The following is a 56,940-nucleotide window of genomic DNA, read 5'->3' on the forward strand; positions in this document are numbered from 1 at the left end:
GGGCATGTCGGACGCGCCCGACAACGCGCGGAACACGGCCCACCGTCTCGGCCTGCCCTCCGACCCGGTGGTGCTGGTGTCCAGCAAGAGCGACGACACCTACGCCTCCATCCGCACCGGCCTGTTCGTCGGCGCCGCCTGCGTACTGGCGCTGATCGGCGCGAGTCTGCTGGTGTCGCAGCTGGAGCAGCTGCGCGAGCGTCGCAAGCTGCTGTCGTCACTGATCGCCTTCGGCACCCGGCGCCGCACACTGACCCTGTCCGTGCTGTGGCAGACGGCGATCCCGATCGGGCTCGGCCTGGCGCTGGCCACGGCGGTCGGGCTGACATTGGGCGCGGTCCTGCTGAAGAGGACGCACAAGGCGGTGGACGTCGACTGGGCGAGCGTACTGTCCATGACCGGCATCGGCGCCGCCGTCACCCTGCTGGTGACCGTGCTCAGCCTGCCACCACTGCTCCGGCTGATGCGCCCGGACGGCCTGCGCACCGAGTGAGCCATACGCCCCGAAGACCCCTCTCCACCACGACTGCCGGCCAATGTGCTGGATCGTTCAGGCGGAGGGGGGCCTCGGGTTGCTCGTCGTACGGGCCTCGATCCGGAATCCTGGACACGGGCTGTGCGGCGTGGGCCAGGGTGGTCGATGTCGTGTCGACCGCTGTCTCGTCAGCAAGGGGACTGCGTTGTCCGGGGGGCCAACCCCCGCTAACGCAGGTCAAGGTCGCCCTCAACGAACTCGCCGGCTCCGCCACCCTTCATGTCTTCGGGTCTCGGGGCGTTGACCGCAGCCCCCACCTCCGGGCTGACGGAGCAGAGCGGCGGTCAATGGATGCGCCTGCCGGCCGCAGGCAGGGTCCGGCCGGCAGTTCGGTCGACGTCGTTGCCGCCGCAGTCCGTGCTGCGTGCTCTCGCCTCATGCAGCAGCAGACGGGAGGGAATCATCCCTTACGCAGCCAGCGTCTCATCCTGCTGGGAGATGCTCGCAGCGCTCGTGAGCTGCTCCAGCAGGGCATCGGCCGCCAGCAGGGCCTGTTCGGCGGTGCGGGCTCCTGTCATCACGCACAGCGTGTACGTGGCGTCCTCAAGGTCCCTGCTCGTACGGCCGGTAGGACGTACGTCATGCTCGATTCTCGCCTGAGCAAACTGGGCCAGTACAGCGCGCAGATCCTTCTCCGCAGGAATGATCACGGTGATACCTCTCCCTCAAAAAGCCTCTCCCGCAGGCGGCCACCGCACCGCGAGGAACTGGCTGCATCCAGACACTGCCGCCGCGGCACGTCACCGGGCACATCGGCAGACCTCAAGTGCCCCACCTCGACAGGGATATGCCACCGTGACGACCTGACGTGGCCACCGGCTGCCCGGCCGGGGGTGAAGGGACGGGGACGCCCTGCTCGGGCCGGATGGCACGTGCTTTTCCCCTGGCCGCTGCGGAGTCATGGCGGGCCCACTACCGGCGACGTCCGAACAGGCGTCGGTTGTTCTTCGTCTCCGCTTCGGCCTCCGCCCGCGGCCGGCTGACGATGGCGCAGAGTGGTGTCGCATGTCGCTGCCATCGCTCGCCCCGCGCGGGCAGGGCGTGTCTGTTCATCCTGGGGGCGGTCAGCGGAGATCACGCGACTCATGCTTCAGTGACTCGGAGGGCATCTCGGTCGGAGCCCCGCTGAGGAATGGCCTTGAGTCTCCAGTGAGTGGAGACAGCAGAGTGGGGGACATGGACGTTACGACCCTCTACTCGATCGGGGAGCTTTCCCGGCGGACCGGCTTGTCTGTGAGGACCATCCGGTTCTACTCCGATTCGGGGGTGGTAGCGCCGACCACCCGTAGTCCCGCCGGCTATCGGCTCTACGACCTCGACGCACTGCTCCGTCTGGAGCTCCTGCGCACACTGCGCGAGCTGGGCATGGACCTGGCCACGATTCAACGGGTACTGGACCGCGAGCTGTCAGTGGCGGAAGTCGCCGCGGCGCACGCCGACGCCATGGACGTCCAGATCCGGGTGCTGCAACTGCGTCGGAGCGTTCTGCGAGTCGTGGCCAGCCGCGGGTCCAGTCCCGAGGAGACCAAGCTCATGCACAGGCTCACGCAGTTGTCCGGCGAGGAACGCCGACGTTTGATCGACGATTTCATGGACGGCACCTTCGGCACAGTGGATGCCGACCCGGGCGCAGTGGCCATGGTTCGCGCTGCCATTCCCGACCTCCCCGATGATCCGACCGGCGAGCAGGTCGCCGCGTGGGTGGAGCTCGCCGAGCTGGTCGGCGACGAGGAGTTCCGTGCCCGCATGCGCCAAACGGCCGTACGCCAGGCCGCCGGGCGCCCCCTCGACATCGAGCGCGATGCCGGCGAGGAGCTGATGGAGTTCACCCGTCAGAAGGTGGCTGAGGCCAGGAAGTCGGGCATCGACCCGCTCAGCGACAGAGCCGCACCCGTCATCGACGACCTCGTGCACCGCTTCGCCGAGGTGTTCGCGCGCACCCATGACACGGAATTCCGTAACTGGATGGCGCAGCAGTTCGAAGAGGCGCACGATCCCAGGGTGGACCGGTACTGGCAGCTGGTGTGGATCGTCAACGGCTGGCAGGTAGTACCGGACCTGATCCCGGTGTACCCCTGGCTCACCCAGGCCCTGCGAAATGACCGCGCCGCATAGTCACCGCAGTGGGCACCGCCCCGGATCCCTGAACGAGTCCAAGGGATCACCTGCGGACAGGAGACCAGGTCGTCCGACGTCGATGTGTAACTACTGATCTCTTCGGGTTGTTGGCGGGTGCCGGTCCTGCGGTAGGCCGGTCGTATGCGGTGCGCGCAGGGCGGCGGGTTCACCGCTGAGCGGCGGGAGTTTCGTGAGCGGATCCGGTATCAGGCGGGCGAACGGTTCACGCGCGGCGAGAAGACCGCAGTGGTCGCGAGGGATCTGCGGGTGAGTGAGCGGTCGGTGGAACGCTGGCGGCGTGCTTGGCGGGAGGGCGGGATGGATGCGCTGGCTTTCACCGGACCGTCGGAACTGCCCAGGCTGTCCGACGGGTTCGCGGAGTTGGAGAAGGAGTTGGCCCGCGGACCCGCCGAGCGCGGCTGGGAGGACCAGCGGTGGGCCCTGGCGCGGATCGGCGTCCTGATCGCCTGGAGGTTCAGGATCGGCTGTTCGATGGCGGCGGTATGGCGGCTGCTGCATCGTCACGGCTGGTCGTGGCAGTCTCCCGCCCGCCGCGCGCTGGAACGCGACGAGCATGCGGTCGAGCTGTGGAAGAAGGATGTGTGGCCGCAGGCGGAATGACTGCGGCGGCGCTCGGGGCGTTCGTCGTGTTCGGGGACGAGGCGGGGTTCTCGATGACGCAGCCGCGGGCCCGCACCTGGGGCCGGCGTGGACACACGCCGGTGGTGCGGGTGCGGGTGCGGGGCAGGGCCTGGCCCGCCGCTGGTCGATCGCCGCCCTGTGCTGCTACCGGCCGGGCGAGGCGTCCCGGCTGATCTACCGGCCGCGCCGCCACCGCAAGCAGACACGGCTGCGCCCACTGCGCAGCCTGTCCCGGTCGGTCCGTGCCCGGGGTGTGCCGGTGAGAGCCTGATTTGGAAGCCCTCTGCATGTACGTCGTGGTCAGTGGTTGTTTGTGATCTCGCCACGGTGATGCTCGGTGTGGACTGACGGGGGCGTGTTATCCGTGCGGCAGCGGTTCTCGGGAGATACCGTGCATATCAGGAGCAGTCGTGGTTCCGAGCTGCTGCTCGCCCGTGATCGCGATCGCGGGCGTTTCGCTGTCCGGGACCGCGCTTGGGCGACGCCGGTCGGACGCGGTGGTCGCGCAGTGCGGGCGCCATCGGCTGCGCACGTCTAGGAGAACAGCATGGCTACTGGCATCGTGAAGTGGTTCAACGCCGAAAAGGGCTTCGGCTTCCTCGAGCAGGACGGTGGTGGCGCCGACGTCTTCGCCCACTACTCCAACATCGTCGCCCAGGGCTTCCGCGAGCTCCAGGAGGGCCAGAAGGTGTCCTTCGACGTCGTCCAGGGCCAGAAGGGCCCGCAGGCGGAGAACATCGTGCCGGCCTGAGCCGCACCCTCATCCCACGATGCCCCGCAGGCAGCCCACAGCCGCCGGCGGGGCATCGTCACGTTCATCCACCGCACTCTGATTCTCGTACAGCTGCCACTGTCGGGCGGTCGAGCCATGTCAGCCCAGGCGGCTCCTCGTGTCACTCACGGCAGATGGGCGGTGGTCCGGGTACCTCAGTCCCCTCAAGGGGTGTCGTCAGACCAATTTCAGGGCTCCGCCCGGCCGCGGGCGGGCTGCGGTGGGGTAGATGGTCGGGCGGGTGAGGTGCCGCGTCATCAGCCTGATCGCGGCAAGGTTGATCATTGCCTCGGAGCTTTCGGGCAGTCGTTCGTGGCCTCTGACCAGGCGCCGGGCGTGCATCACTCAGGCCCATGATCGTTCCATGGCCCGGCGGCGCGGCAGAACGACGAAGCCCTTGGCGTCTGTCGGGTTCCTGGTCGGGGTGGAGTCGCGGTCGCGGTCGGGCTCGGCACGGCGTGCAGGTCGGCCGATCGATTGCACAGCCTTCCCCTCGGCTGCGCAGGCATTTGACCTGCATGGTCGGGGTCGGCGGATGCCATGGTCAGGTCTGCGCGGAGGGGCTGCGCAGACTCTGCGCTCAGGGCGATGGGCGGGCGGTGACCGCGTCGTGGGCGGTGGGCGCTGGGCGGCCAGGCACTCCGTCAGAGTGGCCAGCTGGCCTGTTCCGTGGGGGTGGTGACGGGTCACCAGATGGGCGCGGAGAGCCCGTCGCGGAGGGCAGAATCGGCCGTGTTGGCTTGGAAGTCGGGTCGCCCCGGGGGAATCGCACTCTTGGGTGGTGACCCGACCACCAGGGGATGGGCTGCCGCTGGACCGGCGGGGCCAGCCGGATTATCCCGGCCCAGGACTCGAGTCTGCACGCCGCTGCCGTACCGCGAACACAGCCACGACGACCGAGATGATCAGGAAGAACAGGGCACCTGCGCCCGACATCACCATCGAGGCGGCCGCCCCGCCGCCCCCGACATCCTCTTCACGGGCGACCACCTGTGGATCGTCCGCCTGGTACCGGACGGTGAGCGAGGTGCCGACAGAGTCCTTGCCGCCGCCGCTGCCTACCGGCAGATTCGCCACCACGATCCGCCCATCGGCCTCGAACCTGACTTGACAGCCGCCCAACATGCACGAGCCGCTCGTATGCAACGTCGCACGAGCCCGCTCGCCGTCCTGGAGGGAGCGTAGGTGCTGGGCCGCTGGAAACATCACCAGCGTCGACAGCGAGCCCAGGAGGAGCGCGAGCGCCAGCGAAATCAGTAGAGACGTACGAGGTCGCAAGTCACCGTTTTGCCGGTGCGCGCCGGCGACACCTGGGTCCGACATGCCGGCCACGACTCTCACCATCCGATTCAGTTCGTGTCGAGGCGGCCTGCCACGTCTTACCCGTGGGCTGCACCTCGTTGCTGAACAGGGTAGAAAAGTCTGCCGAGTTGCCATCACGTAGTGATTCGGCACATCAGACTCGGCCCGGCTGCCTGCTGTCGGCAACGTTGAGCGACGGTGCGGCTCCGGACATGCGGGCCGTGGCCGTCAAAAGCGTCAAAAACGTCCGAGGTGTCCAGGAGACGGATCGAGGACTCTGTCCGGGGCAGTGACGGGCGAATAGCGCGACCGTCGGCCCGTTTGACGGTAGGAACCACGAAATCCGTCACGGCGGCACATCATGGCTGCTCAATCGGTTCAAGGGAACACCGCGTCGTGCGGCCTGACAGCAGGACCAGGATGGATCTGACGAGGTCGCGCCGTGCGGACGGCTGGGGTCATCTCCTCGGCGACTGCGGCAGCGGTGCCTGGATCGGCCGGGCCGGCCTGGAGGCCGCGCCGCGTGCCTACGACGGCCTCACCTGTTGCCATCCACGCAGTACCGAGCGCAACCCGCGCGGAGCAGCCTCACCGCTGCTTCGTCAATGACGACAGAGGGTGTCGGGTTTACGGCTGACGATGGGCGTATGCGCGAAACCCCAGAAGAACTCGACAAGCTCCAGTTGCTCCTCGACTCCTCCCTCTCCGGCTCGACCGGACACCTCCGCTCGATTGTCGAGGGCCGCACCATCACGGCGGCGCAGCTCACCGGGGTCCTCACCGGCATGTGCACGCTCGCCCTGTCCACGGTGACCGCGAAGGGCGAACCGCGGATCAGCGGCGTCGACGGGCATTTCCTGCACGGCCGGTGGCATTTCGGCACGGCGCGCAACGCCGCCAAGGCCCGTCATCTCGCGGCCCGTCCGGCCGCCAGCGTCGCGCACCTGCGCGGCGAGGACCTCGGCGTGTTCACCCACGGCACGGTGGAGGAGATGAACCCCCAGGACGCCGAGACCACGGCCGACTGGCCAGAACTCCTCGCCTACGTGAAGGACTTCTACGGCGACGACACCTTCGACTGGAACCGCGAGGTCGTCTACTACCGGCTGAACCCGCACTGGATGACCGTCTACGCCCCCGACCTCGACAAGCTCACCGGCACGTGACGCCGGACCCGTTGACGAAGGCCTGCACTTGCGCGTCCGTGGGTGCGGGCCCGGTTGGTTCTTTCGGTAGTTGGTGGCGTCAGTTGTCCGTGAAAGCTGACGGCACCAGGTGATGGCCCAGATGGATGTTCGCGAATTCTGACGTCACCATCGGGGTGGCGGTGTCAAGCTGGATGTGCTCAGTAAAGGAGCACCCCCGATGCCGCCTGGCCAGTCGAAGGTTGAGTTGCACGCCGAGCTGCGGCCCGACTTCCACGATGGCATGTCGAACCGGGCGTTGCCGTGCAAGTACGGCGTCACTTGGAGCACGGTCGACAAGTCCCTGACCTCGGTTTGGCCGCAGCCACGCATGACGAGCGCTTCGGCGCGGCCGGCGAAGCGGGATCCGTTCACGCTGCTGATCGACGAGATCCTACTCAATGATCTGGACGCGACCAGGAAACAGCGCCACACCGCCACCCCGGATCTACCGCCGTCGGATCGACGAGCACTCCTCGTCCGAGGCATTGCGTTGACCACTTGAACCCGCACCGATGAGAGGGCGCAAGCGTCCTGCGAGCAACCGCGCGGTCCCGCCAGGCACTGAGAGGGTGTTTATGCCTTGCTCGCGACCACCATGTAGTTCTCGGCCTCAAGATCGAACGTGCTCAGTTCCGTTTGGAGCCCGACCCGGTGCAGCTCGACTTCGAGTTCCTCGTACCGGTAGGGCCAGCAGGACAGCAGTTCCGAGCGGACAAGAACCAACCCGGTCGCATCAACTTGCGCGATCGCAATCTCGATGTGGTGCTCCTCCTCCCAACGCGGCGCAATCTCCCAGCGGTAGACCACGACGGCATCGCGACCGTTCCGGCGGACGAGTCGGTCACTGATCTCCAGCCGGGAACCTCTGGCCCTCACGAGTTCCCACGTGCGGGATGTGAGTACCAAGCGCCCGCCGGGGCGCAGAAGCCGTGACATCGACTCCAGAGCAGCACCCCTGCCTGTCGCGCCCGGGGCATGGTGAAGCGAGTTGCCAACGCAGAACACCATGTCGAACGTGTTGTCCTGGAAATGTTCGGGCAACTCTTCCCAGTTCGCCCGTACGGCCCGGACGGATGCCCCGAACTCCTTGGACAACTCTGCAGTCCGACGAACCATCGCCTCGCTGGCGTCAGTTGCGACAACCTGTATGCCACGACCGGCGAGGCCAACCGCCAACTGTCCGGTTCCGCACGAACAGTCAAGGACGTGAGCATTCGACGGCAGGAGATTGAGTACGTCGTCGAACGACGCAGCGAACTCGGCTGGAGGCAACTTTGCATCCGAGATGAGCCATTCGTACACCTCGGCAAGCACGTCATAGCCTGTCACAACCACTACCTCCGTCACGCGGCAGACTCACGGCAGGACGTCAGTCCATCAGCGGAGCAAGCCGGGCACCAATGGTTTTCGCAAGGGTGGCTCTGACGGTGTTTGTCAGTTGCCCGGCTGAGTGGATGGCACCGGTTGCCTGAGCCGCTCCATCGAACAGCTCCAAGCCGCCCACGCCATGCTCGGCTCGATCATCCACGCAGGCGAAGCGATCACCACCCGCGTCGGCCGCAACGGATAGGGACGTGACCTCACAGCGGACGCCTCCACAACCTCGCCGGCACCATCTGACCGACCCCGACCCCGACCCCGACCCCGACCCCGACCCCGACCCCGACCCCGACCCCGACCCCGACCCCGACGCCTCCGGCGTTGCGTCGACAACGGCAGACAGGCCGCCGGATCCTTCGACCTCATCTGCGAGCCCGGCTGGGAGCTCCGTTTGGATCCGGGCCTTACCGCAGTTGTACCGTGGACGGCGGGTGCACGCGTCGCTTCCGGCACCCCAGCTGGAGAGCGCCGCTCTGCTGGTCGTCGCCTGCGCTGTCAGAACCCCCTGCTTGGTCCGCGGTGCGGGAAGGAGTCGGCAGAGTCCCGTAGGGCCTGCCGGTGTGTCACGTGGCCGGCCGTCCCGAACAGCGGCACCTCGCCGGGCAGCTCGGCGAGTTCGATGCAGAGAGCGAGAACCTGCGCATCTCCCGCAAGGCCCTCCTCACTCTCCCCGCGCCCTCACCCACCTCCGAGCTGGAGCGTCCCGACATCCCGGACCGCCCCGTCTATCCGCAGATCCTCACCGCCCTGGCCGACGCGGGCCGGCCGATGCGAGCCCGCGACCTCTGCCAGGCCCTCGACGGCAGCGGTTACGAGTCCTCAAGTGCGCCGCTCATGTGCCGGCTGCTATCCAGCTGCGCCATCAGTCGCGTCCGGCCCGACTGCTGCAGCCAGGTACCGAAGTCCATGAGGCCGGGGTGGGTCTTGCGCAGGGGTTCGGGGTCGGAGTCGTAGTAGGACTCGTTCGCCCAGGTGAACACCTTGGCAACCTCGGGGTCGTGTTCCCAGAGAATGTCGAGCGGCACGTGTGTGTGCGGGATCGGCCGGCCGGCCGCGGCGCTCAGCGCAGCGGCGATCTGAGGGGCGGTCAGCCGATCGCCGGTGATCTCCATGGCCTGGCCCAGGTAGGTGTCCGCCTTCGCGAAGACCAGTGCGGCGAGTGCGCCGATGTCATCGATGGCGATCAGCTGCATGACGAGGTCGTCGTACCAGGGCACGGTGAGGGTGCCGTTCTGGAAGAAGCGCGCCGGGCTGGTGAAATCCTCCATGAACCCGGCGGGGCGCAGGATCGTCGCGGGCACACCCAACTCGTGGATGTGCTGCTCGATCTGCCATTTGTCGATGGGGCCCCAGCCGCGCTCCATGTAGAAGCGGTTCTGGCTCTCCATGCCGCCGACCGACGAATACACCAGGTGTTGCACGCCTGCGGCCTTGGCTGCATCCGCGATGTTCTTGCCCTGTGTGATCTCGTTGTCGTTGGCGGACTGAACGCTGTATACGCCGTAGGTGCCGCGTATCGCCGCGTCGAGGGAGGCACGGTCATCCAGGTCGCCGCGGACGACCTGGGCGCCGGAGGCGGCGAGCGCGGCTGCGGCCGGGGCGGTGTCGTCACGGACCAGAGCGCGGACCCGCCAGCCGGCGGCGAGCAGGTGGCGGGCGGTGGCGCCGCCCTGGTTCCCGGTGGAGCCGGTGACGAGAACGGTCTTGTCGTGGGTGTTCATAGTGGTCTCCTTGGAGCTCGACAATATCTGCACTCGATGCGAGTTTGCATTGAGTGCAGATTCGCTGTCAATGCAGTATTCTCGGGGCATGGTCATGCGAGAGCAGCACGCCCCGGCGCCTTCCCTGCGCGAGAGGAAGCGGGAACGTACCCGTCAGGCACTGGTCGACGCAGCGGCGGAGCTGTTCGAACGCAAGGGATACGACGAGACGACCGTCGCTGAGATCGCGGCGGCGGCAGAGATCGGCACCCGGACCTTTTTCAGCTATTTCGCGAGCAAGGAAGACATCCTGTTCCCCGACAGTGACGCGCGGGCGCGGACCACGATCGAGGCGATCGCCAACCGCGATCCGGCCGAGGGGCCCGTGGATGTGCTGGTGCGGGCGCTGGAGATCGTCGCCGAAACCGATGCCGACATGGTCAGCCCGATGGCAGCCGTGCGAATGAGACTGTTTCGAACCGTGCCGGCAGTGCGGGGCAAGGCGCTGCAGATCCAGATGTCGGCACAACAGGAGATCGCGCGGGCCCTGCAGGCGGCCTTCCCCGGCGAGCTGGACCGGGTGGGCGCGGCAGCTCTGGCCGGGGCACTCACAGGCGCGGTGAACGGCGCGCTCGACGCGCTCATGGACGACGAGGATGCTGCCACCGTCGCTCTCGCCGCCGATCGGTTGCGTGAACGGGTACAGCGGGCGACGGAACTGGCGCTCAGGCCCTGGCGAAGCTGAGAGACGGGCGCGGCCTTCCTGTCGCCCGTTCAGCCGCATGCCGACGAGGCGAGGAGCCTGCGCCGTGCACGTGGCCTGTCCAAAGCCCTGCACAACGTGCCGTGCGGGGCTCGGACGCAGGCACTCGGCTTGACGCCGCGGCCGCACTGTCAAGCTTCCTCGGTAGCGGGAGCGCACCCACGGTTCGGATCACGGGGTGGAGATCTTGTGGACAGCGGTGTCGTCGGGGTTCAGCTGTCGCCCGTCCGCGGACAGCACTTCCAGCGTGCGGAGGCGATGTCCCTGTCGGCGGTCGACCAGCTGTGAGTGTGGTTCGCCGGGGGCGAAGAGGTTCTGTTCGCCCCACTGTCGCAGGGCCACGATGACCGGGAAGAGCGCCTTTCCCTTCGGAGTCAGCACGTATTCGCGGTAGGCGCTGCCGTCCGAGGCGGGGACGGATTCGAGGACACCGCCAGCGACCAGGGTGCGCAGTCGCGCGGAGAGGATGTTCTTCGCCACGCCGAGGCTGCGCTGGAACTCCCCAAAGCGTCGGCTTCCGTCGAAGGCGTCCCGCACGATCAGCAGGGACCACCAGTCGCCGATCGCGTCCACCGACCGGGCGACGGGGCATTCGCTGTCGTTGAAACGCGTCCTGGTCACCACGGCGTCCCTCACTCTCACGATGGTTGCAACATGCTACCAAGAAAGTTACCGTCACTATTGGTAGCAAGATGAAACCGAATGTGCGGGGGTGCCGATGTCAGGTAACGGTGAGGCCGGAACACCACGGACCGAAGCCCGAAACGTGGAAGGTTCCGCGTTCGTCCTGTCCCGAGGCACCGTCATACTGTTCGCCGTCGCCTGTGGGGCCGCGGTTGCCAACGTCTACTTCTCCCAGCCGCTACTGGTGACGATGGGCCACGACCTCGCCATGAGCCCGGCACTTATCGGCAGCGTGGTCACCCTCACGCATGTCGGATACGGGCTGGGCCTCTTCTTCCTCGTGCCGCTGGGCGACCTGGCCGACCGCCGACGGCTCATCGTGGCCCAATTGGTGCTCCTGGTAGGGGCGCTGGCCGTGATAGCCGCCGCGCACACCGCAGTGATCCTGCTGGCGGGCATGGCGGTGATGGGGCTTCTCGCGGTCGTCACCCAGACGCTCGTGGCCTTCGCGACATCACTGGCGCCTCCAGCCATGCGGGGACGGGTCGTCGGTGTGGTCACCAGCGGCGTGGTCATCGGAATTCTGCTCGCCCGCACCGCGTCTGGCCTCATGGCCGATCTCGCGGGCTGGCGTTCCGTCTACCTCACCTCGGCGTTGCTCACCGCTCTGCTTGCCTTGGTCCTGTACCGAGTACTGCCGTCCCACAGCGACGCTCCGCCGGCATCTCTGCGCTACGGACAGCTCCTGCGCTCCACGATCGCCCTGTTCGCAGAGGAACGACTGCTGCGGTTGCGGGCTTTGTATGGTCTGTTGATCTTCGCTGCCTTCAGCACCTTGTGGAGCAGCATCGCGCTGCCGCTCAGTGAGGGCCCGTATTTCCTGCCCCACAGTGCGATCGGGGTGTTGGGGCTGATCGGTGTCGCCGGCGCCCTGGCCGCGACCGTGGCGGGCCGTCTGAACGACCGGGGACTCTCCCAACGGACCACCGGCATCGCCCTGACGCTGCTCGCCGCCTCGTGGCTGCCCTTGGCCTTCACCCGCAGCTCGCTCTGGGCCCTGGTCGTCGGGGTGATCCTTCTCGACCTCGCCGTGCAGGCGGTCCACGTCACCAATCAGACCCTGATCTACGCGTTGCGCCCGGACGCGGGCAGCCGGCTGATCGGCGGATACATGGTCTTCTACTCGATCGGCAGCGCTACCGGTGCCATCGCCGCGACCTCCCTCTACACGGTGGCCGGCTGGGGCGCCGTATGCACACTGGGTGCCGCGTTCAGCTGCCTCGGGCTCGCGCTGTGGGCGTTCACACGACGCAGCACCCCGGACCCCGTCGGCAAATGACCCCGCGCAGCGAATGGGCGAGGTTGGGTCAGAATCGGCTCTGGTCACCCGAACAGGTCCTGATCCAGATCGACTTGCTGACGCCAGCACATTGTAGGATCCGCAAGGTGGCAGAACTGATCAAGAACAGTGCGATCCCGCCTGACGATTGCTCGGACCAACCCACCCGCGACCAAGTCATTGGCCGGATCGCCGATCACCTTACGGCCCAGGACCCCGGGCATCCGCTTCGGGTCGCGGTGGACGGTATCACCGCCGCAGGGAAGACGACCCTGGCCCGTGCACTGGCATCTGCGGTCGCCGGTCGCGGCCGACCTGCGATTCACCTGTCCATGGACGGGTTCCACCACCCGCGCGCCCACCGCCACCGGCAGGGCCGCGACTCAGCAGCCGGCTACTACGAAGACGCCTACGACTTTCCCACGTTCGCACGGACAGTACTCATACCGATGGGCCCAGGAGGCGACCGCCGCTACCTCGGTCGCATCATCGACCTGGCCAGCGACCGGCGAATCGACGAACCCCCAGTCACCGCGCCGGCCGAAGCGGTGCTGATCGTGGACGGCAGCTTCCTCCAGCACAGCGAACTGGCCCACCTGTGGGATGAGGTCGTGTTCGCCGACACCAGCTTCCTCGTCGCCCGCCGACGCGGCACTACGAGGGACGCCGCACTCTTCGGTGGACTTGAACAGGCCGAGAAGGCCTTCGACAACCGTTATCACGCAGCCTGTCGGCAGTACCTGACCGAGGTCGACCCGGCCACGAGAGCAAGCATCGTCATCGGCAACGACGACATCGATCACCCTGAACTACGACGCATCGGCGACCTCTCACGGCCCCAATAGCCCGCATGGCCGTCCAGCCAGCCGATCCTCGCACCGATGTCCACCACCATTGGCAAGACAACGGCTTCTGGCACGAATATGGTCCCCACCCGTACCCACAACAACGAGTGAACTGGCCAGCAGCCACGTACTGCAACGGTGCTTGTTCTGATTGCTGGGCAGCTGTCATGAACTGTGCCCGCGTCGTTTGCACTGGCCGATGCGGGCTTGGCGGCGGCGTCGCCAGTTTGGGTGCTGGAGGGTGTCCGGTGAGCCCTCGGCCGGAGCACTTCATGGTGCACGAGGAGCAGGTGCTGTCCCAGATCCGCCGCTCGATCCTCGACCGCGAAGAAGCCTTGCGGTGCGTGAGCTGGGAGCGGCCGTGGGACTGCGCAGCCCAGCATCGTGCGTGTGCCTGGTGGCGAGTGTGCTGGCGCCGGTCGCACGGTTGAGGGTCCGTGCCTCCCCGTCGCCACCACCGGTGGCGAGCCACTGAGCCTTTCCCAACTTCACGTTGAGGGTGCGTGGCTCGCCCGACTACGACGTGACGTCGGTCCAGCACTGGTGATCAGCTGCGGTCTTCGACGCTGCTGTCGGTGATCGCCGCACCCAGGGCTGCATCTCGGGCGCGGCCTTCTTTGGGTCCGGGCGTTTGAGTCCCGGCTGCTGGCGTCCCCCCGGCCCTGCCATCAAATCCCCTCCGTTCACTACCCGTTCATTGGCGTTCACCGCTCACGAATGACAGAAAGGCCCGGTCATGCGGATGCGGCAGCCGCGATAACTGGGGCCGTACATAACGTCGTTCACGAAAGGTGGCGCCCCATGAGCGGGCTCTACAACATCGATTTGGTCGTGGGCCTCGTGGTGGCCCGCACCTTCCTGGCCCCTCTCGCACGAGCCGTCGTACTCACCGCCGCGCTGGCGCTCGTGCTGCGCGGAAGCAGCGCTGCCGAGCGTCCAGCCCTGCTGAATGCCTCGGCCCGGGTGCTGGTCTCCCTGCTGCCGGTCGCCCCGGGCGGGTCATGTCTATGGCCAAAGCGGCGCTCGCGAGGCTGACTGCCAGGGATTGGTCATTTCAGTGGGTGCTCTGCGAGAGCTTGACGGTTCTCGTTGCGCTTGAGTAGAGCTGTCTACTGCGGTCTGCACGATCACTCTCATGCTGTCGTGGCTTGCTGCATGGCCTGCCTGGTCACGGCTGAGCGCGGTGAACCCGTCCGATGCCGTCCAGCTGACCAGCGCGCCCGTAGACACCTCGGTCACCCGCAGCCCCGGTCGAGCTATCGGCCTGATCCAGTACCTGAAAGCCGGCCCCGACCAGGTAAGAACTCACCCACGCCACGAGTTCAGCCGGAGTACACGACACGCCCGTCGCCTGCCCACGAGAAGCCTGTTCGGACGGCGGCAGGATGCGGGGACCCTGGCCGCCGGGGACAAGGCGGTGGGCCGCCACCGGGTGGCCCACCCGTACACGCTGACGGCTCCCGCCCTGCGAACAGGGAGGGAGCCGTCTCAGGTGTGTCCGGAGGCGTTTTGCCTACCGCGGGTCATGCGTGGCGGTGCGAATGCCGCCGGCTGCCGGTGACGAGGCGGTAGAGGGCGAGCAGGATGACGGAGCCGGCGATCGCGGCGATCCAGGTGGAGAGTTCGAAGAACCCGTCGATGGAGTCGACGCCGAAGGCGACCTTGCCGAGCCAGCCGCCGAGCAGACCGCCGGCGATCCCGATGAGCATGGTGATGATGATGCCGCCGGGGTCCTTGCCCGGCATCAGGGCCTTGGCGATGGCGCCGGCGAGCAGGCCGATGATGATCCACGCGAGAATGCCCATGATGCTGCCTCTCCGTTCGTCAGATAAAGGTTGTGTCAGCTCATCGTGTGCACCAATCGCGCCCGAACAAACGTCTTCTCCCGAACCTGGCCGCGCCAGTTCCTGATCCCAGAGGAGTGGAACTGAGGGTGGTGTCCCGCCAAGTGGTGTAGAGAGCCGGGCCGTTTGAGTTTGGATACAGCTAGCCACCGCCTGGCCCACGAGCGCCAGGATCCGCTCCCGATGCTGCCCTCGGCGGTTGACGCGACCGCGGCAACGCTTCCGGGGCACCGCGGCCATGACCTGCGGAGTCTCGAACTCCGCATCTCTGCACCACTTCATGGGACACGCCCCAGGAACTGAGAGGGCGCGATGAGAGACGACAGCGCGCCAGCGCTCGCTGGAGCGGTGTGGTGGCGCTGCGGGCACCGCCCGTGGGACACCCTCACCACCGCCCTGACCAACCCGGGCGTTATTGACGCCTGGCATCAGTGCGACAAGGACCAGCGCCGCCGACGTGAGGAGCAACGGAACGCGAGCGCCAGGGGCAGGCCCAACGGCTGGCGCAGGACCGCGAGCGGATGGGCGAGGCCGCCCTCGTAGTCGATGGCCGTTTCGTCCGGCACCCGCCGCACGGCCTCCTCGATCTCCGGGAACGCCTGGGCCAGGTTGCTGTCGTTGCGGCTGCGGACGGTGACACGGCCGTCAGCCCACCGGCCGGCGAGCGCGCGGTAGCCGTCCCATTCCGGCTGTGCCGCCCACCCTGCAGGCAGTGCCGGGTCGTTGACCGGTTCGGCACGCATCGGCTCGGGCAGCGACCAGCCGGACGGCACAGACGGTGACCCTCGATGTGGGTGCGAGGTGCTTGAGATCCCAGGGCGTTCCATGGCGGCCATGCTGACTCCAAGCTAACCGGATAGGTCATCCGGATATGTGCTAGCGTCACCTCCAGCAATCGGATGACCTATCCGTTTTTGGAGGAGCGCATGAGGAAAGCTGTAGTCACCGCCGGGACGGCCGGAATCGGTTTGGAGACGGCGCTGGGGCTTGCCGCCGCCGGGTTCGCGGTCACCGTGGTGGGAAGGAGCGCCGACCGCGGTGCCCAAGCGGTGGACCGGATCAACGCCGCGGGCCCGGCGCAGCCTGCTCGGTTCCTGGCCGCCGACCTCTCCTCGCTCGACCAGGTGCGTGAACTGGCCGACCGGATCGCAGCCGAGCACCAGACCTCGGGGGATCCGCTGACGCTGCTGGTCAACAATGTCGGGGCGATGTTCCCCAACCGGCGCGAGTTGGGCGGTGTCGAGGCGTCGTTTGTCGTCAACCACCTCTCGCCATACCTGCTGACCGAACTGCTCCTGCCCACGCTGACGGCCGGTTCGCCGAGCAGGATCGTGAACGTGACCTCGGGTGCGGTCGGGGTCGCGAAGCGGGTGTTCGACGCCGTCGAACCGCCCGGCGGCTACTACGGCTTCCACTGGTACGGCCGCGCCAAGCTCGCCAACCTCGCCTACACCCTCGACCTTGCCGCGCGGCTTGAGGGCACAGGCGTATCGGTCTTCGCCGCCGACCCCGGAGGCGCCGCGACCGACATGACCAACGGCACCCTGACCGACCCGAAGATCGTCTCGCCCGCCCTGCGACTGCTGTGGCCGCTGGTGCGCCGCAAGTTCGAACGGTCCACGTCCGGCCCGGCGTCCGCGGCAGCCAGACCATCGATCGTCGCCGCCACCGACGACGTGCTGATCGGCAAGACCGGAGTCGTCATCGGTCCCCAAGCGCGTCCGGTCGACCCGTTCCGCCCGGCCACCGACCGCCGCGTCGTCGAAGCAGTGCGCCGGCTCAGCGAAGCCCACGCTCCCGCCGCGGCCGGGTAGGCGGGCGCTACGCCTGTGCCGGTGGACCTGGGACCAGCCCGTCTGGACCCCACGATGCCGGCCCAGGACGTCCTGCTCGCCCAGGATCTGACCCAGTTGACCATGAGCTCGCCGGTGCTGAACTCCCTCATCTCAAAGCAGGTGCACGCCGCCGCCGAGCAGGCCGCCGCACCGGGGCCCAGGTCGGCCTGGGCCCCGGTGCCGACGTGCGCTCAGACCTCGCCCTGCTCACCGTCGCGACCCTCGTCGTTGTCACCACCGCCGATACCTGATATCCGCCGCCCTCACGTACCACCTGCCTGAGGCCATTCGCGGCGCGCGGACTGCCGAGCCCGCCACCGGGTGCCTGCCCTTCCTGGAGCAGCCCATGGAGTGGCTGGAGATCATCACCGGCTTCCTCGGCCGACGGCAGGACCGGGGGCTGAAAGACCTCGCGCGCGGGTGGGCCGCACGTCCCACCCGTCGCGGCGCCGACCTGCCGGCCGGGAACGCCCGCGTATGATCGAACGCCGAACGCACATGACGGGACACGCGACAGAGACTGGCCACACATGACGACCACACAGCTACGCAAGGACGCTGCCCGCAACTGGGACCGGATCGTCGCCATCGCCCGCGCCCTGGTCGACCAGGGCGTCACGCTGCAGCTCAACGATGTCGCCCGCCGTGCCGGACTCGGGGTCGGCACCGTCTACCGGCACTTCGCCACCCCCGAGGCGCTGCTGGAGACCGTGGCCACCCCCTGCCTGGAAGCCCTGGCCGCCCACGGCGAACAGGCACTGGCCGACGCGGACCCCTGGCGCGCACTCGAAGGCTTCCTGACTCGGACCCTCGACGCGCAGATCACCGACGCCTCCCTGGCCCTGGTCACCGCCGCACCGACCGACGCTCTCCCACGGACCACGGAGCTCAGGCAGTCGCTGACAACGACCGGCACCGAGCTCCTCAAGCGGGCCCGCGAGGCCGCGGTGGTCCGTCCGGATCTGTCCGCTGCCGATCTCGTCCCGCTGATGTGCGGCATCGCCCACGCCGTCACCGTCCACGGCGGCACTCCTGCCGACCGGATCGAGACAGCACACCGCTACCTCGCCGCACTGCTCGGCGGTCTGCGGGCTGCCCCGTCGAGCACGTGACCCGCCTCTCGCCACCAGGGTGATCCTCGGCGTCCTGTTCGCCACCGGGTTCCTGCACCGTCACTCTGCTCGATTGAGACGGAATCGTCCGGAGCAAGGCCGCGGACGGTTGCTCGACCCGACTTCGCTCTTTTCGATCCACATTCGACCGCCATCCCCCTGGGGAACCGTGACCGCATGGGTGGGGAATTCCGTGACGCGATGCCTGAAGCGCGGCGTAGCGGCCGCTGAAGGGACGGTCCGTCAGGTCCCGGTCGTGCATGCGCAGCAGGTCGAACGCGACCAGGTGCGCCTTGTTGGTGGGTGGCCATGGCGTGTCGCGTTCGGTGCGGATAGGGGGGCCGATGAGGGTGTCGAGGTCGAAAGCCCGGGCCGAACAAGCCACCACCGGCTGAAACACCGGCTATTGCCAGACCATCAGCACGCTCTAGGATTCCCAGCAGAGGATCCGGTTCCGTTCTCGGGAACCGGTCTGGCCTGCTAGCGCGGGCCCTGTCTTCTGACCCCAAGCCCCCGGGTCTGGAGAGATACCCGAACCGCAGGGAAACCGGAGCCCACGTCCCGCGAACGGTCCGCGGCTCCGGTCCCTCGTCCTCCGGTCCGGTGGGGCGAACTCCCGCTTGCCCCACGGCCGTGGGGACGATCCTGCGCGAGGCCTCGCGTCATGGGACGACGCGAGCCTTCGCGCCGGCGGCCGCTGCTCTCGCCGATGGGCGGCGGCCGCCACACTCAACCGTTCCCGCAGTGCCCGCTTCACCTACCCGTGTGGGCTAACCATGCACGGCACATCCGGGCAATGACCACATCCTCTTCACTGCCCGGACGCGAGGCTGCGCAGACCCGAGACGACAGCCACCGGGAAGTGCCCGCGCGGGCCGGCCGCACAGGCCCGCAGCCGGTGGCGTCCCGCCGACGACCGGCAAAGGCGCGGCGGCACCCGCGATCCCGCCGCGGCTTCCCCGACAGGGCATCCCAGCGCGGCAGCCACAACCTGTGGGCGCTGCGGCCGCGTGTCACCCCGCCGTCCCGGCGGCGTGCGACACTCCCTCGCCCGCCATCCTCCTCCCCTCCACGGCAAAAGGAGCGGAGCCGGTCGGTCCGGAACAGGCCGAACGGCTCCTCAGCCGTTGCCAGTTCACCCACCTGCCGGCGCTCGAGCCCCCGCTTCGCCGCCGTGTGAGGTCCGAGCACGATCGACGACCGGCATTCAGCATTCACCGAGAGATGCACAGCCAGAACCCGCAGCACGGCAGGCGCGCAGCCCGCTGTCGACCCGACCATTCCCGCGCCGAGTCCCCTGCCGACGCGTCAAGCGTTCGCGCCGATATTCACCCCAACGGGGGCATCTGACGGTCCGGAACCGTTTCTGCGCTCCCATTGCCGCAGGTCATCTCTCTACGCTCCTCCGCATATCGTCACCCCAGCCCCTGGTGGCCTTCGACCAACTGCCCGGGAGCGGGCAGCCCGCTGCCACGAGGTGATGCCACCGTGATCGTCAGTGATGCCCCGTGCTCCACCGAGCACCTGACTGCCTACCAGCACCGCGGCTGCACCGTCCTCGCATTCCATGGCGAGATAGACATCGCCGCCGCCATCGCGATCCGACCGCACCTGACGGACCTGGCCACCTCACCGACACCCTCGATCGTGATCGATCTGACCCCGACGTCGTTCTTCGACTGCTCCGGGGTCGCTCTGCTGTGCTGCGCCCGGCGACGGATCCGCGCCCGCGGCGGGAGCCTCCATCTGGTCTGTCCTCACCCGCTCACCTTGCGGATCTTGCACGTGCTCGGACTCGACGACCTGCTCCACCCGGTGCGCACCTTGGAAGACGCGTTGGCCGGAACCTGGCAGGGGGCCATGTAGGCGCGGGCTGGAGCCGCATCGCCGACTACGCGGCTCCAGCCCTGCCCACCGGCGACGGGGCATCTCCCGCGCTGGCGTCGGCGGGCACTCTGCGCGAGGACTCAAGGCTGGGCCGGTCCTCGTGCCGGGCCGCCGCTCATGCGGCGGCCCGGCTACCGGAAAGCCTCTCACCGCAGGCGTCCCGTGTCCTGCGTGACGACGAGCCTTGTGAGGGGAGTTGACCGCGATTCCAGCGGCGGAGGGCGGCAGGTCACCCGGCCGCAAGCAGCAGTGCGGCCAGCACGGTGACCGCGGCCACGGCCACGATGACCGTCCGCGCCTGTTCCAGCAGGGTCGGCGGGCCACCTGTCCCGGCAGGTGATCACCCCGGCTGTCGCGGCCGGGGACGACGCAGCCGGCGCCGAGAAGCTCACGGCACCCCGGGCAGTCACCATCGTCGTCGTTCATCCAGTACGCACGCCCAGGTCAGGGCGTGGGAGGAATGGCGTGGTTGAGGGGTTGCAGGTTGCCGTGGAGGGCGGCGTGGAGTGCGGCCGCGAGCTCACGGGCCCGCTCCTGGCTCGCTACGTTGTGCATCATGAAGTAGACAGGCCCCATGTAGGCGTCGGCACCGGCCTCACGGTGGTGGACCAGGCGGGTGATCGCGGCGCGGATGGCGTCGTTCACGGTGTCGTCGACCAGGTGTCCGGGGCCGGCGGTGAGGGTGTCGGCCTTCACGGTCCAGCGCGGACCGTCCGTTTCGATGGCGACGAACACGGCGCCGTCCGCCATGGCCCGTCGGTATGCCTGGTGGAACGCTTCCGTGCCACTGGCATCGGGGATGAGGTGGGCGGGGCAGGGAACCGGCAGTGGCTGCATGAGGGAAGTGTGCAAGACGTCTGGAAAGCTCATGCTCTTTGACACTCGTGGAGTCAAGCGCTGCGTAGGGCGTCCAGGGCGAGGCAGGAGGGCGTCTCCAGGTCGGGCCGCAGATACGACGGCGGTGTCCCGGTGAGACGTTTGGGAGGGGTGTTGTGGATGGTCTTGAGGTCGAGACGGTCGCCTCCGGCCGCGGCTTGGTGGGGCGGGTCAGCGGCGAGATGGACTATCTGCGCGAGTCGTGGTTCCGCGGGCGGTTCACGGAGCTGATCGCGCGGGGGAGCCGCCTTTTCGTGCTGGATCTGTCCGGGCCGCGACGACGGCTCCCGCCATCGGCCACCGGCGGTCGCCGAACGGGGCGTGGTGTTCCCGGCCCGCGGTCGGCTTGGGTGGATATCCGGTCACGTGGGCGGGCCTTTGCGGTCGAATGCGACGTCGGTTTCGGCGAGTCAGGGTTCGTGGGGAGGTACGACGTTCTCCAGCGGCTCACCCGCGAGGTGGTGGAGGATCTGGGTGCGGATCAGCCGCAGAGCGCGTGGGCGAAACGCCGAGCTGTTGCCTCCGACGTGAGGACTGATGAGTGTGTGGGGCGCGTTCCACAGCGGGTGCCCGGCCGGGAGCGGCTCGGGGTCCGTGACGTCGAGGGCGGCGTGCAGTCTGCCGGTGGAGACTTCTGTGAGCAGTGCGCCGGTGTCCACCACGGCGCCCCTGGAGACGTTCACCAGCAGGGAGTGGTCCGGCATGGCGGCGAGGAAGCGGGCGTCCACCAGGCCACGCGTCCGGTCGGTGAGGGGGACGGTGAGGATCACCACGTCGGCCCGGGGCAGCAGCTCGGGCAGCTCGTCGATCGCGTGGACGCGTCCGCGCGGGGTGGAACGGGCTGTGCGAGCGACGCGCAGGAACGCGCACTCGAAGGGGGCGATCCGGTCCTCGATCGCGGCGGCGATCGAGCCGTAGCCGACGAGCAGGACCGTGCGGTCCGCGAGCGCGGGGCGGAACCCGCTGCGCCAGTCCTGGATGTCCTGGGCGCGCACGAAGTCGGGGATGCCGCGCAGGGACGCGAGCGTCAGTGTCACGGCCAGTTCGGCGGTGCTGGTGTCGTGGACTCCCCTGGCGTTGCAGAGGGCGACGCCGGCGGGAACGTGCTCCACCAGGTCGTCGACGCCGGCTGACAGGGACTGGACGACCCGCAGCCGCGGCATGCCCGCGAGGACCGGTACGGCCGCATCTGTACGGGCGTACGGAATGACGAAGAACTCCACGGTGGCGACGGTCTCCGCCTCCGGTGGGCTGCCGGTGCCGTCCCACACCCTGACGGGCAGGGCGTGGGGCAGACCGCGCACGTCCGAAGCCGGGTAGGGCAGCAGGAACCGGGGGGCGCTCGGGTCAGCGGGACGGTCCAGGGGAGTCACGGCCCGAACGTAAAGCATCGGGTATCGACAAGAGCGTGGACTCGACCGGGACCGTCCGCCGCATCCTCGTTCGGACGCACGGAAGCGACGGTCCGCGGGGATGATCGGGGGACGGTGCCCGCTTCGGCCCCATCGACGGGTCACGCGCCCGCCCAGGCGGGGAGCGTCAGCGCCCCGGCGCCGATGATCTCGGCGTGGCAGGCACGGTCGAGGTATCCGATAGTGGACGCGGGGGCTCTCTGGAGAATTCGGAGCCGTAATGGACCGCTACCCTCCCATTGCCGAGCACGGCCTGGTGGGCGACCTGCAGACAGCGGCGCTCGTGTCGTCGCAGGGCGTCGTCGACTGGTTCGCGGCGCCGAGGTTCGACTCGCCCAGCATCTTCGCCGCGTTGCTCGACCACGACGGCGGCGGATACCTCCGGCTGGCGCCCGAACGCCCGGAGGGGACCTGCAAGCAGCTGTACTACCCGGACACGGCGATCCTGGTGACCCGGTTCCTGTCGCCGGACGGGGTGGGCGAGGTCCTCGACTTCATGCCGCCCGACCGGACCCGGACCGCCACCGACCGGCACACCTTGGTCCGCATGGTCCGCGCCGTGCGGGGCAGCGTCGACTTCACGCTGGAATGCCGGCCCCGTTTCGACTACGGCAGGGCCGAGCACAAGCTCGAACTGGGTGAGAAGGGGGCCGTGTTCCGGGCGCCCGGCATCGACGGCCACCTGCAGAGCACCTTTCCACTGGAGCGGGACGGCCAGGACGTGTGCGGGAAGGTGACGCTGAGAGCAGGCGAGTCCGGTGGTGTCGTGTTCACCGTCTGCGAGTCAGGCGGCGACGCGCCCGCACCCCCCACCGTCGACTGGTTTCACGAGCAGTTCGAGGAGGTCAGCCAGTTCTGGCGGCACTGGCTGCGCAGGTCCCGATATCGGGGGCGGTGGCCCGAGCTGGTACACCGCTCGGCCATCACCCTCAAGCTCCTCACCTACGCCCCCACCGGCGCGCTGATCGCGGCAGCCACCATGGGTCTGCCTGAACAGGTGGGCGGGGAGCGTAACTGGGATTACCGGTTCACCTGGGTACGCGACGGCGCGCTGTCTGTACGAGCGATGCTGGAACTCGGCTTCGTCGAGGAGGCCACGGCATTCGTCCACTGGCTGGTGGACAGGCTTCAGGAGCGCGCGGGTATGGAGGGGGAGCCGCTCCAGACGATGTACCGGATCGACGGCGACCCCGATCTGCCGGAAGAGACACTCCATCACTTCGAGGGGTACCGCGGCTCCGCGCCCGTCCGCATCGGCAACGGTGCCGCCGATCAGCTCCAGTTGGACATCTACGGCGAGGCTCTCTACGCCGTCTCCCAGGGGGCCGAGATCGCGCAGCAGGCCGGCTCCAAGGGCTGGCATGCGCTGGCCCGGACGCTGGACTGGTTCGCCGGCGCCTGGGACCGGCCGGACGAGGGCATCTGGGAGACCAGAGGCGGCCGCAAGGACTTCACCTACAGCCGGGTCATGTCGTGGCTGGCTTTCGACCACGGGCTGCAGCTCGCTGAGCGTTTCCGCCGGCCCGCCGACCTGGAGCGGTGGCGCACGGCCCGGGACGCGGTGTTCGAGCAGGTGATGGAGCGCGGCTGGAGCGAGAAGGAGGGCGCCTTCGTCCAGCACTACGACGGGGACGTGCTGGACGCCTCGCTGCTTCTCATGCCTCTCGTCGGCTTCATCGCTCCTCGGGACCAGGCGTGGCTCTCCACGCTCGACGCGATGGACCGCAAGCTCGTCTCCGACAGCCTCGTCTACCGCTACGACCCTGCCGCGTCACCGGACGGCCTGCGCGGTTCGGAGGGCACGTTCAGCCTGTGTACCTTCCTGTACGTCGACGCTCTCGCGCGGGCGGGCCGTGTCTCTCAGGCCCGGTACACCTTCGAGAAGATGCAGACCTACGCCAACCACGTGGGCCTGTTCGCCGAGGAGGTCGGTCCCAGCGGGGAACAGCTGGGCAATTTTCCCCAGGCGTTCACCCACCTGTCCCTGATCATGGCCGCCATTACCCTCGACAAGGCACTCGACGCCGAACTCGGACGCTGAGCGGTGGTCACACGATCCGGTCAGACAGACGGTCCCACGCTGACCTCGGCAGAGTTCGCCGCGCTCTACCGGCGGCTTTCGGCGAGTGCGTCCTGGGCCGGCGGCCAGCGGGGTGCCCTGGTCGCGCTCACTGACGCCCGGGTAGCGGCCGCCGGCCGCGAGGTACGGACCGGCCGCACGGTCACGCTCGCCGCACGGGTGGAGACGTCATCAGGACCGGACAACCCGGAACCGGCCAGGCACGAGATGAAGGGCCACGCGAACAGCGGATCCGACGGCGGACTGGACTTCGCCATGGACCGCTTCGCGATGAACGTGCACGGGGACGCCGACAGCCACATCGACGCCCTCTGCCACGTGATCTACGACGGCACCCTCCACGGAGGCGTGGCGGCGAGCAGCGTCACACCTGACGGCGCCACGGCGCTCTCCGTCGAGGCGGCTCACAACGGGATCGTGGGACGCGGTGTGCTGCTGGACATCCCCAGGCTGCGCGGAGTCCCGTGGCTCGAGCCGGGTGACCACGTGACCGCCGACGATCTCGCCGCGGCCGAGACCGCCCAGGGCGTCCGTGTGAGCGAGGGCGACCTCCTGTTCGTCCGCGTCGGCCACCGCCGGCGTCGCGCCGAATTGGGAGCGTGGCACACCGCGAAGTGGCGTGCGGGCCTCCACCCGTCCGCGATGGAGTTCCTCGCCCAGCGGCGGGTCGCCGTGCTCGGCGGCGACGGCAACAACGACACGGCCCCGAGCTCCACCGAGGGCGTCGACTTCCCCGTGCACGTCCTGGCCATCCACGCCATGGGCGTGCACCTGCTGGACTACCTCCAGTTCGAGGATCTGAAACAGGCCTGCGAGGCGGAGGGGCGTTGGTCCTTCCTGTGCGTCATCGCACCCCTGCGGCTGCCGCATGCCACCGGCTCACCGGTCAATCCGATCGCCGTCTTCTGAGGAGCATCACGGAGACAGCCCCTGCCGTGCCCACCGTCCTCGTGGTCATGGGCGTGGCGGGCACGGGGAAGTCCACCGTGGGCGCCCTGCTCGCGCAGCGGCTGTCGCTGCCCTTCCTGGAGGCGGACGACCTGCACCCGGCCGCGAACCGGGCCAAGATGGCGCAGGGCCGGCCGCTCGACGACGAGGACCGCCGCCCGTGGCTGATGGCCCTCGCCGACTGGGTCAGCAAGGCCACCGAATCGGGCCGCGGCGGGGTCGTGGCGTGCTCGGCACTCAAACAGGCATACCGTGACTTGTTCCTGCGCGCGGGTAGCGGCGTCTGGTTCCTCTACCTGGCGCTCGACCCGACGGTCGCGCAACAGCGGGTCGCAAGGCGCACGGGCCACTTCATGCCGGCCCGGCTGGAGCAGTCCCAGTACGCCGTTCTCGAACCCCTGCGGTCCGACGAACCGGGGCTGACGGTGAACGCCGACGCCACCCCCCAGGCCATCGTGGACGAGGCGGCCACCGCACTCCCGGCGCCCCGCTGAGCGGCCTCGCACTGTCCGCACGCCGTCGAGTCGCTGCTCCCGAGAGGGACCGGTAGCTTCAAAAGAGCCACCGAACCGATCACGCGGACGCGCTCCTTGTACGCCGCACACCGCGCCCCTCAGGACGGGCGCCACGGCCAGGACGCCCCGCGACTCCAAGAACGGGATCTCCGCATGGCTGACGACCAGCACTACGACGTCATCGTCATCGGCACCGGAGCCGGCGGCGGCACCCTCGCACACCGGCTGGCCCCCACCGGCAAGCGGATCCTGATCCTGGAACGTGGCGACTACCTGCCGCGGGAGCGGGACAACTGGGACTCCACCGCCGTCTTCGTCAAGGGCAAGTACCGTGCGCCGGAGTTCTGGTACGACAAGCACGGCAACGAGTTCCCGCCGGAGGTCAACTACTACGTCGGGGGCAACACCAAGTTCTACGGAGCCGCGCTCTTCCGGCTGCGTCCCGAGGACTTCGGCGAGCTGCGTCACCACGACGGCGTCTCACCCGCGTGGCCGATCCGCTACGAGGACCTGGAGCCGTACTACACGCAGGCGGAGCAGCTGTACATGGTGCACGGACGGCACGGCGAGGACCCCACCGCCGGTCCGGCGAGCGGCCAGTATCCCCACCCGCCGGTGGAGCACGAGCCGCGCATCCAGCAGCTCAGCGACGATCTGGAGAAGCAGGGGCTGCACCCCTTCCACCTGCCCATCGGCGTGAACTTGACGCAGGACGACAACGGCCGGGCCACGCACGCCAGCGCCTGTATCCGCTGCGAGCGGGTCGACGGTTTCCCCTGCCTGCTGGGTGCCAAGTCCGACGCCCAGGTGATCTGCGTCGATCCTGCGCTGAAGCACGACAACGTCACCCTCCTCACGGGCGCCAACGTGCGGCGCCTCGAGACCGATCCCACGGGACGCTCTGTCACCGCAGTCGTGGCGGAGTTCGACGACGCAAGCACTCGGGTGTTCAGCGCCGACATCGTCGTCGTGGCCTGCGGAGCGGTCAACTCGGCCGCACTGCTGCTGCGCTCGGCGAACGACAGGCATCCCGGCGGACTGGCCAACAGCTCGGACGTGGTGGGCCGCCATTACATGCGGCACAACAACCTGGCGCTGATGGCGGTGTCGAAGGAGCCGAACCCCACCAGGTTCCAGAAGACGCTGGCGCTGAACGACTGGTATCTCGGGGCGGACGACTGGGACTTCCCGCTCGGCGGTATCCAGATGCTGGGCAAGTCGGACGCCGACCAGATCCACGGCGAGGCGCCGCGCTGGGCCGGCGCCGTCATGCCGGACATGCCGTTCGAGATGCTCGCGCACCACGCCGTCGACTTCTGGCTTTGCGGGGAGGATCTGCCGCTGCCGGAGAGCCGGGTCACCCTGGACAAGGACGGTGGCATCCACCTGGCCCTCGACGAGAAGAACAACATCGCCGGCCTCAAGCGCCTGCGCCACAAGCTCCAGGGCATGCTCGGACACCTGGGCATGCACGAGCACCATCTGCTGGATCACAGCATCTACCTGCACAAGGGCATGCCCATCGGCGCCACCGCCCACCAGGCCGGCACGATCCGGTTCGGCGACGACCCCAACAGCTCCGCGCTGGACGTCGACTGCAAGGCACACGATCTGGACAACCTGTACGTCGTCGACACGAGCTTCTTCCCGAGCATCGGGGCGGTGAACCCGTCCCTGACCGCCATCGCCAACGCCCTGCGGGTCGGCGACCGCATCGCGGCCCGCCTGGGCTGAGGCGGACCGGGGGCACGCGGGAGCCGCATGCCTCACCGGTCGTCCCCGGGCGCGCGCGGCCCGGGTGTCGGCGTCGGTGAGTCCTTCGAGGTCACCGAGGTTGTCGAGCCGGAAGAGCAGGACGAGGGCCGGCCCCACGAGGACGACCGTGACGATTCCCAGCCAGCGCAGGGCGTGGGCGGCACCGGCCGCTTCGGTCATGGTGAGCGAGGTCGGTAGCACGTAGGGCCGCTGGGCCAGACCCCAGGCGACGGCCGTGAGGGCGATGCTTCCCACCGCCGTCCAGCGGGACCAGCGGTGGGTGCGGCGCACGAGCAGCACTGCCGTCGCCAGGCCGCAGACCGCGGCCAGGACGACCGCCGCCACTCCAGCCCCCGGTCAACCCTCCCCAGACATAGCGGGCGTCGTCACAAGTCACGGGCAGGCCGACGAGCGCGAGGACGACGACGGAGGCGAACGCCGGCGCCGCACCGCGCGGCGCCGCGGCTGCTTCTACGTGGCGGGGGACTCGGAGTCCTCGGCGTGGTAGCGCCGCAGGAGCTCCTGCTCGGCGTCCCGTCGCGGGAACATGAAGAAGACCAGCAGCGCGCCCACCACGATCGCGACCAGGCCGGCGGTGTATGCCCAGTCGTCGCCCTTGAGGAATGACTGGCGGGCTGCCGCGACGATCTGGTCGGCGTAGGTGGGGTGCTGCTGGGCGACTTGCTCGGCGGAGGCGAACGACTTCGTCAGCTCACCCTGAACCTGGTTCGACACGTGCTTGCTCTCGGAGGATGAGGCGATCGCCGAACTGAAGGTCGAGGCGTAGCCGGAGGTGAGCAGGGCGCCCATGATCGACTGCATGATGGCCCCACCGAGGTCCCGTTGCAGGTCTGCGGTGCCTGACGCCATACCTGCCCGTCGCACGGGCACCGATCCGGTCAACGAGTGCGAGGCAGGCGTTCCGGCGAAACCGACTCCGATGCCGGCGAACACGTAGGCGAGGCCGATCTGCCAGTAGCTGCTGTTCTCGCTCCAGAACAGCAGCATCCAGCCGAAGGCGAGGAAGAGAAACACATAGCCGATCAGCAAGGTCGTGCGGGCGCCGCGGGTCTCGACCAGCTTCGCGGATCGGGGTGCCACGAGCACCATCATGACGACGAGGGGCAGGATGGCGGCGCCTGCTTCGACAGAGTCGTAATTGAGCACGTTCTGCAGGTACTGCTGGCTCACGAACGCCGACCCCATCAGGGCGCCGAACACGATGATTCCTGCGCATGCGGCCACCCAGAACGTGCGCCGACCGGCGATGTGGAGGTCGTACAACGGATTGCGAGCCCGGCGCTGACGCCAGATGAACGCTGTTCCGGCAGCAAGGGCGATCAGGACGAGAACGAGGACCAGGAGCCCTTGGTCGGGGACGGCGGCGAAATTGATGGCAAGCACCAGTCCCGCGACCAGGAGGACCGACAGGATACCGCCGGCGTTGTCCACCGGTTCGGTCGACTCGTTGGCGTGGGCGGGGACGAACACCAGCGCCATGAACAGGGCGACCACGGCGAGGGGAAGGGTGACCAGGAATACCGACCCCCAGTAGAAATGCTGGAGGAGCGCGCCCGCAATCACCGGTCCGAGCATCGAGATGCCACCGCCCAGGGCCGACCACAGTGCGATCGACTTGGTCCGCCCCGGCCCCGTCCACAGGGCAGTGATCAGCGCCAGGGTGGTCGGGAAAGCCATGCCGGCGGAGAATCCCCCGATGATCCGTGCCACGACCAGGACGATGTCGTTGGGAGCGTAAGCGGCGAGCAGGCAGGCGGGGATGGAGAGGGCGACGCCGAGGATCAGGAGCAACTTGCGCCCGTATCGGTCGCCGACCGCTCCGAGGTAGAGCACCGATGCGGCCAGGCCGAGGGAATAGCCCACGGCGACCAGGTTCAGCATGGTCTGTGACGAGTCGAATGCCTTCCCGACCGCGGGCAGGGCCACGTTGGCCACCGACAGGTTCAGGTTGGCCACCGCGGCGACGATGATCAGGGACGCCAGGACGAGCGGCGCGCGCGCCGGGGCTCGGTCCGGCACGTCTGCGCCACTCTTCGACAAGGGAACCTCCGGGCAGCGGGATTGGGCGTCAGGAGTGCACGGCACGGCCGTCGCGCCGAGGCCGAACGGGCTGGCCGAGGATTCCCCGTGGGTGGGGTGCTCGGCAGATGAACACTGCCGGAGCCGTCCACGACCAGGCGGGAACGACATCAGGCAGCGGTGCGTCCGGCAGCGGATACGACGTCAAGTACCGGGTGCCGCTCTGACCAGCGGAACGGCCCAAAGAACTACGGGCCGAAGCTAGACCATCGGTCATACATGAGCGCTGCCGACTCGGCCGACACCGTCCGCCATACCTTCGTTCGGATGAAAGCCGAGCGGCGGATCGCCGGTGCATGTCGTGGGTCTTCGCTCTCCGACTCACGCGCGAACCGGCGTTGTTGATGGCGAGGTGGAGGTGGTCGAGGTAGCGGGAGCGCCAGCCCGGGTTACCGGTAGTGCGTGTGTAGTGCCATGGATGGACCTTCGCTGGGCCCCAGGGGCCTGCTGGCCCCGCAGCCACCGCACTCCCCTTGCACATCAGGGAGTGGATCTGTTTCGCCTGCGGAGCGGTCCATGACCGGGACCACAATGCCACGAAGAACGTGAAAACGGCCGCCGGACTGGCGGTGTCAGCCTGTGGAGCGCAGGTAAGACCAGGACACGTCCTGGCACGGCGCAGCGAAGCAGGAAGCCACGGATTCTCTCCTGAACCCTGTGCCGCGTAGCGGCACAGCAACGGAAGAGAAGGCCAGAATCCTCGGGCTTCAGCCCGAGGAGCAAGTCAAGTCCACCCCACGCCGGCTGACCGTCGACGGGCTGCACAGTGCGACCGCATTGTGCAGCCCGTCCGAGCGCCAGGGCAGGGACACCGTTTCAGCCGCTCAACCGCAACCGCATCAGCAGGCGGTCGGCCCCAGGGCCGAAGTAGTTCTTGCGCAGGGTGGGTTCGCCGACGAAACCCAGGTTCTCGTAGAGGAGTATCGCCGCCTTGTTCGCGGGTGCGACGGTGAGGGCGACTTCCCGTACTCCGAGGTCGCGGAGTCTGCGCAGCACTTCCTCCATCAGCAGGCGGCCGAAGCCCTGACCGCGCTGGTGCGGGGTGATCCCCAGGCCGAGGACCCAGCTACGGCTGAGATCGGGTGCCGTCCCGCACAGGACGTACCCCTGGAGAGCGGTGCCGTCGTCGAGAACCAGCAGGTGGCCTGGGTAGATGTCGAACATCTGGCGCAGCACGAAGTAGGGATAGGGCTCCTCCGGAAACGACTCCCTGTCGAGGAGGGACAGTTCCTGGAGGTCAGCTTCTCGAACGTGGCGGGGCCGGAGGCGCTTTGATGTGCGACGGGAGGGTACCGCGGTCATTTCACCTCCTGGTGTGAAAAATGAGGTGCTGATTGACCACTTGAGAGTGAATTGACTCAAGGTTGGATCAGGATGGCGGTGCGTTGCCGAGGCAACAAGCGACTTCAAGGCCAAGTCTGCTTGTCGATATGCTTATTCGGCTGGCGCGATACGGTCGTGCCCCTTAGCCTGTGCGTTGTTCCCCGGTACTGGCCCGTGTACGCTAGGGCGATGCATTTCCCAGCTCCGGTCGACCCGTGTGTCCGAAATGATCAGGCACCATGGGAAAAATTCGACAACGAGGCGTACGTCGCACAGAATTACCTTGATCTTCTGCCTGTGGATGCGAAGATCCTCTCTGAGGTGGGCGGGTACTTCAGTCGCCACTTCAGGGAAAGGGGTGAGGGTGCGAGGAGTCCGGTTCTGGGTATTGACATGGGCGCTGGAGGCAACCTGTATCCGGCGTTGGCGATGCTTCCCTGGTGTAGGAAGATCACCCTTTTTGAGCGAGCTCCGGAGAACGTCGAATACTTGCGCCAGCAGCGCAGTGAGGTCGCTCAGAACTGGGACGCCTTCTGGAAAGTGCTGTGTTATGAGAAGGTCTACGCCGATCTGGACTCGAAATGGAAGAACGTATTCCGTGAAGTCGCCCGTGTAGAACAGGGGAACCTGTTCAAGATGGGGCGGCGTAATTGGCTGGGGATTCGGAGATCGGCGGGCAAGTACCAGATCGGAACGATGTTCTTCGTGGCCGAATCCATCTCCACCTCACCCGACGAGTTCCGGCAGGCCGTCGACTGCTTTATGGCCGTTCTCGCGCCTGGCGCCCCCTTCGCCGCCGCGTTCATGGAAGGCTCACGTGGGTATGACGTCGGCGATGAACATTTTCCAGCCTGCGATGTCGACGAAGATCAGGTCGAGAAAACTCTCGCCCCCTACGCGAATGACCTGAAGATGGTGCGCCTGAACGACGCGGGCCACTTGGTGCGACCTGGTCATACGGGAATGATCCTCGCATACGGAGAACGGCGTTCCGGGGAATGAATTTCTCCTTCCGCTCTTCGGTGCCAGAGCACGGGCGGTTCGCGGGACGACCTGGGTGAAGGGCTGGGAATGGAGATCAAGCCAAGAGCTCATCTGCTCCAGATCTGGGAAGCGATCGCACGGCACTCCTTCGACAGCGGGCGTTTCGCCTGGGGTGACTCCGGCGGGCGCAGCAGCGTCGCGGACGCCGAGCGGCTGCTGAGCCTCATGTATCCGGCCACCGAGATCCCCGAGTTTCGTCTGGACGAGCCGGACACCACCCAGAAGGACGTGCAGCGTGCCCTCCGCCTGGCAGGAGGGCGCACCGAGATCCCCGCGGCCCTGATCGCAGCCCTGCGCGATTTCATGCGCAACCACGCGGAGGAGGACGGCACTCCCACCTTCGGCGGCGGCCACTACTTCACCACCCCCGACCCCGACGCGGAGATCACCGCCGAGCAGCGGGACCTCGGCGTTGTTGACTCGTTCTCCATGTCGGTCACCCTCTGCCTCGCCACACTCGGCTTCCTCGACAAGTTCACCGGCCCCGCGGTCCGATCCGACCTGCGTGAGGCGGTCAAGGACCTCAGGGAGGCGACGAGCAGGCGGCTCACCGCGGCGATGGTCGGTCTGCTGCGGTCCTTCACCGTCAGCGTCTTCGACGCCGACACCACCCAGGGACGGCGGCTGAGCCGAACCCTTGGCCAGCGCAGGCTCTCCGAGCGGGCGGTCCTGCGCCAGTTCCAGGAGCGCTTCGAGACTCTCCGCGCCACCATCGACAACCGCATCACGCTCGGCGTGGACGTCAAGGACGGCCTCAAGGACCCCGGGATGATGTTCGAATGCGGCTGGGCCTGGGGTGTGGTCAAGGACGCGCCGCCCGTCACTCGCACCGACAAGGACGGCACGGAGCAGCACATCGGCCGCCAGAGCGTCGGCGTGGCGGACCCCATTCCCTACCTGTACTTCACCGTGGTCGCCCTCGACGGCATCCAGGACCTGTCCTCCGACCGCACCCTCACCCTCGGCCTCCTGGACGAGGAGCAGCAGACACTCGCCGAGGCACTGCGACTGCGCTGGACCGTCACCCGCGAGTACTGGTCCGCCCTCGCCCGGTTCAGCGCCGACCGCTGGCCGCTGGAGGACATTCCCTGGCGGGTCACCCATCAGAAACTCGAATCCGAGTACTTCTCCCTGTCCGTGGCGTCCCTCGTGGTCCACGACCTGGTGCGCAGCCGCGCCGGCGACGAGGATTTCGCCCGCACTGCCGAGGTCCTCACCAGGCTCGCCGAACGGGGCCGCATCACCAGCCCTCTCACCCGCGATGACTCCGCGCTGGAACTGCACAGCCCCGGAGTCGTCCTCCCCCTCCAGGGCAGCGAGCAGCTGGGTCCGCCGCTGGAGTGGACGGTCGCCGACTTCTCCGCTCACCTGCTCAAACGCACCGTCCAACTCGCCACTTACTCCCGTAGCGCTTCCATCCAGGACGAATTGCTGGCGCTGGCGGAGGAGACCTTCGACCATCTCTGGCAGCGGCGCATCGCCGACGGTGAGGGCACGGACCTGTGGGACGACGCCCAGGCGGTGTTCCCCACCGCGCCCAAACGTGAGGGTTCGCCCTCCTGGAGCATGACCGAGCGCCTCACCGAGTGCATGGTCGCCGCGTACAACTTCTACGACCGCAAGCCGGTCGGCAGTCCCGAACTCGCCTCCTTCGCCACCGCGTTGCTCAGCGAGGCGACTCACCGTTTCGGCCGGGAGCAGATGCGGTCCGCCGTGGTCTCCGACAGCGATCACGCCAAGTCCCTGCGCACCATCGAGATCCGGCTCCGGCGGGCACGTGAGCTGGTCGGTGACCAACCCGGCACCTCCAGCGCGCTTGCGCTGTTTGTGCTCGGTGAACTCGACACGCTCGCCCAGGCCCGCAGCGCCGCCGCCGGTGAGGTGTGGCGGTGATCGTCTTCGCCGCCTCCGACAAGGGAGGCACCGGCCGCTCCGTCACCAGCGCGAACCTCGCCTACCAGCGGGCCCTCGCCGGTGACCATGTGGCCTACGTCGACTTCGACTTCGGCTCGCCCACCGCACCCGCCGTGTTCGACGTCCCCGACATCCTGCGCGGCACCGGTGAGGGCGGCCTGCACTCCTATCTGGAGGGCGCCGCCCCTGAACCGGCCAGGGTCGACGTGTGGCGTCGCACCGAACACCCCGCACTGCGACGCACCACGATCGGAGCCGGACGGCTCGTGTTGCTGCCTGGCGATGTCACCGGCGGCGAGTTCGTCACGGACGAGTTATCGGTGCAGCGCTGCGTCGACCTCTTCCTGCGCCTGCAGGGCGAGTTCGACCTCATCCTGGTCGACCTCAGCGCCGGACGCAGCTACGCCATGGACATGGTCCTGGAGGCCACCGCACGGCCCGAACTGCGCAACGTTCCGCACCGCTGGGTGGTCTTCCACCGCTGGACCCGGCAGCACGTCATCGCCGCCGCCGGGCTGGTCTACGATGCCCGCGGCCTCCTGGAGGGCGGAGCCGACCTCGGCCACGACAAGGACGCGCTCCAGGGTGTGATCCGCTTCGTCCGGGCCGCTGTACCCGACCCCGACTCCTCGCTGTGGTCGCACGTCTCGCCCGCCCAGTCCGCGTGGATGCAGATGTACGACGAACGCCTGCGCCGACTCGCCTCCGAACTCGGCGTGGGCGACTCGGTGTTGCTCGGCACCGTACCGCTGGAGCCAATTCTCCAGTGGCAGGAGCAGCTGATCACGGAGGAAGAGGTCGTCGCCACCAAGATCGCCAACAAGGAGACGCTGGACGCGCTGGAGGAGATCGCCGGACGCCTCGTCGACGACACCCACTGGGGGAAGCCGTGACCGACGTCTTCCGGGAGACCACTGCACAGAGCCGCACCGCCGCGGTGCCCCTGTCCCATCTCTCCCTGGAAATCGGCCACTTGTACATGGAGGATCTGGAAGGCGGCCCCGACCGCCTGCGTGAACTCTTCACCCGGGTCCGGCCCTGGGCGGACGCGGCCCGCGCCGACATCGCCGCCCGCACCGGCACCGCCCGGCCACGCGTCAGCACCTGCTTCCTCGTCGACGACTACTTCAGCCGCTTCTCCACCCCCGCCGAACTGCTCCCCCTCGTCCTCGGCGAGGCCGAGCGGGCCGGCCTCGCCATCGACTACCTGGCCCGCGAATCCGCCTGCGCGGTCGCCGACACGATCCCCCTCGCCCAGTCCGTCGCGCGCCGGCTCGTCGAATCACCGCCCCCGGGCAGCTACGGCGCCCGCCCGCCGGTCAGCGAGTCCGGCTGGCTCGCCAACGGCCAGCGAAGCCCCTCCGGGCGATCCCAGGCCATGCGCAGGACGGCACCCTGGCAGCCGCCCAGCGAGACCGCCGCCCGCCGCCACTCCGTCTTCGTGGACGTCGAACTCTGGGACGACGACAAGGACGGCAACCGCACCTGGTCCTGCCCCTTCCTCGCCGCCGTCTGGCAGCTCGCCCGCCTCGGCCTCCTGCGCAGCGAAGGCGAACCGGTCCTGTCACCGCGCCCCGCGAACCCCCGCGGACACCCACGCAGTTGGGACGAACTGCCGCCGCTGACCCAGCTCAACCCCACCGCCGCGCCCTTCTGCGCCTACCGCACCTGCTCCGTACTGCCCGCACGGTTTCTCCCTGTCGAACACGCGGTGAGGATCGTCCTCGACCAGACCGACGTCGACACCGGAGCCGTCGAGCAGATCGCCGCCCGCGCACACGCGGAGGGCATCACGCCCCCCGACTCGGTGGCCGACCGGGTCTCCTACGTCTTCTGCCCGGAGCCGTCAAGGTGACGCCCCCGCCGGACGCGCCCCGGACCCTCCCGGTCCTGGCCTGCGGGGAGATCCGCACCTGCGTCCTGCCGTCGCTCAACCCCCTGGACGCCCGCGCCGCCACACAGTTGCTGCGACTGCGTCCAGACGAACGCGTCCTGGTCTCCGAACGCCCCAACCTCTACGTGCGCTCCCCGCAGACTCTCACCGGCGTCGACTGCCGGATGCCCACGTCCAACGGCGCCAAGGTGCGCGTGATCGGCACGGTCGCCACCCGCGCCGCCCTCACCGAGGGCCGCATCCTGCAGAGCAGCGCCCACGTCCGGGCCCTCGCCCGAGGCCCCGAACGGCGCCGCCCCTGGGGCCACTACCTCCTACAGCCCGGAGTGCTCGAACCACTGGGCCGCCTTCCCGAACGCGAGGCTGCCCAAGGCGTCCTCGCCGGCGCCGGACCCGGCGAGCTCGACCTCGGCCTGATCGCGGACGCCATCCTCACCCCCTTGCTCAGGCACCCGCTGCTCGACCAGAAGAGCCCCCTGAAGTCCCGTCACACCAGGCTGCGTTGGGCCGCCCGGCAGACCGAGCCGGACCAGGGACCCGCGATCGAGAAGTTCACCCTCGCCGAGGACGACCTGCGCACGGTCCGGCTGCGGGTACCGGCCGGCACCGACCCGGCCGCCGTCGCCACCCTCTGCGAGGACCTGGCACTGCACGACTGGCTCCTCACCACCGTCGTGCGCCTCCTCGACGGCAGACTCGGCCCCGCCGAGGGACCCGACGCGCTCACCGCACTGCGCCCAGCCGTCGAGCATCTGATCCACCTTTGGATGCCCGCCGCCCGCAGCGACCACGCACTACGGGGACTGTGGGACGTCCTCGAGCAGAACCCCGGATTCACCCGGCAGTGGGACAACCTCGTCCAGCGGATCCGGGACCGCCTTGCCCTGCTCAACGCCTTGATAGGCAGCCCATAGGCCCTTAGCCACGGGGGAGACGCCATGAACGGAGCACCAGCGACCACCACCACGCCGGCCAACCCGGCGCCACCGCCGGCCGCCCCGGCACCCCGGCGCCCCGACAACAGGGGACTGCGGATCCCGCCGGTACTCATGAAGACCCTGGTGACCTCCGTGGTCTTCGTCATCGCCCTTCTCGTCACCAACACGCTCGACGAGAACCAGGGCGCAGGCGACGTATGGAACCTGACCGCCTCCATCGTCATCGGCGGCGCAGCCCTCATCGTGCAATACCTGGTCGACTTCGAAAAACGGCTGGTGGAGATGGAGAGCAGCCAGGCCGAGCTGATCCGGGACGTCAAGGACAACCTGCTCAGCCATCACGTCGCCCTCACCACCCTGGTCGACGACCGGTTCCGGCAGATCAACGTGGCGACCGAACTGTTCAGCAACGTCGACCGCTCAGTGCTGCGCTCGGACGCGGTCATCAAACTCGCCCGCCGGGCCACGGAGTGCGGCGAGCTCAACAACGAGACCGTGAGGACCTTCGCCAGCGAAGAGATCGAGCGCCTGGCCGGACTGCTGGAGAACCTCAGCAACCGCAGCGCGGACTGCCTGGGAGAGAACCAGGACTGGCTGATCGACCTCACCCGCTGCATCAAGCACAGCCTCGACGCGACCAGCACCTCCGTCGACCGGCACTTCTGGGGCAGCGAGCCCGCCGCCCGCTATCTGGAGGCCCAGACCGACGCCCTGGCACGAGGAGTGGAGATCCGCCGACTGTTCCTCGTCGACGACGAGGAACACATCGACGCGGAACTGCTGGCGCTGTGCGCCAACCAACGAGCCCTCGGGCTCGATTCCCGCGTGGTGGCAGTCTCCCAACTGCCACCCTGGGCACGGCTCGGCACACAGAGCGACTTCATCGTCTTCGACCGGGAACTGAGTTACGAGATCGACCAGGACACCAAAGACGTCAACGCCAAAACGACACTCAACGCCCGCCCCGCCCACGTAGAACACCGGCTCAGGCAGTTCACCCGCTTATGGGACGCCACGACTCGCCTTCCTGACCAGGGCATCCCGCAGCCCGGGCCAGCGGTAGCGGGATCGGACTGACCAAAACGGCCCCGCCCCTTGAACAACCGAGCGGGGCGCTTCCCCGCCCCCGGAGTCAGTCAATCGCCGGCCTGCATGCACGGCCGGTACGCCCACGCAGGCGGTCCGGCCGCAGGAGGAGAGGGGCTCGGGGAACGGCGAAGGAAGCACGCGCGAGTGCCGGCCACCGTGGGCCGAGAACAACACCACCCGCATCCGCGACCCCGCCGCGCGCTGCCGCTTCACCGAGCGCGCGGTCCAGCGAATCATCGCCGCCCTCGAAGAAGACGGTTCCTGGAGTCGGGGGCCCTCGCCGTACGGCCGCCTGCACCACCCCCGCACGCACGGCTGGCCCCGTGCTGTTGCGTCACCAACACCAGGGTGATTCGGCCGGCTACTCAGGCACGGTTGAGTAGGTCTGCCGATGCCCGGCATCTGTCCGCGCGGCGAGTATCTATCCATCGGCGCAACCGAGTTGGGCCGATCCGATTGAGTACTCACTACCGCTACGGAGATTGCCATGTCCCGACGTGTCGCCCTGCTCGTGTCCGCTGGTGTCGTCGCCCTCGGCGGCGCGGGTGCCTTCGCGTTCGCCTACGCCGGTGAGCAGCCCCCGGCGCTGGAGAAGAGCACCGCCCGTTACACCGCTCCGAAAGGGAAGGGCGATGGCTCGCTGACGTTCTCGACGGATGTGACGGCCAATTCCGGTGTGAAGAGCGTGAAGGTGCTGGCGTGGCCGCAGGACTCGTCCCTGGGCAAGAAGGGCCTGACGGCCAAGGACATGGCCGACGCGGAGTCGGCCACCTGCACTCCGGCGGAGGACGACAAGGTGCACTGCACCTACAAGGTGGCAGTCACCAGCTTTGAGGCCGAGGCGTCCCCGCACGGTGCCTGGCACGTCGCGGTCCTGGCCACCGCCAAGAACGGCACCACCACCCTGGACACCACCGCGGCCGACTTCACCCTGCGCTAGTCGAGCACCCAACCCACCCTGGCCTCGGCAATCCGCCGAGGCCGACGCCCACGCCGAGACCAAGGAGCCAGCCATGTCGCCCCTCCCCGCAGCGACGGCCGCCCCGTCCACCAGCCGTACCGGTCCTGCGCCTGGCCGCAGCCGGCTGCCGGCCGCGCTGGCGGTCGGGGTGACCGTCGCGCTCGGGGTCTCGGCATGGCATCCGAAGGACACCACCACCTGGTTCCTCGAGACGGTCTGGGTGATCGTGGGCCTGCCGCTGCTGATCCTGCTGCACAAGCGGTTCCCGTTGAGCGACCTGCTGTACTGCCTGCTCGCCGTGCACGCCCTGGTCCTGATGACCGGCGGGCACTACACCTACGCCGACGTACCCGCGGGTGACTGGATCCGCGACTGGCTCAACTGGTCCCGTAACCCCTACGACCGATTCGGCCACCTCATCCAGGGCTTCGTCCCGGCGATCCTCGTGCGCGAACTCCTCGTACGCACCTCACCCCTGCAGCGCAGCCGCTGGCTCGCCCCGCTCACCGTCTGCGCCTGCCTGGCTTTCAGCGCCGTCTTCGAGATGCTGGAATGGCTCTCCGCGGTCATTGGCAAGGACGCCGCAGATGCCTTCCTGGGCACCCAGGGGGACGTATGGGACACACAATGGGACATGTTCTGCTGCCTCGTCGGCGCCACGGTGTCCCTGCTGCTCCTCTCCCGCGTGCACAACCGCTTTCTGGCCCGCCTCCAACCGGCCGACATCACCGTCAGCAGCGAGAGGCGGTGACGTACTGCCCGGTTTCGGCAGCATCCGCTCGCCGAGGTGATCCGCAGTCTGCCCGGCATGGGGGCAAGGCTGGGTGCCGAGTTCATCGCCGCCACGGGCGGCGACATGGGCGGCACTGTCTCTCAGATCCGTCTGTGAGATCGTCGCGCTCATGATCGAGGCTTGGGTGATCGATGACGACAGCAGTGTCCCGGTGTCGTCCGAGAGCGTGCCGGAGGCCCTTCGGACAAGGATCGACAGCGGGCAGTTTGAGACGTGGCTGACCAGTTCGTCCGGACGATCATTGGCCTTCGTGACGAATACCGAGCGCGCGATGGTGATGCTGCTCGAAGAAGAGGGCGATCCCGGCGAGCATGCCGTGGACCCTGAAGCCGAGGGATCAAGCGGCGGGTTCCTCCTCTGCAACGGCCAGCATGACGAGTACCCGGACGAAGACACCGTCCCCATCGGTGAGGCGTTCAGGCTCGTAAAACACATCGTAAGCACGGGATCCTGGCCTGCGGACGCGTGCTGGGTGGTCGATCGCTGAGGCTATCGCCAGGTCCAGATAAGGGTGGCGGCGAGGTGGAGTGCAGCCTGGTAGGTGATGGCGAGCTTGTCCGTTCGCATGGCCAAACCACGCCACTGTTTGAGCCGGTTGATGCATCGTTCGACCGCGTTGCGCGGCTTGTACGCCTCGGCGTCGAAGGCGGGCGGTCGGCCTCCGACACAGCCTCGTTGGAGACGGTGACCGACCTGGTCGGACGGCTGGGGGATGACAGCGTGGATCCCCGCGTCGGCGGAGGTGAATCCGGATCGCGCGGGATGAATACGCGCGGTCCGCCAGGACGGCCACCGGCCGGGTCCTTGGTCTGCCGGGACCGCTTCGCGGAACACGGATGCTTGCCGAAACAGTTTCGGAGGCCGGTGCGTCACCCGCCTGGCCCGTCGTGACGCGGAGGGCCAGCGGCCGAGCACGGATGTCGCTGGCGAGGTGGACCTTCGTGCTCAGGCCGCCACGGGAGCGTCCGAGCGCGTGGTCGTCGGGTTCGGCCCGGTCTGGCGCCCCTTTTTTCTTCCTGGCTCCGGCGGCGTGCTGGTGAGCTCGGCAGACGGTCGAGTGCAGGGACAGGGCCCAGCCGACGTCGTCAGCGTCGTCGGCCGCTGCCAGGACCGCGGCGAGGATCCGTTCCCAGGTGCCGTCCACGGCCCACCTGATCAGCCTTTTGTGAGCTGTCTGGAACGAGCCGAGTTCGTCCGGCAGGTCCCGCCAGGGCGAGCAGGTGTGGTACTTCCACGCGATGGCCTCCAAGGTTCGGCGGTGATCGGCCCACCGCCGGCCGCGGGCTGGATCGGCCGGCATCAGCGGCTCGATCCGGGCGGAACGTTGACGCGGCGGCGGGCGAGGGCCGGCAGAGCCTGTTTGTGTCCCTTTCCCTCGCTCTTCTTCCGCTGGTAGTACGCCTTGCACGCGGGGCAGGATTTCAGGCTGGCCATCGCCGAGAAGTACATGGTCCGCAGCAGGCTGCGGGGCCAGGCCGGCTAGAGCGTGTCTCTTTGATCGGCTGGTCAGTTGATCGGATGTGGGAAGTCCCGTAAACGATCTTCGTGTCCCTCGGAATCAATGACCCTGTCCGCTGGTGGGGATGTGCGGCAGACTGGGGCAACATGCATAGGCCGAGTGGGAGGGCGCATAGAACGCATTAGTGAGTCGATGACGGCTTGCAGTCCGTCGGTGCTGGACGCTCTTGGTGCTGCTGGGTGGACAGCAGGTCGCAAGATCGCCATCGCGGACTGGACGCGGCAACTGACAGATGCCGGGTTCGACCTCAACGACCTGGCGATAGCGGTCTGGGCCGAGTTCGGCGAGCTGATGATCAGGAGCTCTCCGTCCCGTGTCCCCGGTTCGCGCTTGCACATGGACCCCGTTGACGCCTGCATCGACGGCGCCACGGAAGCGGCCACGCTGGAGCGGCACTACGGAGAGAACTTCAGTCCTCTGGGCATGTGGTCGAGCCAGTTCCCTGCGTACATTGCGGCCAGCGGTCGCGTTATCGCCGTGGGGCCGCACTGCCTTTGGTCGCTGGGTTCTACCTTCATGGAGGCGTTGGCCTACGTGGTGGACGGCGATGGCGGCGTCAATCGTGAGGAACGGGCAGACTGGCTCGACAACTGCCAGTACTAGTAGGGCTGGTCAGGTTTGTAGGGGTGTGGGTATGTCGCGGTGGCAGGTGGGGCAGGCGCCGGTCCAGGTGGCGAGGAGGGTCTGCAGTTCGCGGACCACTCGGTAGAGGCTCAGGCCTGCGTGGCGCCTTTTGGGTCTGGTGCCAGTCGTTGCGACCTGGTGTCCGCGGTGCTCGACCACATCTGTTCTGTCAGGCTCCGCCCTCGGCGTCGCGGTGTTCGCCCCGTCTGCCATGCGGGCCTGCGCCGGCCGGGTGCACGTCACCGGCCGAGCCCGTCGGTGGGCGGGTGTTCGCGGCGGTCGCGAAGCTCGGGGGAGATCGACCCCGCGGGCGTCCGGGCCTGCCCTCTGGTCCGCTCCATGGCGGCGCACGGACCGACGTCCGCGATCGAACTGGATGACGGGGACGGCCGGTGTGTGGCGGTCCTCACGCAGTTCGAGATCGTCGGGGAGCAGGTCCATGGAGCGTGGGAGGAGTTGGCGGCCTCGCTGCCCGATGCACGCTGAGGACCGGCCGCTACGGCCCGGCGTGGACGTACGCCGCCCAGATGTGCGGGTGCGGGACGCGGGCGCGCAGTTCGCGGATCGTGTCGTGCAGGGCGCGGGCGGGACCGGGGGAGCCGGGTGCTGTCGTACGGCGGTAGAAGTCGCGGGTCACCTTGTCCGCGTGGGTGCTGTCGATCTTCCACAGGGTGCCGACCGCAGTGGGGAAACCCGCGAGCAGGAACGAGCTCGTGATGTGGATGGCCTCATCCGAGAGGTGCTCGGTGGTGCGTGCGGTACCACAGGCCGCCAGGAACGCGAGCTGGGCCACGCGCGGGCGGACCTGGCAGATCTCCCGGACCGAGACCTGCTCGCCACTGGGCAGGTGGAGCAGGGCGCCCGAGGGCTCCGAGGGGTCCGTCGCCGCGTGGCAGCCGAAGTGCGCCCAGGAGGCGTCGTGCAGCGCCCTGAGCACGACGTCCCGGGTGGCCTCCGGGCCGATTAGTGTCCGGTGCGCGCCGAGGAGTCCGGCGGCGTAGTCGGCGGCACCCGCGACCCCGGGCAGGTCGTCCTCGGCCGCGGCGACCAGCAGGGCCCGGCCGTGCTCGGCGGTGCCGCGCTGCCGCGCGCGGGCCCGGACGTACGCCAGGGTCTGCAGTCCCGGTACATAGGACGACACCACGGCGTCGAGCGCGGCGCCGCAGCCGTCGGGCGCGCAGTCGGGCGACCGGCATTCGGCCGCGTGCAGCGGCAGGGCGCCGAAGGCTCCCGTCGGCACCCACCAGATGCGCGGCCACTGGGCGTGGGCGGGGACGGGGTCCGCGCAGCCGACCGCCTCCAGCACTGGGCGCACGATGCTGTGCCAGGTCCAGTCCAGCGTCTTGCGGACCGTGTTGCCGTGGTCGACGAGCTGGAGCGGGGACGGTCTCGACCCGCCCTGCGTGTTGATGGCGTCGACCGCTTCCCGCAGCTCCCGGGACTTGTCGGTGACATCCTGGGCCGCGACGTCGAGGGGCAGGGTGGTGATCGTCCGGTCGGTGACGACCAGGGCGTGGCAGTAGCGCTTGCCGCCGTGGTTGAGGACGACCACGGGGCCGTCGGCCGCGAGCGCCTTCAACTCCTGCGTGGTGAGCGGCCGCAGGAAGCCCTCGAAGCCGGGCCGGGTGCGGATGTCCCGGACGAGGTCGTCGAGCGTGCGGGAGGCGCGCAGGCGCGCCAGCCGGGCCCACTCGGCGTCGCCGGGGGCGGACGTCTGCGGCCGCGCCTCGATCTGTGCCGTCAGCCGTTCGAACTCGGCGGCCAGTGCCGGGTGTTGGGCGCGCAGTTCGCCGAGGTCGGCGCGGGCCTCGATCCGCCGGGTCAGCAGCAGCCCGCGGCCCCGTTCCAGGAGTTCGGCGGCGCGGTCGACGTCGGGGCCTTGGAGGCTGCGGTCGATGGTGGGGAGTTCGGGCGGGACCTGCCCCGCTTCCCATTCCCGCACCGACTCCTGCGCGGCCTTGAGATATCCCGGGAGGCGAGGGACGACATCACGCAGTTCCACATGGCAGAGGATCAGCTCGACGATCGTCCTGATGTCGCCCTCGAACGACGACAGACCGTGCTCGGCCGCGGCCTGGTCGGCGCCCCGGTCGGTAAGGGTGGCCATGGCCTCGATGGCCTCTTCGAGATGGTCCAGGGCCTGGCCGATCTGCTGCCGGCCCAGCGCGCCGGCCGCGGCGCCGATTTCGCCGTGGGCCCGCAGCCACACCGGGACGGCGCCAAGACGCAGCACCTCGGGTCCGGCGGTGCCGTCGAAACGGCCCAAGACGGGCGCGAGCTGAGCCGTGAGGAAGTCTGGCGGGGCGCCGCCCGGGGCGGTGGTCGTCTCCGGGAGCCGGCCCCGGGCGAAGAAGTCGAGGGCCGTACGCATCACGTCGGCCAGGTCGAACGGGGCGCCCGTCGGCAGCTCCTCCGCCGAGAGCGTCCGGCTCACCTCGTCTGCCTCCGCGAACAGCGCCTGCGAGCGCTCCGGTTCGGTGGCCCGCAGCGCGACGGCGCGCTGCGCGAGGGTCCGGGCGAAGGTCGTCGCGATCATCGGGCGCATTGGGTGACCGGGGCCGCACTTCGCGAAAGTCGTCCGACACTGCTCGACCACGGCGTCGTCGAGGTCGGGGCGGCGACCGCCGGCTTGTCCCACGGTCTCGACGAGGTCGACGTAGGCGTCGCCCATCAGGTCGTACCAGGGCCGCTCGGCGGTGACGGGCGCGGCCTCGATGGCGTCCCGCATCCGGCGGGCGATCTGCCGGGCCCGGTCCAGCTGGGCCGGTTCATGGCCGAACAGGTAGTTCTGCAGGGCGTTGTGGAACCCGGTGCGGGCCGCCAGCACGACTCTGTCGGTCTCGGTCACCACCGGGTCGCCGGGCTGTGGCTCCCCCTCGAAATCCGGCATGAGGGGTGCGCCCGGCGCCGAGGCGAGCAGGGCCGCCGCTTCCCGGGCGCCCTCCGCGTTGAAGCCGCGGAACGACAGGACCGTCAGGGCGTCCGCGAGCATCCGGTCGAAGTCGCCCGGGAGGTCGACGCCGTACTCACGGCTCTCGCGCAGCAGCTCCACGACCTCTTCGAGGACGGTGTAGTCCGGCGCCTGGGCAGTCTGGGCGGACAGTGCGCTGCCGAGCACGGCGGAAAGGTAGGGACGCATCTCGTCGCCCGCGGACGTGAGGTTGCGAAGCTCCCGGATGGCCGCGATGTCGGCGTTCAGGGTCTCGGAGCCCTCCAGCCGGACGCCCCCCATGCGGGTCAACACCTCGACCATGCGCCCCAGTTCGCCGTCCGGCACGCCCCCCGTCTCGGTCGAGACCACGGCGACGGGCAGCGCGACCTGGAACAGCCCCTGCCGCAGCAGCTCCGACACGGGGGACCCAGCCGGAGCGGCGGCCACCGACTCCTCGGTCAGCTCCCGGCACTCCGCGTCGAGCAGCCCGGCCCGCGCGGGCGCGATGTCACGCAGCGTCTCGGCCCGCATTCCGGTGACCGCGGCCAGCACGGCGACGTAGGCGTGCCGATGCGGCCGGTCGGCAGGGAGCAAGGCAAGGGCGGCGCGATAGCGGACGATGCGCCTGTCGGCGCCGTCGTCGGGCTCGAACCCCGAGGCCAGGGAGGCCAGTTCCATGTCGATGTCGGCGGGGGCGCCGTCGCGTTCTGCCTGCGACCGTGCCTGCTCGACCACCCGCCCGATGAGCGGAGCGACCCGCTCCAGGTCGGCCGGGTCCACGCTCCGGCTCGCCTCCTGCAACTCCCGGAAGGCGGCGAACATCTCCCGCTGCTCGTCGCTCAGAGGCAGGCTCTGCAGGAGCGGGAGCATCCGCTCCAGGTCCTCGAGGTCCGGATCGCCGCCGTTGCTCAGGTCCTGCAACTGCCGGTAGGCGGCGATCATGTCCTGGTGCCGGTCGTCCAAAACGCCGACGGAAGCGAGGAGTTCGGTGGCCTCGACGGCCGCCTCACCGTCGTGGCGTGCCGCGGCCAGCGCCCCGAGGGCCCGGCCGAGGGCGGTGACGACCTGGGGGTGCGCGGGGTGCACGGTGGGTGTGGCGGCCAGGGACGCGCGCAGCCGTCGTACGGCGCAGGCGACGCGGCCCAGGTCGTCCTCGGCGATACCGGCGTCGGCGATGGCCGCGCCCACCCGCAGGTCGAACTCGCCGGGCCAGGTGACCGGCAGGGTGTGGAGGTGGCGCAGCTGGCCCAGCCCTTCGGCGGTCTCCGGCAGGAGGGTGCCCTGCGGGATTGCCGCGATCAGCGCTTCGACGACGGCGAGTGGGGGCGTGCCGAGGAGCCGGCATGCGTCGACCAGGGTGCGCAGGGCGGGCGCGGCGGCGGCCTGTACAAGAGCGGGGTCCAGCGCGCAGGGGGCGACGGCGCCCAGGCGTGCGCACACCGCCCGGGCGTAACGCAGGGCCACCAGCAGCGCGTCCGGGTCCACCATGAGCTTGAAGCGCTCGACGTGGAGTTCTAAGGCGTGGACCGACAACTCCAGGAATCCGGCGTGGTCTTCGTCGGCCACGTACTCCAACGCAGCCTCCGACCAGGCGATCGCGGCTGCGAGCGCGGCGGGCCGCTCCTCCTGCGGGCCGGTGGCCGCGATGTCGGTGTGCGCCCTGCTGACCAGGTAGGCGAAGCTCGCCTCGTTGGACGGGTCTGCGGGGTCGAAGCGCTCCACAAGGACGGCCGGGAGCCCTGCCTCCGGAGGCAACCGCGGGCACAGGTGGATGAAGGTGCCGAAGACGACGGAGAGATTCTGCTCCGCCTCGGGATCCTCGTCGCCCAGGTGCCGGAACCAGAAGGTCCAGAAGACATGCACGACCGACTCCAGGTCGACCGGCGCCTCCGGCGCGGGCGCAGCCTGCCGCAGCAGGGCGAGCGCGTCGGCCACCGCCTCCGGATCCCTCAACGGCCCGGGATTGCCGGTGTTCTGAGCCGTGACGAGACGGGCGACCACTCGGCCGCGAAGCTCGGTCATAGATCGTTACATTAGTCTGACCGGAAGTCAGAGGGCAGTGGTTCGCAGGACGTTGAGGGAGGCCGCCGTGGGGGACGGGGCGAATACGCGCAGGGTGTACGAGGATGCGGTGGAGTACCTGTGCCGTCATGTGGAGGAGCTGCGAGCACTGATCCCGGACGCCGTCTGGGAGTCGGCCTTCCCGGTTGTACGGGACGCGGACCCGGCCGGTGACGCGTGGCGGAACGCCGTACGAGAGCTGCACCAGGCCGTCGAGGCGGGCGGTGTCCCGAACGGACTGGGGCTGCCCGCCGTGATGGGTGTGGCTGACTGGCCCGGCCGCCGGATCCCACGGGCGTCCGGCTGGGTCTGTCCCAAGCAGAACCGTTGTGGCCGCGTCGAGTTGCGCAACGGAGCCGCGACCCAGACCCCGACCTGTGCGTTGGGCGGCGCCGAGATGCGTCCGGTGGGCGGCTGACGACGATGGGGCTTCTCATCGAGCTGCAGAAGCGCATACCCGACGGCTGGTTCCTGCGACGGCTGCTGCCCGCCGTCCTGTTCTTCGTGGTCGCTGTCGTCGGCGGCGGCGAGCTGGGGCACGCCCACTGGAACGACGTCCCCCTCGCCCGGGAGGAGATCGCCGACGCACTGCGGACGGGCGGCGGTCTGACCGCGGACACCGTCGCCTCGTTCGTGCTCTTCGCGGTGCCGGTGGTAGCGGCGGCGTTCGCGGTGCCCTATCTCGCGTCCGGAATAGGGGCGTTGGCCGCCGGGGCCTGGCCGTGGTGGCTCATGCCGGTGGGTGATCTCCTGACCAGGTGGCGGCGACACCGCTGGGTGGAGCCGGACGAGCTGGCCAGGAGATCCCTACGGGCGAGCGCCGACGGGAACACGCTGCGGGCCGCCCGGCTCGACGTACGCGGGGCGCGCGCCCGCGAGAACGGGGAGCCCGGGTCACCCACCTGGTCGGGCGACCGGTTCCACCGCACCGAGGAATCGATCAGACAGCAGGGCGGCGACCTCGTCACCGGCTGGACCACCCTCGTCCTCGGCGCCCAGGACCCGCCCCGAGCCGCCCTGGCCGGAGCCCGCGATGCCTACGACGCGGCCTGCGAAGCCCTCGTATGGAGCGCGGCGTTCACGCTAGTCGGAGCGTGGTGGTGGCCCGCAGCACCGGTCGGCGTCCTGCTGGGCCTGGCGTCATGGCGCACGCTGCGGCACGCGGTGGAGGCGCTGTGCCGGACGACGGAGGCGGCGTTCACCTTGCGGGAGACGCAACCTCCGCCCGCCCAGCCCTGAGGGAAGGAGCGCACGGATTCCACGCTTCCGACGCGAAGCGAGATACCTGCAGCTGAAAGTGGGTGGAGACAGAGGGGCGCACGAGATTCGACGCTTTCGACCAAGCGCCTGTAGAAAGTCCACGCCGAACGGCAGCGTGTGTTTGCCGTCGGCGCGAGCGGCAACGCGCAGTACATGAGCCAATCGAACAGTGACGCGAAGCAAGATTCCAAGGCCAACCAGAGCGCTTCAGCCAAGGCCCGCCAGGCCACGGCAAAGGCGACTGCCCCTGCTGCGAAGGCGGCGGACAAGACGGCCGAGGCGTCAGGTGACGTGGCCTCAGCAGCCGTGGACGCGGCCGAGCGTACAGCCGGAACGGGCGCTGCGATCGTGAACAGTACGGCCGAACGTGTCCAAGCCGGCCGTCAGGTCGTCATCGACGCCTCGGGTCAGGCCGCGGCCGTGGCCAAGACGGCGTGGACGGTGATCGCCCATCGCAAGGTTCTCGCCGCTGGTGTGGGCGCGGGTCTGTCGGTGCTGGGTGCCACGTCCTACCTGGCGGGTCGCCGCGCGGGCCACCGCACGCACGGTCCGATCACCCGTCTGACCGGCGGGCGGATCTGAGGCGAGAAGCGAGTCCCGCGACTCGGCGAGCCCGTCATGCGCCGGGGCGACCCAACGAGCGTGCCGCCAGCGCGACTTGTCCGGCATCGCCGCGCTCTACGGCTGCCCTGACCAGACGCCGGACAGGCTCTGGAGTTGACCTCCGAGGGCGCGCCGGCCTGTCCGATCACCATTGACGGTAGCTCGAACGTGGGGGACGCCGCGTCCGAGTGGGACGACGACATTAGCTGGGTCATCACTCAGCCCTGGGCCTGACCCACCCGTTGGAAGCCGCCGCAGCAACACTCGCCGCGGCGGCTTCCGGGCGGTCGGGGCCTGCCCCAGCGTGTCCGGAGCCGGGCATTGCTCGGCACCTCTGCGCTGCACCGTCCGGCTGCGTCGCGCGGCCACCATCCGCAGTACCTCACCGAGACACCGCCGAGATCACCGACTGGCCTTTCGTCAGGTCGAACTCCACGCGACGGATGGGCCGCACACCGCGACGGGCTGGAACAACGACCACGACGGACTCGAAGAGCTCCTCCTGGACCTGCCCGCCCGGTGCCCCGGGCAGTCGCTCGTCATCACCGAGAACGGGAGCGGCCTTCGAGGACCCTGTCACCGTCGGTCCCAACGGCACCCACGCCGTCCACGACCCCGAGCGCGGCGACTGCATCCGTCGCCACCCCACTGCCGCCGATCGGGCACTTCGTCCGGTCGCTGATGGACAACTACGAGTGGGGCTATGACTGTTCCAAGCGTTTCGGCGTCGTCCACGAGGGCTACGAGACGCAGCACCGCACGGTCAACTACCCGGTCGTGGACGACCGGGCTTGCTGCTCGAGTCATCACTGGGTGTGATGGGTACGGCTGCGTCCAGTACTCACGCGTTGACTTCCTCCCCCGCCTAAAGGCGGGGGATTCCGGCGGTCGCCCGCTGGGGTTCCTGCTTCACCGACGACTGCCCCGTCCGGGAGGACTCCCGTTGAGGTCTTACACCGTCTCCACAGGCAGATGCCGCCAGCCCGGCGGCCAGGATGTTGCGTGCCGCGTTGATGTCGCGGTCATGCACCGCGCCGCAGGCGCACGTCCATTCGCGGACGTTCAGCGGCATCTTCGCCGCGACCGTGCCGCAGTTCCCGCACAGCTTGCTGCTGGGAAAGAAGCGGTCGATCACGACCAGCTCGCGCCCGTACCAGGCGCACTTGTACTCCAGCATGGAACGCAGGTCCGTCCAGGCCGCATCACTGATGGCGCGTGCGAGCGTGCCGTTCTTCAGCAGGTTGCGCACGCTCAGGTCCTCGATCACGACCGTTTGATTCTCGCGGACGAGTCGAGCCGACAGCTTGTGCAGGACGTCGCGGCGCCGGTCGGCGATCCGCGCATGCACCCGGGCGACCTTGCGGCGGGCCTTCTCGCGGTTCGCCGAGCCCTTCGCCTTGCGCGACAGCTCCCGCTGTGCCTTCGCCAGGCGGGCACGATCCCGCTGCTCATGCCTGGGGTTGGCGACCTTTTCCCCGGTGGACAGGGTCACCAGGGAGGTGATCCCGGCGTCCAGGCCGACGGCCGCCGTGGTGGCGGGGGCCGGGGCGGTGGTGTCCTCGCACAGCAGGGACACGAACCAGCGGCCCGACGCGTCTCGGGACACCGTCACCGTGCTCGGCTCCGTCCCCTCGGGCAGCGGACGCGACCAGCGGATGTCCAAGGGGCCGGCCATCTTCGCCAAGGTCAGCTGTCCGTCGCGCCAGGTGAAGGCACTACGCGTGTACTCAGCCGACGCCCGCGACTTCTTACGGGACTTGTAGCGCGGGTACTTCGCACGCTGGGCGAAGAAGTTCCCGAACGCCGTCTGCAAATGGCGCAGCGCCTGCTGCAACGGAACCGAGGACACCTCCGCCAGAAAAGCGAGTTCCTCGGTCTTCTTCCACTGCGTCAACGCGGCCGAGGACTGCACATAGGAGATGCGGCGCTGCTCGCCGTACCAGGCCCGCGTGCGCTCCTCCAGGGCCTTGTTGTAGACGAGGCGGACACAGCCGAACGTGCGCGACAACTCAGCCGCCTGCCCGCCGGTGGGGTAAAAGCGGTACTTGAACGCCCGCTTGACCTGCTCCGCCATACCTCACAGCGTATCAATTTCCGTGTGGGCAAAGGGAGTCGGCCGGTAGACGGTGCACGCCGGTCCGCCTGGGCGGCGAACCGGCTTCCCCTGCCCTGCTCCGCAGGAGCTTCGATTCCTCCCCGGCCTGAAGGCCGGGGTATCCACGAAGGACAGACCCGATGAGGGTGAGTGCAGGGGCCGTTGGCTGGGCCCCCGCAGACCCACTGCATCCAGCCGCGTTGGCGGATGTTGTGGGAGGCGTTGTGGTCCGCGTGCTCAACTAAGCCGCAGGACCGGCAGGTGAACCGGGCTTGCGAGGCCCGGTTTCCGCGTTCGGTGTGGTGGCACTTGGAGCATTCCTGGCTGGTGTAGGCCGCAGCGACATACGTGACCGGGACTTCGGCGCGCCTTGCCTTGTAGGCGATGAACGCGCCGAGTTGAGCGAAGGGCCAGGAGTGGAGCGTGGTGCGTTGGGGCTTTCTCAGCCGTGCCCGCTTGCGGGTGCCCGTGAGTGTCTCCAGGGCGATCCCGCGACCGGTGCGTTGAGCCTCCGCCACGATCCGCTTGGAAATCTTGTGGTTGATGTCCTTGTTCCGGCGGGCTTCCTTGCCAGCGGCTCTCCGCGCTGCCCGGATGCAGGAGGTGCTAGCACCGTTGCAGTACTAAGCCAGTAGAGCGCCGAGGAGCAGACCGCCGATCAGGCCGACAGCGCTGACCACGAGGGCGGGCACGGCGAGCCGCTCGTGTCGGACGGTCTTGGCGATGATGGCCAGTATCAAGGCGATCACACCGAAGACGATCGGAAAGAAGAGCAACGAGATCACACCCAGCACCATCGCGATGATGCTCAGCACGTTGCCGGTCGCCGTGCCCTGCGGTGCACTGTGGGGCTGCTGCCCGGTCGGTCGGTCGCCATACTGCGTGGTCATCTGTCTCTCCTTCGCGTGATCGCACTCCGACCCGATCCCGACGTGGATCGGCCACCCTACGGTTGCCCGCGATTCCCGTGTAAACACCGCGACTTGAGGTCGCGGTCACCATGACCGCAATGGGAGCCATACGGTCATTACCCGTGCCGTCAGGAACGATCGCGGGTGTGTCAATTGCCTCAACGTGCCGCTTCGCGAGGGCTGCCCGGTGTCACGCGGACCATCCGGAAGCGCCCTGGTCGATCTGTGCAGGACTGATGATTTCTGTGTGCTGGCTGATACGCGACTTGTTGATGATCTATCAGTTCCCTTTGCTGTTACGTGGTTTGACAGTGGCTTACGGGGGCGGGGGCACACGCTGAGCGTTGTCCGAGGCACACGACGTCGCCCGCGCGGGCCGTGACCTCAAAGGGGGAGAGTCAGTTGAGAGCACGCGCGTTACGGACAACGGTTTTAGGGGCGTTGTCCGCAGCTTTGCTGTTGGTGGGAGTGCTTCCTGCGCAGGCCGCCTCCGGTGCAACGAACGCGGCCGGTGGGGACGGCGTGACGTACAAGGTCATCCCGTATGTGATCTCGGATCCTGATCTGGTGGCCCATCCGGAGAGGGTGATCAAGGAGCTCAACCGCAGTGGTGGGTCGCTCGATGCCCTGGGTGTTGCTCCGGCTACCGAGGACGGGCCGTCGAAGATCACGAAGTCCAAGGCCGCACAGGGCGTCGACGCTCAAGCGGAGCCGGAGTCGTACGTGGTGGATTCCTCGCGGTTCCCTGCGGGCCGGATCCCGGACGACATCTACGACTACCCGACCTCCGACCAGTGCGAGGACCAGTACGACCTGGCCTCGCGCGACCAGGGGTGGATCAAGAACCGGTACTCCTACTGCCAGATCCATCTGCTGGTGATGCCGGCTGTCCGGTGCGGCATCTTCCCGCCCCGATGCACCACCACCGGTGTCTTTGTGTCCCGCAACCGGCTGATGGGCTTCGGCAAGGTCGGCGGCGCGGAACACATCAGCACCTCGCGGTGGGCGGACTTCCGCCTGCAAGTAGGCGTCATCCAGGCCACCGGACCCTTCGCAGAGTCCGGTGCGGACCTCACCGCGGAGATCGAGTGCGAGGGCAACTACCTGGACGACGACTATCCGCAGACCGACGAGAACGCCTGTTTCGCCGGACTGAACGACGAGGTCGAGAAGTCGATCGGTGAATGGCGCCGGGACGGTTCCGCGCACCTGGACCTGCTCTCGCAGGCATCCAGCCCGGATGCAGCCATGGGGGAGCAGATCGGCACCGGCGTCTTCCACATCGAGTACGACTTCGATCTGCCCTGGTACTTCCAGTTCATCGACACCGAGAGCCCCGAAGGCGGCATGCGGTTCGACTCGGCCTGGTATCTGCAGTCCCACAAGCTCGGGTCTGTGTTCGACCGGGCGGTGCCGGGCATGTCCTACACGAAGTCGGATGCGGCAGTCGGCGGCGTCGCCACGCATCTCGAGGAGGCCCGCGCCAACCCGGCGGCCACCATGCCGACCCAGGCAGACAAGCACCTGGCCGGCGGCTCACCCGGTGACCCGATCCACCGTCTGGCCCAGGCCAAGGGGGACAAGCAGAGTTTCCGGTACGACGAAAACCGTCGCATCGTCCGCAACTTCTGCGCGACCAGGGCGATGCAGGACCTCAAGGCAACCCTGCCAGTGGACCAGGGCCCGTACGACTGCGACGAGTACCCGATGGCCTCGACGTACGAAGGCGCGGGGCGGCACCTGTTCCCCGACGAGCCCTACGGTGGCATCCAGTACGAACGCCACTACTCGGCACGGTGGGTCAACAGCGAGGTCAACCAGGAAGCCGGACGACGACTCGGCCGCTGGTACGACGTGGACCGGCTGCTCGACCAGGACGCCTTCTACATACCCATCCGCTGACCGCCGACCACTGACCAGGAACACTGTGGGGCCCCACTCGCCAGCGGGGCCCCCGCTTGCCGCGCTCAGCCTAGGTCCGGCCAGAACTGAACCAGCGCCCAGCCGCCCGGCCGCGCGAACCCGTCTTCCGGGACAGGGGTGTTCTCCCGCCACCCCACGCGGGCGCGCCACTTTCCGGCCTGCGGGAGCCGAAACACGTCCGACTTGCCCCCGGCCGCGATCTCATCCACGAGAAACCGGCCCGAGGGCAGGTCCAGCAACAACTCCTCAGTCGACGGCCAGTCGTCCGCCTCCACCGGCGCCGGACCGTCCCAGGCTTCCAGCCGCAGCCGAGCGTTCACAATGTCCTCGGCCGACCCGATGTAGACCATGGTGGCGTTGGCGCTGACGAAACTGCCGACGGAGCGTGGGGAGGCAGGCCGTTCCCCCGCCTGGCCCTCCTCATCGATCAGGCCGAACAGCCGGTGGTCCACGACCACATCCAGTTCTCGGCACGACACAAGCTCAGACATACAACACCCTCTGAGGCCGACGTATCACGAGCTGCTCCCCGGCAGGCTATGCCCGGACGCCCTCTGCGCCCAGCCCGTCCAGGCGATGCGCACCGCGAAGGACCGTTGTCGCGACCGCTTGGCCTGGTGGTCGAAACCGGTAACCGGAGCACGGGCAGTCGCCCACGGTGGACTCTCACCAAGGAACCGTAGCTGCAGGCAGTCGGTGAACCCGTCTCACTGCGAAGGCTGTCCGCTTCGCAAGCGGGGCTGGCGGCGACCAGGACGAGCGGTGCTTGACGCAGTGCCATTACGCCGAACCGGTGATTGGCGCAGATGGCCCACGCCTTCTTTTCCCGCCTCGGCGTTGTGGATCATGTCTGCCCGTCACGTGGTGGCTGAGCAGGCACCTTTGGCGATTTTCCATTTCAAGGAGCATGGCCAGCGTGTCAGAGAACAGGGTCTTGGTACATGACGTGCCGCTCGCGCAGAACCCATCCACGGCCAACGCGGTACTTGCCGCGTTGCTGTAGGGACGCTCGTTCGCGCTGATCCTGGAGCCTCTCCAAGCCCCGCGCCTCCTCGCCCTGTCACCGCCCCGAGCGGCTGGCGGGGCAGCCGCCATCGGCGCTCACACTGCTTGGCCTGCCCCCGGGCCGGGCACCCCCTACCGCTTCGGCACAACCAGAAAGTACAGACATGGGACTGGCATACCTGCGCTCGGACGCAGACCGGGCGATGGGCGTCGGCACGGGCCGCGTCCTGGTGCGGGAGACGGCCGGGTGCGGCAGGGACATGGCCCTCGCACTGCGCACCGCAGCGGGGACGAGCAAGGTGACCGCGCCCTACTGGATGGGCCGCCGCTTTCTTGGCGCGGCAGGCCGCCCGCTCGCCGACGACACCCCGCTCTCGCTCAGCTTCCTCACCCCTGGCCAGCCGGCACGCGTGCGCATCCGCAGGAACCAGAGCGATCTGCTGATCCTTTGGCAGGTGTTCCTGAAACGCTTCTACGAACTCGGCGTGCACTACCGCCTCGACGAGGACATCACCACCCTCGACACGATCGTCGACCTCGGCGGCAACACCGGCCTCGCCGCGGCCTACTTCACCGCCCGCTACCGCCCCCGCACCCTGCTGAGCGTGGAGCCGATCCCGCAGAACGTGGCCGTCCTGCGGCACAACGCCGCCCTGTCCGGCCTCGACTGGAAGATCGAGCCCGCGGCCGTGGCCGGGGCGTCCGGTACGGCGGAGTTCACGGTCAGCGCCTTCTGGGACACCTGCACCGCCGTGCCCGCCGTGGCCGACCTGCGCCGCACCCGTCCCTACCGGCTGGAGAACGTGCTGGCCCGGCCGAGCGTACGGGTGCCCGCGCTCACCGTGGACGAGGTGCTCGCCAAACACGGCATCGGCCACGTCGACCTGCTCAAGGTCGACATCGAGGGCAGTGAGGCCGAGGTGTTCAGCCAGGTCCAGCCGTGGATGGAGCAGGTGGACCGGATCGTCCTGGAAGTCCACGACAAGTACATCGACGGCGAAACCGTCCGGAGCACGATGCGCGCGGCGGGCTTCCGCCAGGTACCGCCGCGCGTCCCGGAGCCGGCCGGCTTCAACCCCGTCGAGCTGTACGTGAAGCCGTGAACGGCAACAGTGCGACGGCACGCACAGCCGACCTCGCAGCACTGGCGAAGGCCACTGCGCCCGCCGCCGTCGTGTTCGACTGCGATGGCACTCTCATGGACACCGAGCCATGTGCCGACGCCGCACGCAGAGCCCTCTTCGCCCGCCGGGGCCACATCTACGACGATGCGGCCCGCGCCTGCCTTGTCGGTCTGTCCGTGGCCCAGGGCGGGGAGGTGATGGCACGTCTGTTCGGGCACAATGCAGCGCAGTTGGCGGGAGAACTGGCACAGGAACTCCTGGCCCAGGTCGCCCACGGGGCCCAGCCGATGCCCGGTGCCACAGACCTGCTGCGCCGGCTCACCGGCAGGGTGCCGATCGCGGTGGCCAGCAACGGGCCTCGCGTTCTCCTGGACAAGTCGCTGGCCCGCGGCGGTCTGTCCCGATGGCTGCCGATCACAGTCTCGGCGGACGATGTTCCCTCGCCCAAGCCGCACCCCGCCTGCTACCTCGCCGCCTGCACGGCACTCGGCGTCGACCCGGCGAGCGCCCTGGCTGTCGAGGACTCCCCGGTCGGCGCCCGTGCGGCCCACGCCGCCGGGATGACCGTGCTCGGCGTCGGCGGCCTGACCCGCGGACCGTACGTACACGCTCACGTACCCGCCCTCGACGATGCCGCGCTGCGGCGCTGGCTCGCCGGGTGGTGAGCGGCGGCTGTCCGACGCAGCGCCCTGGCGTGGGGTAGGGACCCTGCCGAAAGTGCCCTGCCGGATCCGTACTATCCACGCGCACAGCACCACTTCCCGGTTCCGGGTCAGGAGACCCAGCCCGTACATCCGGCTCAGCCCGATGCCGATGCCGATGTCGGCGCCAGAGCGTGTGCAGCCGCCGTGGCCCTGCCCGGCTCGGACCGTTCCGCGCCAACCGGCGGGCGGCAACCACCGGGGTCTCGGGATGCGGGTGAACTGACCGCTTTTGAAGGGCTGTTGGGCCAGCTCCTTTTGTCCTGCGGGGGAGGAGGATGGCTGTTGATGGAGTGTCAGGCTCCGCCAGGACGGCGGGGTGACACGCGGTGGCAGCTGTCCTGAGGCGATGGTTGCCGTGCTGGGATGCCCTGTCGGGGATGCCACGGCGGAGTCGGCGCTGCTGAGGCTGTGGCCGGTCGTTGGCGGGAGGGCACCGGCTGCGTGCCCGTGCGGCCGTGCCGTGCGGGCACTTCCCTGCCCGTCTGCTGTCTGGCCGCACGGCCGGCGAGGCTCCTCCATTCCTGACCGGATGGATGGCCGGGTCAAGGACGTAGTGAGCGGCGGGATCCATGGGCGCTTGCCCGGCGGTCCCGCGAGCTGCGGGTCGGCGCCGAAGGACAGGACGGGAGCACTGCGGGTGGTGTGCACGGTC

General features: G+C 68.7%; 53 protein-coding genes and 4 pseudogenes (1 of these 57 cut by a window edge). 40 read left to right on the forward strand and 17 right to left on the reverse strand.

Annotated elements, in window-relative coordinates; genetic code table 11:
* Positions 1-493 carry the 3' portion of an ABC transporter permease gene (locus tag OG381_RS46325; RefSeq protein WP_327722008.1) on the forward strand. Its footprint begins 1,850 nt before the window's first position, so 493 of the gene's 2,343 nt are visible here — the last part of the coding sequence; its start codon lies beyond the left edge, outside the window; it ends in the stop codon at positions 491-493.
* Between the two features lie 449 nt (positions 494-942).
* Here the strand turns inward: OG381_RS46325 and OG381_RS46330 are convergent, their stop codons facing one another.
* Entirely contained in the window at positions 943-1,185 is a 243-nt protein-coding gene (locus OG381_RS46330) for a DUF5133 domain-containing protein (protein WP_327722009.1), read from the reverse strand.
* A 526-nt stretch (positions 1,186-1,711) separates the two neighbouring features.
* On the opposite strand from OG381_RS46330, the gene OG381_RS46335 reads away from it, so the two are divergent.
* The 3 genes and pseudogenes from OG381_RS46335 (at position 1,712) to OG381_RS46355 (ending at position 4,046) form a co-directional block, all read left to right on the forward strand.
* Entirely contained in the window at positions 1,712-2,650 is a 939-nt protein-coding gene (locus tag OG381_RS46335) for a MerR family transcriptional regulator (RefSeq protein WP_327722735.1), read from the forward strand.
* A 144-nt stretch (positions 2,651-2,794) separates the two neighbouring features.
* Positions 2,795-3,494 (forward strand): annotated as a pseudogene (locus tag OG381_RS49800) (winged helix-turn-helix domain-containing protein); the annotation flags it as partial.
* Positions 3,495-3,842: 348 nt separating this feature from the next.
* Positions 3,843-4,046 (forward strand): cold-shock protein, encoded by a 204-nt coding sequence (locus OG381_RS46355; RefSeq protein WP_327722010.1) that lies wholly within the window; start codon positions 3,843-3,845, stop codon positions 4,044-4,046.
* Positions 4,047-4,901: 855 nt separating this feature from the next.
* Here the strand turns inward: OG381_RS46355 and OG381_RS46360 are convergent.
* Entirely contained in the window at positions 4,902-5,390 is a 489-nt protein-coding gene (locus OG381_RS46360; RefSeq protein ID WP_327722738.1) for a hypothetical protein, read from the reverse strand.
* A gap of 402 nt (positions 5,391-5,792) precedes the next feature.
* On the opposite strand from OG381_RS46360, the pseudogene OG381_RS46365 reads away from it, so the two are divergent.
* The 3 genes and pseudogenes from OG381_RS46365 to OG381_RS46375 all read left to right on the forward strand — a co-directional run.
* Positions 5,793-5,906, forward strand: a pseudogene (locus OG381_RS46365) (ATPase); the annotation flags it as partial.
* A 110-nt stretch (positions 5,907-6,016) separates the two neighbouring features.
* Positions 6,017-6,535 carry a pyridoxamine 5'-phosphate oxidase family protein gene (locus tag OG381_RS46370; RefSeq protein WP_327722011.1) on the forward strand — a complete coding sequence of 173 codons (519 nt, stop codon included), beginning with the start codon at positions 6,017-6,019 and terminating at the stop codon, positions 6,533-6,535.
* A 199-nt stretch (positions 6,536-6,734) separates the two neighbouring features.
* Positions 6,735-7,058, forward strand: a complete 324-nt coding sequence (locus OG381_RS46375) for a hypothetical protein (RefSeq protein WP_327722012.1) — start codon at positions 6,735-6,737, stop codon at positions 7,056-7,058.
* Between the two features lie 71 nt (positions 7,059-7,129).
* Here the strand turns inward: OG381_RS46375 and OG381_RS46380 are convergent, their stop codons facing one another.
* Complete coding sequence (locus OG381_RS46380; protein ID WP_327722739.1) at positions 7,130-7,885, reverse strand: class I SAM-dependent methyltransferase; 756 nt, start codon at positions 7,883-7,885, stop codon at positions 7,130-7,132.
* An 860-nt stretch (positions 7,886-8,745) separates the two neighbouring features.
* Entirely contained in the window at positions 8,746-9,657 is a 912-nt protein-coding gene (locus tag OG381_RS46385; RefSeq protein WP_327722013.1) for an NmrA/HSCARG family protein, read from the reverse strand.
* Positions 9,658-9,745: 88 nt separating this feature from the next.
* On the opposite strand from OG381_RS46385, the gene OG381_RS46390 reads away from it, so the two are divergent.
* Positions 9,746-10,381 carry a TetR/AcrR family transcriptional regulator gene (locus OG381_RS46390; protein ID WP_327722014.1) on the forward strand — a complete coding sequence of 212 codons (636 nt, stop codon included), beginning with the start codon at positions 9,746-9,748 and terminating at the stop codon, positions 10,379-10,381.
* Between the two features lie 189 nt (positions 10,382-10,570).
* On the opposite strand, the gene OG381_RS46395 is transcribed toward OG381_RS46390, so the two are convergent.
* Entirely contained in the window at positions 10,571-11,023 is a 453-nt protein-coding gene (locus tag OG381_RS46395) for a winged helix-turn-helix transcriptional regulator (protein WP_327722740.1), read from the reverse strand.
* A gap of 94 nt (positions 11,024-11,117) precedes the next feature.
* Here OG381_RS46395 and OG381_RS46400 point away from each other — a divergent pair, with 94 nt between their 5' ends.
* From OG381_RS46400 to OG381_RS46410, 3 genes are all read left to right on the forward strand, one after another.
* The gene (locus OG381_RS46400; RefSeq protein WP_443062004.1) at positions 11,118-12,362 is read left to right on the forward strand and encodes an MFS transporter; all 1,245 of its coding nucleotides are present in this window, start codon (positions 11,118-11,120) and stop codon (positions 12,360-12,362) included.
* Entirely contained in the window at positions 12,359-13,207 is an 849-nt protein-coding gene (locus OG381_RS46405; protein ID WP_327722016.1) for a hypothetical protein, read from the forward strand. Before OG381_RS46400 ends, OG381_RS46405 begins: the two co-directional genes overlap by 4 nt.
* 801 nt (positions 13,208-14,008) lie before the next feature.
* A complete protein-coding gene (locus tag OG381_RS46410) occupies positions 14,009-14,242 on the forward strand; it encodes a hypothetical protein (RefSeq protein WP_327722017.1) in 234 nt (77 codons plus the stop codon).
* A gap of 488 nt (positions 14,243-14,730) precedes the next feature.
* Here the strand turns inward: OG381_RS46410 and OG381_RS46415 are convergent, their stop codons facing one another.
* Positions 14,731-15,012 (reverse strand): GlsB/YeaQ/YmgE family stress response membrane protein, encoded by a 282-nt coding sequence (locus OG381_RS46415; RefSeq protein WP_327722018.1) that lies wholly within the window; start codon positions 15,010-15,012, stop codon positions 14,731-14,733.
* Between the two features lie 467 nt (positions 15,013-15,479).
* Entirely contained in the window at positions 15,480-15,824 is a 345-nt protein-coding gene (locus OG381_RS46420; RefSeq protein WP_327722019.1) for a hypothetical protein, read from the reverse strand.
* Between the two features lie 153 nt (positions 15,825-15,977).
* On the opposite strand from OG381_RS46420, the gene OG381_RS46425 reads away from it, so the two are divergent.
* The 4 genes from OG381_RS46425 (at position 15,978) to OG381_RS46440 (ending at position 19,864) form a co-directional block, all read left to right on the forward strand.
* On the forward strand, positions 15,978-16,865 hold the full coding sequence (locus tag OG381_RS46425) for an SDR family NAD(P)-dependent oxidoreductase (RefSeq protein WP_327722020.1): 888 nt from the start codon (positions 15,978-15,980) through the stop codon (positions 16,863-16,865).
* A 367-nt stretch (positions 16,866-17,232) separates the two neighbouring features.
* Positions 17,233-17,367, forward strand: a complete 135-nt coding sequence (locus tag OG381_RS46430) for a hypothetical protein (protein ID WP_327722021.1) — start codon at positions 17,233-17,235, stop codon at positions 17,365-17,367.
* 49 nt (positions 17,368-17,416) lie between these two features.
* Positions 17,417-17,998 (forward strand): TetR/AcrR family transcriptional regulator, encoded by a 582-nt coding sequence (locus OG381_RS46435; RefSeq protein ID WP_327722022.1) that lies wholly within the window; start codon positions 17,417-17,419, stop codon positions 17,996-17,998.
* A gap of 1,488 nt (positions 17,999-19,486) precedes the next feature.
* Entirely contained in the window at positions 19,487-19,864 is a 378-nt protein-coding gene (locus tag OG381_RS46440; protein WP_327722023.1) for an STAS domain-containing protein, read from the forward strand.
* A gap of 465 nt (positions 19,865-20,329) precedes the next feature.
* On the opposite strand, the gene OG381_RS46445 is transcribed toward OG381_RS46440, so the two are convergent.
* Both OG381_RS46445 and OG381_RS46450 read right to left on the reverse strand, forming a co-directional pair.
* Entirely contained in the window at positions 20,330-20,722 is a 393-nt protein-coding gene (locus OG381_RS46445; protein WP_327722024.1) for a hypothetical protein, read from the reverse strand.
* A gap of 449 nt (positions 20,723-21,171) precedes the next feature.
* The gene (locus OG381_RS46450) at positions 21,172-22,134 is read right to left on the reverse strand and encodes a 2-hydroxyacid dehydrogenase (protein ID WP_327722025.1); all 963 of its coding nucleotides are present in this window, start codon (positions 22,132-22,134) and stop codon (positions 21,172-21,174) included.
* Between the two features lie 259 nt (positions 22,135-22,393).
* On the opposite strand from OG381_RS46450, the gene OG381_RS46455 reads away from it, so the two are divergent.
* From OG381_RS46455 to OG381_RS46475, 5 genes are all read left to right on the forward strand, one after another.
* The gene (locus OG381_RS46455) at positions 22,394-24,214 is read left to right on the forward strand and encodes a glycoside hydrolase family 15 protein (protein ID WP_327722026.1); all 1,821 of its coding nucleotides are present in this window, start codon (positions 22,394-22,396) and stop codon (positions 24,212-24,214) included.
* Positions 24,215-24,217: 3 nt separating this feature from the next.
* Entirely contained in the window at positions 24,218-25,162 is a 945-nt protein-coding gene (locus tag OG381_RS46460) for a cyclase family protein (protein ID WP_327722027.1), read from the forward strand.
* Positions 25,163-25,209: 47 nt separating this feature from the next.
* On the forward strand, positions 25,210-25,695 hold the full coding sequence (locus tag OG381_RS46465) for a gluconokinase (RefSeq protein ID WP_327722741.1): 486 nt from the start codon (positions 25,210-25,212) through the stop codon (positions 25,693-25,695).
* 174 nt (positions 25,696-25,869) lie between these two features.
* A complete protein-coding gene (locus OG381_RS46470; protein ID WP_327722028.1) occupies positions 25,870-27,450 on the forward strand; it encodes a GMC family oxidoreductase in 1,581 nt (526 codons plus the stop codon).
* 27 nt (positions 27,451-27,477) lie between these two features.
* Positions 27,478-27,669: a hypothetical protein gene (locus tag OG381_RS46475; RefSeq protein ID WP_327722029.1), complete on the forward strand. Its 192-nt coding sequence runs from the start codon at positions 27,478-27,480 to the stop codon at positions 27,667-27,669.
* A gap of 273 nt (positions 27,670-27,942) precedes the next feature.
* Here the strand turns inward: OG381_RS46475 and OG381_RS46480 are convergent, their stop codons facing one another.
* Positions 27,943-29,511 carry an MFS transporter gene (locus OG381_RS46480; RefSeq protein WP_327722030.1) on the reverse strand — a complete coding sequence of 523 codons (1,569 nt, stop codon included), beginning with the start codon at positions 29,509-29,511 and terminating at the stop codon, positions 27,943-27,945.
* A gap of 533 nt (positions 29,512-30,044) precedes the next feature.
* On the opposite strand from OG381_RS46480, the gene OG381_RS46485 reads away from it, so the two are divergent.
* Positions 30,045-30,239 (forward strand): hypothetical protein, encoded by a 195-nt coding sequence (locus OG381_RS46485; protein ID WP_443062005.1) that lies wholly within the window; start codon positions 30,045-30,047, stop codon positions 30,237-30,239.
* A gap of 148 nt (positions 30,240-30,387) precedes the next feature.
* Here the strand turns inward: OG381_RS46485 and OG381_RS46490 are convergent, their stop codons facing one another.
* Positions 30,388-30,873, reverse strand: a complete 486-nt coding sequence (locus tag OG381_RS46490) for a GNAT family N-acetyltransferase (RefSeq protein WP_327722031.1) — start codon at positions 30,871-30,873, stop codon at positions 30,388-30,390.
* A gap of 210 nt (positions 30,874-31,083) precedes the next feature.
* On the opposite strand from OG381_RS46490, the gene OG381_RS46495 reads away from it, so the two are divergent.
* From OG381_RS46495 to OG381_RS46540, 10 genes and pseudogenes are all read left to right on the forward strand, one after another.
* Positions 31,084-31,896, forward strand: coding sequence for an SCO2525 family SAM-dependent methyltransferase (locus OG381_RS46495; protein WP_327722032.1), 813 nt, complete (start codon positions 31,084-31,086; stop codon positions 31,894-31,896).
* 69 nt (positions 31,897-31,965) lie between these two features.
* Entirely contained in the window at positions 31,966-33,831 is a 1,866-nt protein-coding gene (locus OG381_RS46500; RefSeq protein ID WP_327722033.1) for an SCO2524 family protein, read from the forward strand.
* Positions 33,828-34,745, forward strand: a complete 918-nt coding sequence (locus tag OG381_RS46505) for an SCO2523 family variant P-loop protein (RefSeq protein ID WP_327722034.1) — start codon at positions 33,828-33,830, stop codon at positions 34,743-34,745. Before OG381_RS46500 ends, OG381_RS46505 begins: the two co-directional genes overlap by 4 nt.
* Entirely contained in the window at positions 34,742-35,707 is a 966-nt protein-coding gene (locus OG381_RS46510; protein ID WP_327722035.1) for an SCO2522 family protein, read from the forward strand. Before OG381_RS46505 ends, OG381_RS46510 begins: the two co-directional genes overlap by 4 nt.
* Complete coding sequence (locus OG381_RS46515; RefSeq protein ID WP_327722036.1) at positions 35,704-36,660, forward strand: SCO2521 family protein; 957 nt, start codon at positions 35,704-35,706, stop codon at positions 36,658-36,660. The genes OG381_RS46510 and OG381_RS46515 overlap by 4 nt, the downstream gene beginning before the upstream one ends.
* Before the next feature lie 24 nt (positions 36,661-36,684).
* Positions 36,685-37,761, forward strand: coding sequence for a DUF6879 family protein (locus OG381_RS46520; RefSeq protein ID WP_327722037.1), 1,077 nt, complete (start codon positions 36,685-36,687; stop codon positions 37,759-37,761).
* A 156-nt stretch (positions 37,762-37,917) separates the two neighbouring features.
* A pseudogene (locus OG381_RS46525) lies at positions 37,918-38,032 on the forward strand (ArsR family transcriptional regulator); the annotation flags it as partial.
* A gap of 228 nt (positions 38,033-38,260) precedes the next feature.
* Positions 38,261-38,713 carry a DUF5707 domain-containing protein gene (locus OG381_RS46530; protein ID WP_327722038.1) on the forward strand — a complete coding sequence of 151 codons (453 nt, stop codon included), beginning with the start codon at positions 38,261-38,263 and terminating at the stop codon, positions 38,711-38,713.
* Positions 38,714-38,786: 73 nt separating this feature from the next.
* Positions 38,787-39,485: a DUF2238 domain-containing protein gene (locus OG381_RS46535; RefSeq protein ID WP_327722039.1), complete on the forward strand. Its 699-nt coding sequence runs from the start codon at positions 38,787-38,789 to the stop codon at positions 39,483-39,485.
* A gap of 151 nt (positions 39,486-39,636) precedes the next feature.
* Entirely contained in the window at positions 39,637-40,014 is a 378-nt protein-coding gene (locus OG381_RS46540; protein ID WP_327722040.1) for a hypothetical protein, read from the forward strand.
* A 2-nt stretch (positions 40,015-40,016) separates the two neighbouring features.
* Here OG381_RS46540 and OG381_RS46545 read toward each other — a convergent pair.
* A protein-coding gene (locus OG381_RS46545) for an IS5 family transposase (protein WP_327722742.1) occupies positions 40,017-40,827 on the reverse strand; the annotation gives its coding sequence in 2 pieces (ribosomal slippage) (positions 40,017-40,256 and positions 40,258-40,827; 810 coding nt in all).
* A gap of 372 nt (positions 40,828-41,199) precedes the next feature.
* On the opposite strand from OG381_RS46545, the gene OG381_RS46550 reads away from it, so the two are divergent.
* On the forward strand, positions 41,200-41,649 hold the full coding sequence (locus OG381_RS46550; RefSeq protein ID WP_327722041.1) for an SUKH-3 domain-containing protein: 450 nt from the start codon (positions 41,200-41,202) through the stop codon (positions 41,647-41,649).
* A gap of 360 nt (positions 41,650-42,009) precedes the next feature.
* On the forward strand, positions 42,010-42,156 hold the full coding sequence (locus OG381_RS46555) for a hypothetical protein (RefSeq protein WP_327722042.1): 147 nt from the start codon (positions 42,010-42,012) through the stop codon (positions 42,154-42,156).
* Between the two features lie 10 nt (positions 42,157-42,166).
* Here the strand turns inward: OG381_RS46555 and OG381_RS46560 are convergent, their stop codons facing one another.
* The gene (locus OG381_RS46560) at positions 42,167-46,624 is read right to left on the reverse strand and encodes a CHAT domain-containing protein (RefSeq protein ID WP_327722043.1); all 4,458 of its coding nucleotides are present in this window, start codon (positions 46,622-46,624) and stop codon (positions 42,167-42,169) included.
* Between the two features lie 67 nt (positions 46,625-46,691).
* Between OG381_RS46560 and OG381_RS46565 the strand changes: the two genes are divergently transcribed.
* The 4 genes from OG381_RS46565 (at position 46,692) to OG381_RS46580 (ending at position 49,345) form a co-directional block, all read left to right on the forward strand.
* On the forward strand, positions 46,692-47,081 hold the full coding sequence (locus tag OG381_RS46565; RefSeq protein ID WP_327722044.1) for a hypothetical protein: 390 nt from the start codon (positions 46,692-46,694) through the stop codon (positions 47,079-47,081).
* 5 nt (positions 47,082-47,086) lie between these two features.
* The gene (locus OG381_RS46570; protein WP_327722045.1) at positions 47,087-47,902 is read left to right on the forward strand and encodes a hypothetical protein; all 816 of its coding nucleotides are present in this window, start codon (positions 47,087-47,089) and stop codon (positions 47,900-47,902) included.
* Positions 47,903-48,040: 138 nt separating this feature from the next.
* Positions 48,041-48,505 carry a hypothetical protein gene (locus tag OG381_RS46575; RefSeq protein ID WP_327722046.1) on the forward strand — a complete coding sequence of 155 codons (465 nt, stop codon included), beginning with the start codon at positions 48,041-48,043 and terminating at the stop codon, positions 48,503-48,505.
* A 702-nt stretch (positions 48,506-49,207) separates the two neighbouring features.
* A complete protein-coding gene (locus OG381_RS46580; protein WP_327722047.1) occupies positions 49,208-49,345 on the forward strand; it encodes a hypothetical protein in 138 nt (45 codons plus the stop codon).
* 46 nt (positions 49,346-49,391) lie between these two features.
* Here the strand turns inward: OG381_RS46580 and OG381_RS46585 are convergent, their stop codons facing one another.
* The 3 genes and pseudogenes from OG381_RS46585 to OG381_RS46595 all read right to left on the reverse strand — a co-directional run bounded on the left by OG381_RS46585 (position 49,392) and on the right by OG381_RS46595 (position 51,511).
* Entirely contained in the window at positions 49,392-50,600 is a 1,209-nt protein-coding gene (locus OG381_RS46585; protein WP_327722048.1) for an RNA-guided endonuclease InsQ/TnpB family protein, read from the reverse strand.
* A 278-nt stretch (positions 50,601-50,878) separates the two neighbouring features.
* Positions 50,879-51,217: pseudogene (locus OG381_RS46590) on the reverse strand (IS200/IS605 family accessory protein TnpB-related protein); the annotation flags it as partial.
* A gap of 27 nt (positions 51,218-51,244) precedes the next feature.
* Positions 51,245-51,511: a hypothetical protein gene (locus OG381_RS46595; RefSeq protein WP_327722049.1), complete on the reverse strand. Its 267-nt coding sequence runs from the start codon at positions 51,509-51,511 to the stop codon at positions 51,245-51,247.
* 543 nt (positions 51,512-52,054) lie between these two features.
* Between OG381_RS46595 and OG381_RS46600 the strand changes: the two genes are divergently transcribed.
* Positions 52,055-53,434 (forward strand): NucA/NucB deoxyribonuclease domain-containing protein, encoded by a 1,380-nt coding sequence (locus OG381_RS46600; RefSeq protein ID WP_327722050.1) that lies wholly within the window; start codon positions 52,055-52,057, stop codon positions 53,432-53,434.
* A 65-nt stretch (positions 53,435-53,499) separates the two neighbouring features.
* Here the strand turns inward: OG381_RS46600 and OG381_RS46605 are convergent, their stop codons facing one another.
* A complete protein-coding gene (locus OG381_RS46605) occupies positions 53,500-53,946 on the reverse strand; it encodes a hypothetical protein (RefSeq protein ID WP_327722051.1) in 447 nt (148 codons plus the stop codon).
* A gap of 678 nt (positions 53,947-54,624) precedes the next feature.
* On the opposite strand from OG381_RS46605, the gene OG381_RS46610 reads away from it, so the two are divergent.
* On the forward strand, positions 54,625-55,563 hold the full coding sequence (locus OG381_RS46610) for an FkbM family methyltransferase (protein WP_327722052.1): 939 nt from the start codon (positions 54,625-54,627) through the stop codon (positions 55,561-55,563).
* Positions 55,564-55,634: 71 nt separating this feature from the next.
* Positions 55,635-56,249: an HAD family hydrolase gene (locus OG381_RS46615; protein WP_327722743.1), complete on the forward strand. Its 615-nt coding sequence runs from the start codon at positions 55,635-55,637 to the stop codon at positions 56,247-56,249.
* Positions 56,250-56,940 lie beyond the last annotated feature (691 nt).

Origin of the sequence: Streptomyces sp. NBC_00490 (assembly GCF_036013645.1) — a bacterium.
GTDB classification, from domain to species: domain Bacteria; phylum Actinomycetota; class Actinomycetes; order Streptomycetales; family Streptomycetaceae; genus Streptomyces; species Streptomyces canus_F.

Coding starts and splice junctions, on each gene's coding strand:
- OG381_RS46500 (WP_327722033.1), top strand. CDS start 31,966: ATGGAGATCAAGCCAAGAGCTCATCTGCTCCAGATCTGGGAAGCGATC.
- OG381_RS46495 (WP_327722032.1), top strand. CDS start 31,084: ATGCATTTCCCAGCTCCGGTCGACCCGTGTGTCCGAAATGATCAGGCA.
- OG381_RS46415 (WP_327722018.1), bottom strand. CDS start 15,012: ATGGGCATTCTCGCGTGGATCATCATCGGCCTGCTCGCCGGCGCCATC.
- OG381_RS46335 (WP_327722735.1), top strand. CDS start 1,712: ATGGACGTTACGACCCTCTACTCGATCGGGGAGCTTTCCCGGCGGACC.
- OG381_RS46435 (WP_327722022.1), top strand. CDS start 17,417: ATGACGACCACACAGCTACGCAAGGACGCTGCCCGCAACTGGGACCGG.
- OG381_RS46530 (WP_327722038.1), top strand. CDS start 38,261: ATGTCCCGACGTGTCGCCCTGCTCGTGTCCGCTGGTGTCGTCGCCCTC.
- OG381_RS46520 (WP_327722037.1), top strand. CDS start 36,685: ATGAACGGAGCACCAGCGACCACCACCACGCCGGCCAACCCGGCGCCA.
- OG381_RS46540 (WP_327722040.1), top strand. CDS start 39,637: ATGATCGAGGCTTGGGTGATCGATGACGACAGCAGTGTCCCGGTGTCG.
- OG381_RS46370 (WP_327722011.1), top strand. CDS start 6,017: ATGCGCGAAACCCCAGAAGAACTCGACAAGCTCCAGTTGCTCCTCGAC.
- OG381_RS46610 (WP_327722052.1), top strand. CDS start 54,625: ATGGGACTGGCATACCTGCGCTCGGACGCAGACCGGGCGATGGGCGTC.
- OG381_RS46410 (WP_327722017.1), top strand. CDS start 14,009: ATGAGCGGGCTCTACAACATCGATTTGGTCGTGGGCCTCGTGGTGGCC.
- OG381_RS46570 (WP_327722045.1), top strand. CDS start 47,087: ATGGGGCTTCTCATCGAGCTGCAGAAGCGCATACCCGACGGCTGGTTC.
- OG381_RS46470 (WP_327722028.1), top strand. CDS start 25,870: ATGGCTGACGACCAGCACTACGACGTCATCGTCATCGGCACCGGAGCC.
- OG381_RS46455 (WP_327722026.1), top strand. CDS start 22,394: ATGGACCGCTACCCTCCCATTGCCGAGCACGGCCTGGTGGGCGACCTG.
- OG381_RS46595 (WP_327722049.1), bottom strand. CDS start 51,511: ATGACCACGCAGTATGGCGACCGACCGACCGGGCAGCAGCCCCACAGT.
- OG381_RS46605 (WP_327722051.1), bottom strand. CDS start 53,946: ATGTCTGAGCTTGTGTCGTGCCGAGAACTGGATGTGGTCGTGGACCAC.
- OG381_RS46405 (WP_327722016.1), top strand. CDS start 12,359: ATGACCCCGCGCAGCGAATGGGCGAGGTTGGGTCAGAATCGGCTCTGG.
- OG381_RS46375 (WP_327722012.1), top strand. CDS start 6,735: ATGCCGCCTGGCCAGTCGAAGGTTGAGTTGCACGCCGAGCTGCGGCCC.
- OG381_RS46555 (WP_327722042.1), top strand. CDS start 42,010: ATGGCGGCGCACGGACCGACGTCCGCGATCGAACTGGATGACGGGGAC.
- OG381_RS46355 (WP_327722010.1), top strand. CDS start 3,843: ATGGCTACTGGCATCGTGAAGTGGTTCAACGCCGAAAAGGGCTTCGGC.
- OG381_RS46400 (WP_443062004.1), top strand. CDS start 11,118: ATGTCAGGTAACGGTGAGGCCGGAACACCACGGACCGAAGCCCGAAAC.
- OG381_RS46445 (WP_327722024.1), bottom strand. CDS start 20,722: ATGCAGCCACTGCCGGTTCCCTGCCCCGCCCACCTCATCCCCGATGCC.
- OG381_RS46385 (WP_327722013.1), bottom strand. CDS start 9,657: ATGAACACCCACGACAAGACCGTTCTCGTCACCGGCTCCACCGGGAAC.
- OG381_RS46535 (WP_327722039.1), top strand. CDS start 38,787: ATGTCGCCCCTCCCCGCAGCGACGGCCGCCCCGTCCACCAGCCGTACC.
- OG381_RS46430 (WP_327722021.1), top strand. CDS start 17,233: ATGGAGTGGCTGGAGATCATCACCGGCTTCCTCGGCCGACGGCAGGAC.
- OG381_RS46425 (WP_327722020.1), top strand. CDS start 15,978: ATGAGGAAAGCTGTAGTCACCGCCGGGACGGCCGGAATCGGTTTGGAG.
- OG381_RS46490 (WP_327722031.1), bottom strand. CDS start 30,873: ATGACCGCGGTACCCTCCCGTCGCACATCAAAGCGCCTCCGGCCCCGC.
- OG381_RS46465 (WP_327722741.1), top strand. CDS start 25,210: ATGGGCGTGGCGGGCACGGGGAAGTCCACCGTGGGCGCCCTGCTCGCG.
- OG381_RS46585 (WP_327722048.1), bottom strand. CDS start 50,600: ATGGCGGAGCAGGTCAAGCGGGCGTTCAAGTACCGCTTTTACCCCACC.
- OG381_RS46475 (WP_327722029.1), top strand. CDS start 27,478: ATGCCTCACCGGTCGTCCCCGGGCGCGCGCGGCCCGGGTGTCGGCGTC.
- OG381_RS46560 (WP_327722043.1), bottom strand. CDS start 46,624: ATGACCGAGCTTCGCGGCCGAGTGGTCGCCCGTCTCGTCACGGCTCAG.
- OG381_RS46580 (WP_327722047.1), top strand. CDS start 49,208: ATGGACAACTACGAGTGGGGCTATGACTGTTCCAAGCGTTTCGGCGTC.
- OG381_RS46360 (WP_327722738.1), bottom strand. CDS start 5,390: ATGTCGGACCCAGGTGTCGCCGGCGCGCACCGGCAAAACGGTGACTTG.
- OG381_RS46390 (WP_327722014.1), top strand. CDS start 9,746: ATGGTCATGCGAGAGCAGCACGCCCCGGCGCCTTCCCTGCGCGAGAGG.